Here is a 55347-nt window from a genome sequence, read left to right as displayed (position 1 = left end):
CACTACGAATTGCGTTCCACACGCTTGTTGAGACACTTCTAATTGCGTTCCACACGCTCGATACAACGGTACGAATCGCATTAATACCACTTGTGATGCCAGCGCGTAATACTGTAATAACTGCGATGATGACTGTTTTAATACTATTCCATGCACTGCTCGCATTCGCTTTAATGTTGTTCCACACAGTCAAAATAGAAGCTTTTAAACTATTGAAAATTGAAGTAGCTGTTGATTTAATCCAATTCCAAACAACCGATAGAACTGTTTTGATAGCATTCCACAAAGCTGTTGTGCTACTTAACACTTGGCTCCACCCCGTTGCAATCCATGTCGCTAATTCGGCTGCTTTTTGCTTTACAGTGTCCCAATTTTGGTAAAGCGCAATACCTGCTGCGACGAGCAAACTAATAATCGCTATCGCAATACCAATCGGACCTGTAAGTAATGCTAAACCTCTTAAAAGCCATGGCAACGCTAAGCGAGCGACGTTTAGTATGCTAGAACCTAAACTTGTTATTTTAGGCATGATACCGGATACGCTAGTAGCAAATCTCGTGATTGTGGGAATAATGCGCACAAACATTGTCCCGAATGTTAATATCCATGGTAATACTGCCATGACTGCACCTGTAAGAGATACCAATACAGCAATGATTTGTCCGATGACAGGATTACTTTTCATCATATTGTTAGTCCACTGTAAAAACTTATTGGCTAACTCTAAAATTTTTGCTCCAAGTGGTGCCAAACCGATACCGAGATTGACTAAAAATGTTGTTAGATTACCAATCAAAGCCATAACAGATGGTGCTGTAGCTTTAACGTAGTTTAAAAAGTTTTGGAATGCTTGGTTTTCCTCAAGTGCGGCACTCCATGCTCTCCAACGTTGCATTAAAGATTGTAAACTCGTCATCATACCACTTGCTGATCCACTAAATGCACTGAAGAAATTTACAACACCGACAATCGCATTACCGAAAATACTACTAATCTTCGGCATATTAGCCTGTACATACGAAATAAATGATTTAAACTTCTCACTCTTTTGTAATCCTTGGGCCCATTTTGCAAACGATTGTGTCATTTCTAAAAACCCTTGCGCCACCGTTTTAGTGAGCGGTGCAAATGCGACAAACATTGAACCTAAGCCTTTAAAAATATTACCGACCGCTTTACCGAACGTCACCATCATTGGTGCGCCCTCTTTATTTAAGTATTGAATGAATTGTTGAACAGGTGGTGTACCGAGTGATTGTTTCAGTGTGGACATAAGTTGCTTGAAAGCATTAGCCGATGAAACAAAAAGTGGTTGTAATTGCTTTAATAAAGACGACGCTGTTTGCGCACCTGTTTTGACACCTTGTAAAATCGGTTTTTGTGTTAATTTAACTAATCCATCAAAAGTTGTTTTAATACCGTCGATAGCCGATTTCGTTTCTTTTTGAAGCGCATTTAACTTCGCATTTTTATCGTATAGTTGCTTAACATTACCAATGACAAGCGCTAATGAAGCACCAAACCCAGCAAATGCTGTAGCTGCTCCAAATACAAACGCTGTCGCTTGCCCAGCCATAACCCCAATCATGACACCGAGATTACCGATTAATGCTCCGACATTGGCAAGTATCGGACTAATAGCTGGCAACACTGACATAAACGCACCTTGTAAAGATGTGCCCACAAGTTCAGCGAAATTACGCATAGATGTTGCGATTTTCCCCATCATCGCTTGACCCGCTTGATAGCCTTGCTTTAACTCACCAAAAAATCGTTTAACATTGTTGTAATCTGCTTTAATTGTAATAACAACTTTACTAGCTGATAAAGCTAACATCTTAGCCTTTAACATCGCAACAGTGCGATTAAAACGACTTGTATCAGCCTGTATATTAATTTCTGCATTACTTGCTTTAAGTAAATTCGTTTGCGCACGTACTTGAATCATCTTTCGCATAAATTCGCGAACATTTGCGCCGATATTTACATTTGCACCACTAGCTGTTTTGCGTATATTCGCATCAACTTGTTGCATTTTACGAGTAAACTCACGAATATTTGCGCCGACCATTGCTGTAAAACGTTCAAATGCCATATGTTCCCCTCCTTTTTTTAACTGCTTTTAATCACAAAGTTTTGCATTGCTTTTTGAGCTTTATCAAAACGAGTGAAGTCTTTCTCTGGTTCTTCTTGCTTGAGTATCTGACGTTTTGCCTTATCCGCATTGAATAGCTTTTTAACGTCCACACGCTTTTCATTCGCGGCTCTCGCGTGCATGATAGCTTGTACTGCCATATCTTCGTAACGCTTAATATCACGCAACATAGCGCCTTTCAGCATGTTTCCCCACTCACGCAAATCTAGTGAGTACAGATAGTCAAAATCAGTGATATTGAGATACTGTACTGCATCGATTTCTAACTGATTAAAGTCGACTACGCTTCGATTTCTGCTTTCAGTTTCATCATGTATTCGACCATTGATTTGTTCTGCTCTTTTTCCTCGTCCGTCTGACCCAACGTTTCTGCCATCTCGAACATTTCCCAGAATGTCTTGACTTTCTTCGCGAAAAAACCACTGTTACGCATGAAGTTATAAGCTGATTTAAATAATTCATCTAAACCATTTTCTTCGATATGTTCTTCTAACGCTGATTCGATTTCACTTCGTGATGGAATTTCTTTTTTCGTATTGTGGGCAGTAGCTGCAACCCAAAAGTCGACTAATGATGTTGGTTCGTTTTGTACTAAACCTTGCAAAAGTGTTTCAAGTCCACCTTCAACTTTGCCTGTCTGTTCTGTAAACTGACCGAGTGATTCGATTGATTTTAAAAATGCAAATGAAGCCTTTGCTGTATATTCTTTTTTACCTACTGTTAATGTTAATGTCATATAAATGACCTCCTGTTATAAGTATTAGAAATGAAAAAGAGGAGCGTTATGCCCCTCTCATTTTTACTAAGGTACTAATGGGGCTTGAACACGATTGTCTGCTTCACCTTTGTATTCACCAGGTTTTTCAAAACCGTATTGTCCAAACTCAACAACTTCAGTTGGCAATTTATCAATCTTGCCACGTTGAGCTTTACCGTAGACTTGGAATGTGCCGCTAATTTCTTCGTATCCATCTTGTGCATTGGAACGCTCTGCTGATTCAACAATCACATATGCAAACATTGCATCATGTTTATTTGATTCATCAAGAGTTGTGTCGACTTCCCACACTTTTAATTGCTTTTTATCTTCAATTGCTTTGAATACTGCCATTTGACCAGGGTCGTTTTTAGCACCATATGCACTAAACTCGAATGATTCCGAGTTGTTACCATATCCGACAATACGACCGAATTTGGTTTGTTCGTCCTTCACATCGTTTTCAATCGAATAAGTCGACTCCGTTTGTTGCGCAATAACAAGTGCCGCTGTTCCATGCTCTGCATCGACTGGCTGTACTAACATAATTGTGTCTTTACCATTTTTTAAACTCATTTTCATTTCTCCTTCTGTAGTGAAATTTTCAAAGTAAAAACACCATGCCTATGAATACCATCGATGTCCGTAAAGACACGCGTATCATTGCATGATGTTTTGACTGTGGTATATCCACTTATTTTTAATTTGTATTTGAGTGATTCATAGATTGCTGAAAGTATCTTATATACTTCACTATTACCTTTGTAATTCGACCATATGTGAAGTGTTACAGAGTAATCTTTCACGTCCTCCGTTTTAACGGAAAAGGCATCTACGCGTGGTTCACCGATGACTATATATGGATATACAGTGCTTTCAGTGACGTAATCGTAAATGCCTTTTGTATTCTTTTCTTGATTCAATAGACTTGTGACTGCTACATCACTCCGTAGCCTGTCTAATATCGCTTTTTGTAATGCTCCAAAAACAAGTGACATATCATCACCTACCTAACCTACGCATTTCACGTCTAAAGTATTGCCTGCCTACTTCAATTGCTGGCGCCCAAAACGGCTGCGCTTCCATCCCTCTTGTAAATATAAATTGACCGTATTTTTCGGAGTAAAAAACCCAACCGTCCTTATTACCGTTACCATTCTTCGCATAAATACCTGTGCCATATTCGATGTAAATTGCGTAATCTGCGTCCACAGTAACGATTGCTGTTAATCCTCCTTGAAGCACTTCAACTTCAATACTTTGGCGCAAATAACCTGAATCAACAGGCGCTCTCGCTCGTGCTTCGGTTTGGATAACTGCTGCTGTTTCCACAACAATCCGTTTAATTTCATCTTCTATTTGATTTCCCCAACGACGTAACGCTGATGATAATGCACGACTACCAAAACGAGTAATACTCATTTCTTCACCTCGCGTAACTTTACTCTCATTACCTCGTGCCACCCACCTTGGTCTTGAGGTTTTCCCACAATCTCATACAATACTTCTTCGTATTCGATATACATATCGCTTGTGATGTCCGTTCTGTATGGATATAGCATATAACGGTCGAATGGGTTTTGTTTTTGCATAGCCACATATTCTTCATAAGACGAAGGAGTATCAACGAAAGCTTTCATGCCGAATAATTTAACAGGCTCACTTTCTACGAAACCACCCGATTCATCTTCGATTAATCCACCTTGACGTATTACATTAATTTCGTGTGGGTATTCACTATACACAAGTTACCACCTCAACTTTTTGAATGGCTTTAACGGTAATAAAACTGCTGTGGGTAAATCGGTCGTGTAAGCGTAACTGACGGTTCCACCACTTCTAGAAGTTAATCCAGCATGATTTGTATAATACTGAATCGCTTTAGCAATAAATACTAATGCGTTATCAATCGTGATTGCTGGATTATTACAATACTCAACAGCTGTGTCAAAATAAATTGGCGCTAACATTTTGTAATGCTCTGTTTTTTCTGTGGTGATTACTTCGTTATTGATCATCATTAATTTAGTCACTTGTTCATCAGTTAGTAGCATTTTCTTCACCGACTAACAATCCGATTAAATCAGCTTTTTTCATTTCAGATGTATATGCGATTTCTCGTTGATCTAATAGCTGTTTCAGTTCATCGACCTTCAATGATTCGTAATCGACTGCTTCAACTTCATTCGATTCTTTTTGTTCATGGTATCTTCGTAACATCATGTTTAACCCCTCCATTCAAAAGAAAAAGAAGGTAAATAAATACCTTCTACAATCCTGTAAATTTCACTACACCGTTGTCATTGTATAAATTCGTAGTGTAGTAAGTATTAGCTGCCAATACAATTGTGCGTGCTAAAATGTCCTGATCTGTTTTTAATTCAATTTCTTTTTTCTTCACAATTTCGACTGCTCCGAAAAGTTGTAAATAACCTTTACCTTCCGTAACACGTTTTGTTTTGACGATATCTTTAATGCCAAGTAACTCTGCAACTTGCGCTTTTGTGATTGCTGTTTGTTGAGTAGTTCCGCCGACATTGAATAGCGACTTAACTAATTTCGTATAATCTTTGGTGTTAACGAATAAAACCATATCCATTTCATCTTCTAAATCGAATACATCGATTGCAGCTAAGATTGAATCAATAGAAGTTGGTGAACCAGGTGCTGTTAGTAAAGATTTTTCTAACGTTGCTAAATAATCAATCTCCACTTTATCTGCCACTGCCATACCGATTTGTTTAGTAGCTTCATTAACTGTACCTTCTACGTTTGTGATGATAGCTTTTTCGGTGATTTCCACAGCTTTACCCGCCTCTTTGACAGTCACTGTAGTAGTTGTCATTGATAGCTTATCAGTATTCATTGGCACACCTTCTGTTAAGTCTGCCGCTGCTCCGATGTATGCGTATTTTGGACGTGTAATTGTATCGCCCGATGTACCTTTTAACGTATTATCAAGCGTTGCATAAGGTGTGAAACGAATCGCTTTATCCAACTGCGCTGAAATAGCTGGCGCTAAAACTTGTGGGTTGATTAAGTCCGCCGCTTTCGTTTGTGCAAAGAATTGAATATCTAATTTTAATGGTTTAAATACTTGTTTCATGTGTATCTCTCCTATTCCGATAATTTATTGAACAACTCTACATCTTTGTTATACAAATCAACTTTTTCCATGTATGACATTGAAGCAAATTGTTCTTTTGTAATTGCTGGTGGTGTACCGCCTTGTGGTGGAGTTCCGCCTTTTAACTTATCTGACATAAACAAATAATCATCAGACGTTTTTAACGCTGTCAATTGCTCGTCTAAGCCGATTAACTTTCCGTCCACAAACTTAACTGTGGAAGTATCGAGCAACGCTTTTACTGCTTTCGGGTTCTTCGCTTTTGCATCACGTAGCGCTTCCGTTAACGCAAAATCAAATTCCTTTTGCTGCAGTTGTTGCTGATACTCCGTTTGAGCCTGTTCATTTTGTTGCTGTAACGCTTCAATCTGCTTTTGCAGTTCTTCGTTACCTTGTGCTTTAGTTTGCAATTCAGTAAGTTGTTCATCGCGTTGTTTTAACTGTGCCTGTAAATCTTTTAATTCCTCGATTTTGTCATTTAATCGAGTACGCGGCACCATACTGCCAAACCCTTCTACAACTTTATCTGCTTGCTCTTCTGTTAAACCTAGTGCTACTAATTGATCTTTATTCATCTACATGCTCTCCTTTCGAGTTTTACATCTTCGAGGATGATTTTGGGCATAAAAAATAAGCCTGTTTAACGTCTATTGCTCAAAGACGATATTTCATGAACTAATTAACATATTTGTAATTCACGTAGCCACTATATTTTTTTCCATTTTTAATATATTTCACTTTAACCCAACCCGTATTCTTCTTAGTATTTAAGTATTTGAATGGATAACCTTTACTGTAATCAAAGCTTAATCGCGTTCCTAAAGAAATCTTTTTAACAACTTTAGATTTAGTGTTGGGTTTTGAACGTAAGTTTAACACATTAACATTCACTATAGCGTAATCAGCGCTATTCATATTAGGGAATAAATGCTTTACTTTTATATATCCTGTTTTATTTCTTGTTACAGTGTTTTTTGAACTATTATGTTTTGTGCCGTATTTTACCTTCACCCATTTTTCATTGGTGAATTTAACTATCTTTACTTGATTATCATATGGAATATAAGGCTTTTTGGTTGCATTAAACACCGTTGGGATAACCTCTATTTTTTTTCCATTAGGTTTGGTATAAGCTATTACTTTCCCGTTACTTAAATAAGTTAAATAACCCTTTGTAGGACTATCCTTCAATTTGGCATCAGCTTGAACCATAAAAACCGAAGATAAACCTAAACATAAAATGATTGATAAAATAATTTTCTTCATTATTATTCCTCCCTTTATTAATACATTATAGAGGAATTAACTTTATTTTTATATCTTAGTATTTACCCATTCTGTATAACTTTGGAATAGGACCACATTACTCGGCGGTAACACACGTTTATCCGCTTTTTTATAAGCTTGGGCATATGTGTCACCATTTTCCATGTATGAATCAATCTTATTTGCTAATCGTTGCTGATAATCTGCGTCACGATAATCACGTCCACGTCTTACAGCAGGCAATTGACCGTTTATGAGTTTCAACTTCACACAACGGCAATTAATATCCATCTTCGCCACATTCCAAAGGTGAGGACCTTTCGCTTTCATGCCTTTGTAATAAAAATAACCTTCTGAATCAGCTTTCTGACCGTCTAATTTTCGATGTTCATGTCGTGTGCGTGTATCAAGTGTTGCAAGCCACACGTCTGTAATATCTGCAAACCGCTTCATTTCTTCTGTTACTGCTTGGTCTGACAAACTTCTCGCTCTGCCGCCCTCTGTCCTCGCGACAGTACGAGCCTTATGTTTACTAAATCCAACAGCTTTTTCAATACGTTCAGCCATCTTCCAATAACCTTCGCCAGATAGCAACGATGAGGATATTTCAATATGCAGTTTACGAATGATTTCATTGCGATGATTTTCTAAAGTTGGCGCTAACCCTAAATATTCAATAGGATTTACAAGAGCTGCGGCAATTGTTTCTTCTGTCGGAATGCTGAAGCCATCTTCTGTACCTTGATACACTTGAAACAAGTACGCATACATTAAATACTGCTCTATATAAATACGTTGTTGTGAGTTTTCAATCATCTTCACAATTTGTTTGTAGTCTGCGTTTAATTGGTCCGCAATGCGCTCTAATTCCTTTGATAATCGATTGTATTTATTCAAGTCTGTGTAGCTTGTTTCGTCACTCTGTACAAACTTGTTATACATGACGCTCAAACTTGCGAGAATCTCTTTTAAACGTTTCGCCAGCAGTTCGTCGACTTCTGTTTCAGCCTGTTCAATCAACTTGTCTACACGCTCGATAATGTCGAGTTGGTTATGAATATTAGGCATTTAATCACCTACCGAAGTTTTCGTATAAAGGCTTCTTAAGTTCTTTTAGCAAATCATCTTTGTAACGAATTATCGGCTTTCCGTTGTCTTTCCCAATAACAACCATTTCTCTGCCGAAAGGTTCTAGATTAGGGGTAATGTTAATCTGAATATCGGTTGCGATATTAATTCTATTCATCTTCATTTCCTCCTTCATCTAAAGTGCCATATCGTTCGCTATAAGCACTTAATTCCGTTTCTTTCTGTTCATTTAGCTTCTTCAATTCTTCCTCGCCGTTTTGAATGTAAGGATGCTGTGAAACCGCTGTGGAAATACTCATAATGCCACTTGCTACCGACTGGATAAGGTTTGTAATGATTTCTTGTTCATTCGTAATCGTGAGTTTATTGAAAGAGCAATTAATATCTTCGGCATCAAATTCACCGAAATTCGACTCTTCGCAATAAACTTGAAGGAAGTACAATAATTCTTTGTTAGCGTCTTCGAAAATTCGTTCCTGTTGCGATGCTTTTTGGTCCAGTGAATTGTATAAGTTTTTCAATGCCACGCCGCTTGGACTGTTTCCAATAACTTCAGGTGATGGATCTACACCTTGGCCATACGTGATGATACCTTTCCGAAGTAGTTCAACTTGCGCTTGATATGCTTGTACAGGAACTTCCGCTGTTAATGTATCAATGCCACCATTATCCTCAGCATCGACTTTCACAGCTTTATAGCGTTTTAAATTCTCTTGGAACTCTGATAATGATTCGCCTTCATATCCTTTTAAAACGTAAATAAGTGACTGCATATCACTCAATGTGTTCTGCGCGTCACTTGTTAATTCCTCATATTCATCAATGTATGGTTTAATGATTTTTAAATCACTAATTTCTTCGTCATTGTTAGCGTACTTAATAAATGGCACCTTACCCCAGGACTTACCTTCCGTACCTTCAATGTTCGCAAAGTGCGGCGCTGGATTTGTTTCGTAGGTCACATCTAAATAAATTTTGTTACTGATGATTTCGTAGTATGTGACATCGTAATCTGTCCATAATTCCAATTTAATATGTTCTTTACCAACTGCATAAAAACGAATAGCTGCAGTTAACTTAAAACGGTTCTTCGCGTCATAAATTGGAATGACTTGCTCGCCGCCAACTGTCATAATGTCGAAGTTTCCTTCTTCATCAATGTAGGGCATTAACCATTCAATACCTTTGTTCGTGCTGTTTTTAATTAAACGAGGTAAAATACTTCCCCATCGTTTACCAATTGTTTGCTCGATAATTTCAAGATGTTTCTTATTATCCGTTTTGCTCGACCAAGTCATTGGTTCGCCTGCTAAATAACTTACTTTTTGGTCTACGAGCATTTTGTATAAACCGCTTGCCAGTCGTTTATTTGTTGCTGTATGGTCTATTACTCGTTGCCCATTTACATACGTATAAATTTCGCGTTTAAGGATATCCGTTTCTCCTAAGTAATAATTAACACCTTGTAGCATTTTATCCGTCCGAAATGTATCGTATAGCTTTTTCACGTTATCGATTTGTTTCGGTGCATTCGCTTCGATTTGTGCAATCAATTCGTCTGTAATCGTTGCGTCAAAATTGTATATGTTCATGCTGTACCTCCTACTTTAAGAATGTGAAGCCTTTTTTATTCTTCATATCTTCACTGAATGCATAGCGTGTCGCGTCAATCGTGTGATTGTTTTTATCTTCTAAACGTGGCTTTGGATTGCCGTCTTTATCTGTTTGATAATCAATATTTTCAAATTCTCTAGCGATATTCGGCGTTCGTAACGGATCAATAACAATCTCTGTTAAATCGTCCAGCCATTCTTCGCCGTATTCCACACTATCAGGACCTTTTTTCACACCTTTGATTCGTTTAATGCCATGCTCATTCTTCAGTTCTGCAATAGACTTCGGTTCTGCTGAATCTGCAAAGATTTCATCGGATTGATAACTTTTACTATGCAGCCACTTAGCAAACTCTCGGTTACTAATCTTTTGACCGAAGTATTCATCAATTGCGTAAATAATATTCTTCTTTTTATCATAGTGCCATCGAACAAAAGCGAGCGGATCTGTAGCGTACCCAAAATCGACTGCATTACGAATATTATCAAACGATGCAACCATTTCATCAGTGATACAGCCTTTTTCAATCCTTAAGTTATCAAATGGAACAACACCCGAGCCAATTGCTTCACCAAGGTATTCCCACCGATAACGCATTTCATTTCGTTCTTTCGCCGCTTCTGCTTCAACAATGAATTGCTTTGAGATGAATGGATTATCGTGATAAGTCGAATGATGAACAAATGTATTATCTGCTACAAACGAACTTTCATACTTCTTATTCACCCAAGATTGTCGCCTTTTCGGAGGATTATATGAATAGAAAAACTTATAAAAAAGACCATCACCGAGTTCGCCACGTAATAGCGAGTTAGTGATCGTCGTGATTTCATCTTCTGTTTTGAATTCTGCTAATTCTTCAATCCAAGCAATCGCAAAAGGAAAGTTCGCACTCTTTAATGATTTAATACGTTCGGGTTCACTAGCACCACGAAATACCATGTAATTGCCACGCGGGATATACGTGATTCGCATAGGACTTTTATTGACTTTAAACAGATGTGTTACACCCTGCTCTGCAATAGCCCATTTCATTTGCTCGAAAATAGATAACTCAATCGTGTTGTCTATTTTACGAATACCCACTGCATTGACAGCATATCGCATAAGTAGCTGCACGATGATATGTGCAATATCAGACGACTTCCCAGAACCACGTCCACCTTTGCATACGACGTTTAAAATATCCTTGCTTACTGCTGCTCTCCATACACTATGAAAGCCTTTCGGGATCAGTTCAGATAACTTAATCTTCGTCATCTAAATCACTTCCAATGTCATCAATAAATTCTACCGCTCCACTCACTTCGACTTCTGCTTTTTCAGTGAATAATTTATATCGCTTACCAAGTAATTCAGCCGCTCTTATTCGTTCAGTTGTTGTTGGTGGCATTTTTTCGTCAATCTCTTGATAACCTTCTCCAAGACCTCTCAAAACTGCTGAACGACTTTCTCCACGTATAATAGCTGTTAATGTTTCAAGCACTTCTGTGGCGCTTGCAATGCGTTCTGATGACATTTCAGATAGCTTTTCATCTATATAAGACTTGATTGTAGTATTTTGTAGTAACTTGCTTGCATTCGTGTTCGCATACTTTTTACTATAACCAGCCTTCACTGCTGATTCTGTTGCATTACCACTCTCGATATAATGTTCTGCAAAAACTTGCTGTTTTGGCGTTAATTTCTTTTGTTTCAATGGTTATCACCACCCATACGCTAATCGCTCCTTTTATTATTCAAACAAAAACCCACCTCAAATAAGATGGGTAATAGAATATTATTTTTTTCTCTTCAACATAAATGAAGTAATGATATTGAAGATAAAGAGGATTAAACATATACCAAATAAAATAACTAATCCCCAGTCGCTCCATGTAGCATTATCCCAGTTTGTATTTACAAAAAAGTAAATCGCAAAACTAAGAACTACCATAAATAGGATGATATTTTGTATTTTCATAATATAAATGGATATGATAAGATTATAAGAAGTTGGGAGGTTTCCCTCCCTTCTTCATGTTACTTGCGACGTTTCTTCTTAGCGGTTGAGCGTCGCTTTTTCTTTTGCTTATCTTTCATGTCGCTGATGTTCTTAGCTGAACTTGTCAGTAAGTTTATCACTGTTGCGATACCAATCAGATAAGTTAATATCTTATCGTAATCCACTTTGTCACCTCCTGTCCTTCTTTCTATATTAATTATAACATCTATCATCTTCTTGCACAATACTTTTATTCAATATTTATTAAATTTTTTTAATTTATTTTGAATTAATTTATTTATAATTGATTAAGTGTTATACTAAACTTATAAAAAACGAGGTGATTATGTTGAAAAGTAGACTTAAAATTATTCTGGCTGAGAAGGGTTTAAAAAACAAAGAATTAGCTGATTTATTAGGTACTTCCCCTACTGTTATATCCAATTGGATTAATGGTACTAGTTACCCCACTGCTGTTAAATTATTTGAATTGGCTCATAAATTAGATGTAAAAGTCGATGATTTGTACGAGTACACAGAAGAGTAAACTATCAAGCTCTAGTAAACGCTAGAGCTTTTTTAATTTTTTTCTAGACGAACGAGCTTTCTTTAATTCACTTAATTCAATCCAACCACCGTCCATTTTGCTATATGCCATCAACAGCAATCGCAACGCTGGATATTTGTATTCAAACAGCTTTTGTTTAATCGCGAAGTCTTTCGTCACCATGCCTTTCACGTCCACGATCTCGATATGACCATCTGCATACGTCACTTCAAAATCTGCTTTATACGTAATCTCACGATATAACTTACCGTTTTTGCGAAACTTTTCTTGCAACAAAAAAGAAGGTTGCAACTGTATATCAGTCACAATCCCTCTTTGCTTTAAATCTAATAAGTATAAGTAATAATCTCGTTCTGCTTTGGAATCAAAAGTAATGCCAGCGTACACTACTTTTTTATTGTTGTATTTACTCATAACATCATCTTCTTTTCTTAATTATTTTTACACTTACATTTTAAAGCTACTTGTATGATAGGCATGTAGATTACCTTTGATTTATAGTTATCAAATTCTTCTTTAAAAAAGAAAGTAGTTCTAAATAAGTAAAACAAAACCATAACTAATACAAGAAGAAAAGGTATGGCATAAAAACTCTTAAAAAAATTTTTCATATCTAAAAACGAAAGCAAATTAATTAATATAGAAACCACTGCTACATATACAGCAAAGTACCCTAACCATTTAGATATACCCGCAGAATCTCTTGCTTCTTCCTTTTCAAGCGTACTTAACATTACTTTTAATTCTTTATTAGAATATTTTCTCGATAAGTCCGTTGCCCATTTTTGCAATAAAATTTCCTTCTCACATTCTCTAAAATGATTATACTTAGCGAAAAGCTTAGTTTGTATTATTCCGTCCAGCTCTTTCCTCACTATTTTAGGTTCAGCTAATTTTATTTCTCTATGCAAATTCATTTTCCAACCTCCCAATACAATTGTAAGGAAGATGTCTACTACTTATATGATGTATGTATTATGTATTTAGCAAACAAAAAGCACCACAAAGGGTGCTTCACTTCTTACTTTTCAAGAATTTTAAGAATTCCATCTAAATCACTCGGCGAGAAAAAATAATGTTTTGGAAAATCTTGATTCGATAAATTATTAATAGATTCATTCCCAAAGCCTATTAATCCACTTTCAGAAACACTTAAGATTAAAATGATATAACTTCCTTCTGTTTTAACTTCTTTATAAGTTGTTCTGATCTCATCAATCAGCTTTTCCGCTGTTTTCATCAGAAGGTTATAAGTTTTAAGTTTCTTATCATTATAATCATAAATTGAAATTGAACATTCCATAACAATCACCTCCACTCATTACAATCTTATCATAACAAATTTTGGTTCAATATTACATTTATGACATTTTAAATATATGTATCACCTGCACCGAAGTACAGGCACTCAATAAGGGGGTTTGAGTTAGTCATACAGACTACACAACATACAACAGCTAGCGCTCGCATAAGCGTACATTGTTTTGTCGCTCGTTATATGCCGTGCAAAGTGTACGACTTTTTAGCATGATGCATCTGTACAATTAATCTATTACAGTGCGTCGTCGTCGTTTTTTAAAAGACTTTTTAATTTTTTTAGGAAAAAGACTACCAATCCGCTGATAGTCTTTCGTAGGCTCACTCTTATTAAATTGTAACCAGCAAGTTATTTTTTTTGAGGTAAAAATAAACCGAAGGTTTGTAGGCCCGCAAGTAGTAAACTTGTAGCGTAATATATTCCACGCACCAAAGGATACAACTCGCCGAACCTGCCTTCCATGATACAGATTTTTTTGTTTTTTTCAAAATTACATTACTATTATTCCATTCATTCCAAGTATTCCTAAGAAATATTCATCTCTTTAATGTGATGTTCATGAAATTTTACGATACTTGTTGCGATCTTGCATTGTCTTTTACATACAGCTGATTGCTTCAATTCAATTTCTTCTTTCTCCCCAATTTCCTTCTGCGTCATACCAATCAACGTGTACTCCAGAATTAATTTATCTTTAAACGACAGTCGGTCATACGCTACATCATCACAAAACATCTGTATGATCGTCACTTTCTCTTTCATTCTGTCGAGCGTTTTATGCATACGTTCACGTCGTAAATACTCACTAAACAATACGTCGCTCTTACCACTCGCTTTTGGCATACTCGCTTGTAATCCATACTGCGCTGTTCCAGCGTGCGCTTCGTCCAATTCTGCTCTGATTTTTTCAATCTGACGTATTACAATGTTATAGTCGTGCATTGCTGCTAAAATACATTCGCTCGTAATTGACTTTGTTTTTGACATACACACAACTCCCCTGTTCTCTATTTATCTTGATGAATCATTAATTCCGAAATAACCCACCCATTTTCGATCATATATATTCCATCTCCGTAAACATCTACAATGACCGCGTAATCCAAGTGTTTCAAATGTTCTTTCCACTTACACCAAACCAGACCGTCGTACCATTTATCAATTATCAAATCTTTCCGGATCACGACTTTATCCCCCGTTCGATAATTCCCCACTCTCTCACCTCGTCTATTTATAATTCGCACAATACTTTTTCAACCACTTTAGCGCTTCGTCTGGAAACATGAAATACTCTCGAATACAGTCAATATATACATCAAAATACATATGCGTTTTAACGACTGTTGCTGTGCGTGTAACGACTTTTTGATTTGCTCGTAACTTATATATGTCACGCTCGATAATCGCTAAATCATCAAGCGTGTGTAGTACGTCATATACATCTAGCTGTTGCATACGCTATACCTCCTATTTATATAAAGTTTCTCTTGCTCTCGTAGCAAGCGGATTGACATCACTGCTCCATGCAATAACTTCTAATGCTCTTTCATATTTTTCTAATTTCATAAGTAATCCTTGTTGGTCTTTACCGAGATTTTTAAAAGTCTTTTATTTATGCAATGTTCCATTTCGCATTGCTCAAGTTCTTCAAATCTCCGCTTACTAATCTCTATCATTTCCATACGCTATACCTCCAAATCTTCTTCTCTCACAGTGTTTCTCTTTACAGGTGTAGTAGCCGCCTTTTCTGGCGACCACCCATTTCTTACTCTGTTTCTGAAGTTATCTCTCGATACTCCATGCTCACGACATAGCGACTTATACTGTTGATATAAGCTAGTAGCCATCGCGCTGACGTTGCTTATTGATCTCGTACTTTTTCCAATAAGCTTCCTCGATTTGTTCTTCTGCGAAACCGAGTAAAAGACCGAGGTTTAAAAGAATCGTCATGAAATCTCTGTAATCAACGTATTCAAATTCATATTCTGCTAAAACTGTTGCGCATGAATTTAAAATGATAAAAGTTGTAATAACAGAACTTGCTTCATCAGTTTTTCTTGAATCTTCTAAAATTTCTTTGATGTTTTCATCACTTAATTCGCCAAAAACATCATTACCAATACTTAAACTAAAATGAAGAACATCCACGTATTCTTCAAGAAGTGGATTTTTAGGATAAGCTACAAAACTTTCTCCTTGGCACTCGATACAAGGGTAAGGATTGCCCGATGCTACACCCTCAACATCAATACCCGTACCTTTACAAGACTTGCATTCTTTATCGACCCATTCTAAATCGTTCGCTGTTTGACGATTACTCCAAAACTTAAAACCTCGCCATTCATTTGCACACTCACCGAGTTCAACTAGTAAAGCTAAAACTTTCTTCTCTAAACGATTTTCACCTGGCAATGTCGGATGCTGTTGCTCGATGTATGCATCCAATTCAGCTTGCGCTTCAAATAATTTTTGTAAGTTCATCTTATTGCTCCCCTTTCTCTTTTAAAAAAATGTGTAATAAAGACCTTGCGCCACCATATACATAATTCCAATCCAACCGTAAAAAGGCATCGTTATTTCCAACTCACTAAAAAGCAATTCTTTTAGCGTTTTAAACATTTCGTAACCTCCTATTATTTTTTAATGTTGCTCTTTTTTCTCTTTCTTAACTCCTGTGAACACTAGCAATGTAGCAACAACTAACGAAAAGACATCTAATACAATCGTTGCGCTATCTTTAAACACGATTACTAACAGCACATATGCACTAATTAAGTTCAGCCAATTAATTTTCATCATTTCCCCATCTTTCTTTTAGTTTTTCAAGCAACTTTAAGATTCCCCAGCCGACGTAATTCGCGAATAAAAACGCCGCAATTACGATGCAAACAAGACTTACTAAAATGTCGATGACGTTACTCATTCCCTCGTCAATCTCCCTTCTTTTTCTAACACGTACACACGTCGTTTAACCGCTTCACGTGGTTTACCAAGCATTTCACCAAGTATTCGATAAGTGCCGAATTGCACACCGTTCTGTTCGATATACTTAATGATTTCTTTCTCTTGCTTTGTGGTCCACCCGCGATTATTTTTATTACCTTGTGCAATGTTCGTGCCATTGATCTTGTTTAAAATATCAATCGACAGTTGTTCTAAGCCACCACGACAATACACATCAAAACCATTCACGCGATAGTATCTGTCACACTTTACATTGCAGCTACAACGTCGCGAGTATTTATGTTTATTTGATGTATCTGCGATTTCTTCAATCGTTGGAATTGTGTTCATTCTTGCACCTCATTTCTATATATAAATCGATATTTCGATTCAATGTCCGTTCTATATCATCTGTTTTGTAGTTAGTGCATGATTTACCACTGATAGACCAAAAACTCAACGAATCATTTTGCATTTGCAACTGAAATAACGGTTTGTCTTTGTGATAAAAAACATCTGCTATGCCAATCAAATAAGGGAATTTCATTTTTGATGGCTTCCACGTGACATCTTCACGACCAATCACGATACTTCGATATTCGTTTGTGTCAAATAAAGAAAGTTGCATATCCATCACCGCCACATTTAAATTTGCAATTCTAGCTGCTCGTTCTTTTTGTAAAGTGCTTTTAAATAATTCAAATATCCTTCGATATTGTGTTTGAGGAATCGCACCTTACCATCTAAGTGTTCTTTTACATATCGCTCTGAATGCTCGTTTGCCCAGATCATGTAATCGTTTAAATCAACCAAGTCACCAATTTTAAAATTATTAATATCTATATAGAGCTGAAACAGAGGTTGATAATTAGTATTTTCAATCTTTTGTCGAGCCATTTCCTCACCTCATAACTTATTAAACAAATAAGAGTAGTATGTTTTAAGTATGTAACAACGTGCTGCACTACTCTTATTTTTTAGTTAAATCGTTTCTAGCGTCGCTCGTATATCTGATTGCAAACTCGCTAAATCTCTGCTAACTTTGCGTAATTCTTCTTTTGTCGATTCTAGCTGATCTTGTAGTTCTTCGATGTATCGTTCTTGTCCATGCGCAATCTCTTGAAGTCGTTTGTGTTGTTCCGTTAAACATGATTTGCATGCAGTCATTCAATTCACTCCAATTCCGTCATAGTCAGCCTGTTCTTTCCGCTTTTAATGCGTTTTTTATATACTGGGCAAGTCATGAATAAAAGTGTATCTACCTTCTTGCCAGTACGCTCATGAATCTCTTGAATTGTTCCATCTGCAATAAGATTCTCACCTTTATATAGCGCATAAACCTTTCTCATTTTAGACATTTGACTCCCCCCTTTTATTACGCTTTTTGGTCGTGATGTGCAAGTTACTTTAATGCAAAGTCATTATTAATTTCTTCAAATTTAATAAGGTTTTTTACGAAATCGGCTTTCACTTCGTCAATATCAACGTTATCAATTAATTTATGTGTCGTATAAACAAATTCTAATAACGTTTCTAATAATCGTTGTTCTTTGTATTGTAAGAAGTATTTTCCACCGAAACTGACTTTTCCAGATTCTTTGTCAATCCAAAGATATGGATCATCTGATTCATCGACTATTACCATCTTCCCATCGAATACCTCATGTTCCTTGAATTTAAGATTAAAAGTATCGTGTTTCGTTTCAAAATATGTTCCCATTAATTTTCCTCCTTTTTGATTCACATTATGTTTCTTATCCGTCTTAAAACGGCAAATCATCTTCGTCAATCTTCACGCTCTGATTAAAGGCTTCTTGACCACCATAATTGCTCTGTGGTGCGTTTTGCTGTTGCTGATACCCATTTGTATTGCCATTGCCATTCGGTGCGCTCTGCGTACTCTTTGGCTCTAAAAACTGTACATTCTCTGCGACAACCTCAACGGTAAATACTCTCTTTCCGTCTTGACCGTCATAGCTCCCTGTTTGAATGTGCCCAACAATGCCTGCTAAAGAACCTTTACGAAGGAAATTAGCTGTGTTTTCGGCTGTCTTGCGCCATGTTACGATATTAATGAAGTCTGCTTGTCTTTCGCCTTGTTGGTTCGAGAATGTACGGTTTACAGCAAGTGTAAAACGTGCAACTGCTACACCAGATGGCGTATAACGAAGCTCTGGATCTTTTGTTAATCTTCCGATAAGTGATACATTATTCAAATTAATTCTCCTCTTTTCCGTATTTCTCTGTGAAATACTTCATTTCTTCAAACATATATTCAACTGCTGCAACTTCCATTTCATCTTCAATCATTTCCGAATTTTCTTCTAAATCACATTCGAAAAATGAATGTAAAGCGTTGAAAACAACTTGCTGGAAGCTTTCCATTTCTTTGTACTGTTCTGGTTTAATGATATGACTATATTCATGCACGCTGTTTGCTAATTGCACCAGCACTGCTAATCGTTGTTTATCTGTCATGCTCTTACCTCTTTCTTTATCTGATTTTTTCTTGAATTCTTAGCGATATCGAATTGTAAGCACACACCGTAAATCCCGTTTTTGTATTGAATATCGCTAATCTGCTCCCAGCCGCGTTCTAATGCAGATTGTAATTTTTGTTTAACATACACTTCGTTGTGACTTGTAAGTACTTTACGATCAATCTTTTTACGCCCATACATGTTCTACACCTCAATCCGTATTTTGTTATCTTCAATTTCTTTCGTACCGGCAAGACCACCTGGACGATTTTTAATTTTGCCATGCAGCAATAAATCCATCGCTAACAAGTCACTTTCTACGATTTTGCAATATAGCTTTTTAGCGATAGAACTTGTTGAATAGCCTTGTTTCCATAACTTTTTAAACTGCGCCACTTGCTGATAAGTAAAATCTAAGTTGTAATCCTGAAACACGATGTAACGCTTTTTAAGACTCATGTTGTAGTAACCTCGCTTTCAAGCACTCTAGATATACGATGTGATCAATCGCATGGTCAATCCATTCGATTGCTGTTAAATCGTTGTCTGCAACCGTTTGACCGTATTTTTCTACACCTTTGAGCGTCTGCGCTTCGAATTTCGCTTGAATCGCTGACAAGATTTGGTCTTGCGCAATTTTTTGTTTGATTGACATACTTGCACCTCCTTCCGCTTTGGTACTGCCACATTGGCTTTGAAACGTGAAATCTCTGTGTAGCCATCTGCCATGTATTCTGGAACTTCCGGATCGTCCGCAGGCGCGATGATATGCAATCCAAACTTTTGTAATTCGACAAAATCAAGTTCGAGCATTTCATAGTCCTGCGACAACACTGTCGCACTCGACAACTTACTACTGCGAATATCCACTACAATGCCATTTTTGTTGCGCTGCATGGTGCATAACCCCTTTCCTCGACGTGCCACTTGCTTTTATCTGTGTACTGACTGCGACGATAAACTAACTCGTCATAGTCGTAACAGATGTGCTTGTGTTGCCTGCCGGTGTCTAAGTTCGTGATGCGAAGTTCTGTGAATGATTCTTTGATGTCATTGCTGATGTAGATTGGTTTCATGTCGTTACCTCCTGATTAGTTAGTAGCATGAACGTTTCTTTGTCGTTGTTATCCAACGCAATGTTGATCGCTGTTTGTAGTTCGATTTCTTTTACCAGTTCTTCGATTTCTTTTGGCACGATTTCGAAAATGTTTGTTGTCAATTGCAAGTTCTTCATTCCAGAAAGATGTTTCGTACTACCTTTACTATCAGTAATTGATAAACCACTTGTTTGATTACTAGGGACTTCTCTAAATTCAAAGAACTCTTCCAAACCTTCTGCAGTTACAAAACCCGTAAAGTAGTATCTTAATTCTTCTGAATTATGAATAACTGGCAAAGACTTGTATTTGAAAACTTCATCTAACCACCAAAGCATAAAAAGCATTTCATAATGACTAGCTTTTAATTCTGTATTTTTTGAAAAGAATCTATCAATACGAATACCTTTTTTCTCTTTAACAACAAATAGACAATGTTCGATTCCGTTTATTCGAATATTCATGAATGCCAAAGTCTTATTTTTATTAATGGCTTCAATTTCAAATGATTCAAATTCCCATCTCACTATTGCGCACCCCCGAACAATTCTTTCATTCGATAATTCAATTTTGCGTTTTTATTAATCGACTTCGTGTACTGCTTAGACATTTCAAAAAGTCGTGAAGCAATCGCTTCATCTACCGCTAACATTTCACCGAAATTTAATTCGCTACTTAGCAAAATCGGTAAGTTGTTTAAGTAACGATGATTGATAATGTCGTACATCTTTGAGCACTGCCATTCGCTCGCCTGTGGCTTTCTGTCAACCGGCTTATATAAATCATCAATAAATAGAATTTCTGCTTTACAAGCGCTCTCTGTAATGCGTGCATCGTTCTCAAAGTTGTTCGCTTGCATTGCTTTTAAAGTCGAAACATACGGGAAGTACATCACTTGTTTACCTTTCGCAAGTAGCAAGTTACTAACAGCCATTAAAAGATGTGTCTTACCAATACCAGGCTGTCCAAGTAACGCGATGCTGTTTTGCTGATTGTGTCGGATGTCGTTAAAATCATCGAAGTATTTCTTTGCTAATCGTGCGAGTGATTTTACTTCATCGCTCACATCGGAACTAAAGTTGCTAAATTTCTTTTCTGAAAATTTCTCGGTGATCTGCGACTGCTTTGCTAGTCGTTCAATTCGTCGTTGTTCAACGCATGTGCATGTTACCCAAACTTCTTCTTCGCGTACTAATTGACCGTTGCCAAATACATCTGCTTCACGCTTTTCAATCCATCCGAACTGATCCTTGCACTTTTCACAGTCATAAGTCGTCACTTGAGAAGTTTGCGAGTCGACTATAGTAATCTTCTTCTTCAACGCTTCGAACACTTCTTCCATCGTTTTTGTCATCACGTCCACGTCCTTTCGCTTTTTCCGCTGCTCGTAAGTCATCGATTGACTTAATATTTTCGTTACGCCAATTACGAGTAATAGCTGCTGCATATTTGATTGTGCGTTTATTTGCTCGTACAGATAGCTTGAGTGCTTCGAGTACAAGTTCTTCGTTTGTATCTTCAATCATGTAGCCGATTTCTTCTGCGATAAAATTGGATAGTGGTCCAAATTCAGATTCATAAAAATTGAAGATTTCAGATGACGACGACTTATTTTTTCCATTAGTCTTGTTGTCTTTTTCAGTATTACTAGAACTTTTAGTATTACTAGAACTTTTAGTATTACTAGTGTCCGATTTTCCTACCTTGGATAATCCTACTTTGGAATTTCCTATTTTGGATTTTCCTACTTTGGAAAAACGGATGTAGGACTTTCCGTCATAATCATCTAATTGATACTCCACAATGCTATATACATAACCTCGTAAATAACCTTTGTCATCACGCATTCTTTCGCCACGTTCTAGATATCCCGCATCTAATAATTCTTTAATGATATTTCTCACGCTGCTCTTACCGTTGGAAGCTCTTTTTTCGATGTCTGTTTCGTAAAATTGCCAACCTTCAGGCTTACTGATTAAATACAACATCAAACCTTTTGCTTGCCACGATAGTTCGGCATTATTAACAATTTCGTTATCAACTTGCGTAAATTTTCTCTTTCTCTTTTTAAAACGCAATTCATTTTGTTCCAATCTCATAACCCCCTCGCTGTTAGTCGATTTTTATTTGTGTATCTAGGATATTTGCGAAGAACGCGACTTCGGGGCCAAGTTCTAATATTTTTATTGATGGCACCGTTTCATCTGCATAGCGATAACATAATGCGATTAAATCACCATCGTCATTGATGTATGTCACTTGTTTCAAGTTTTCACGAAACACCTCTTGCGCTTCTTGTAAAAATTCAAGATGATGTGTATGAATTTGCATTTGATTCACCTCTTTTTAAGAAGGGGACGAAAGTTCATCCCCTATTTTTTTAAACAAACTCTGCTTCGCGTTCCGCTAGTGCTGTGATGACTTTAATCGCTTGCGCTTTGCTTAAATCTTTTGTAGCGATTTGCTCTGGGATATTACATTGTTTCAACGTATCAACATAAATCGTTTGCATTTCGATACCTGTATGCTTATTTAAGTTGTTTAACTTAGCCTTCATCGCTTTAATTTGCGCGTCTGAAATGTTATTGCTATTTGCTTGTTGTCGTGGCTGTTGTTGACGATAATTATTTTGATTGCTTTGTTGTGCATTGCTATTGCCATCGTCGTCCTCGTCAGACGTGATACCGAACACTGCTGATAAGCTATATCGTTTTAGATACGTGATAGCCGAACCAGTAGCTTGCGGATCTTGTTTTGCTGGCGTTGCGTAAATCGGTTCCGTTTCAATCCATTCGCCTGACTCATGCATTAAAATAGTGATAACGCCAACGCGATTGTCTGCATTTACTGGGTATTGAATGAAGCTAAGACCAAGTGCCCCAGCGCTTTCTGTGATTGATTCAACGACATTTTCAAGTGGTACATATTTACTTTTGAAAAATGGGTTATTCGCATCTTTTAACGGTTGCTTCACACTCGCTTGGAATTTCGCTAATGCTTTTGCTAATTCGCCAATTGATTCTGATTTCTTCATTTACTCCACCTCAACTTTAAAAGTGACTGCCGCAGGCTCAATTTCGACATCTTCGATAATCAACCCATTTTCATCTACTACACGTTCGTCCATGATTTTTAGCGACTTTTTAAAATTCGCCCAATCTGGTGTGCGTGTCACTTTTTCTTTGATTAAGTCGTCGTACCCGTTCGTTTCCAAGACAGCTAGTAAAACGTCGTTATCTGGCTTTTTAAACGTCGCTTTGCGCGTGGTGGACTTAATCTTCCCGAATGGTGTTTCAATCGTTTTACGTGACGGATTTTCGGCTAATAAACGCTGATGGTAGTCAATCACTTGCGACTCTCTCCACTCACGTTCTTTTGTTAGTTTTTCCATTTGTTTTTGGTAAAAAGCGTTTGCGTGTGCAATTGCTTCATCGCGCATTTTTTCTACTTCTTTCACTTGTTCTTCGATTTCTTTCACTTCGCGCATGATCGCGCTCACTTGCTCGATATCGTACACAACATAATTCGTTGCTTCATTTACATTAGTCATTGTCATTGCCATTTCCTCCTTCGATTTCTTCTAATACGCCCGTTGACAGCATTTTTTCTGTGAAGCAATCTAAGTCACAGAAATAGCTTTCTTCTCGATACACGAAGCCTTCTGCGACTTCTGCGTGACAGTATTCGCATTCGTGCGCTGTTGTCACAGTGTTACATTGATATGTTGTCATTTGTCTAACCCCCGATTATTTGATATACTGTACGAAACTTTTATTTTTTCTTTTGCCCACTTGCAATGGGCATTTTTTTATGCAATTTCTTGGTGTTTGAGCCATGCGTGTTCAATCGATACCACCCACACGCCCATGACTTGTGTGACATAACCCTCGATTGCCAGCATTTCAAAGATGTCCGAGAAGTCGTTGCGCTCTAACATTTCGATGAAAGCTGATTCGCCCATCATATCGAGTGCGATTTCAATGATTTCGTGCGTTGGTGCGTCTGCTTCGAAAACTTTGTAGTGCTGTTCGAAGTAGTTTTCTAACTCAATCATCGTCTTTTCTGTTTCGTGCGCTTGTGCCATGCCATGACCTTCACGCTCGGCAATTATTGCTAACATTAATTCGTGACGTTCTAGTTTCTTCATTTTCATTCCTCCATATCTGCATCTATTTTTAATACTGTTGCTACATACACAATGACTAGTGCTGCTAAAAACCATTCATTCAAGTTTCCTCACCACCTCTGCTGCAATACCTTTTTCACTCAACCGTCGAGCCATGTCGTGCATGGTAATCGCGTACTGCTGTCGATTGCGTATGCGTTTGATTTCTCTGATTGCTTGCAACTGCATGTTGAGTAGATCCTCGACTTTTAAATACTCTTTGCGCTGCATCGCTACGTTGATTTCAACAGATAGCAAATCAATCATCGCTGTATGACGTTGTAAGTCGTACATGTCTTTTACTGTCATGCTAGTTCACCTCGTGCTTCGTCATAAATTTCTTTGAGTGGACGTTTATGATTCGCCCAATCTTCCAATAAAGCGAAAGCTTTCTGTGCATCTTTTTTTGAAATTTCTGAAATCAACTTCGGTAACTGACCGTTATACTCTGCTAATTTCTTGATGTGATGAAAATTCATGTGTTACACCTCGTTTCGTTTTTCGATTGTCGGTAAAATGCCGTTCTTTTTAAGAAGTTGATACAAGAATAAACGCCCCTTTTGCGTCCACTTCGTGTTGAGTTTAGTGCCTGGCGTACCATCTGAATGCGTGATTGGAATCGTTTCGCTGTGCGTGTAACCTTCTGCGTGATACTTGCTGTAGAGTAACCACTGTCTATTTTGCGAATACTGCACTTTCAATTCATGTAGAATCGCGTTCATCTTTTGTGCTGACATGCCGTAATCTTTGGCAATTTGTGTGATAGTCATTAAACCAGTGCTTTGAAGAATCTTGTCTGTATAGTCAGCTTTCGGCTTTAATTCACCAATCAATTGGTCCTTCACGCTGTTTTCAGCAATTAGCAACTGTTTCTCTTGCTGTTCGATGATCCATCGTTTTGCTCGTTCAACAGGATCTTCAATCATGTATGAATGTGTATTTTGTTGCTGTTCTAGCATTTCAATGCGTTTGATAACTTTGTAACGCGTTTTTGCATCGTATTTAAGTGCTAATTGCATTGCGCCTTCTTTACCGAATTTGTAACAAGGTGAATCGCGATTGCTTTTATCCTTGTATGAGGTGTGAGCAAAAATGCGTTCACCTATTTCAACACCTAATTCTTCAATCTCGTGTCTTACATCACGCATCACGTCTGCGTGTCTTTTGCCAGTTAATTCAGCAATATCTAAGCTGGTCATTAAATTGTTCATGCTTTGTTCGTTTACTAATGAAATTTGATTCATACGTATTCCTTCTTTCGTTTATTGTTTTGTATTTTAGGGAATTTACTTATTGGTAATCAAAGTAGACACATTTCGTTTCCTTTTAGATTAAAAAAAATATCATCAATAGGCTTGTTATATAAATCCGCGATTTTTTTAGCTAAATTAAGCGATGGTGTTCTACTACCTCTTTCTATTGCGCCTAACATTTGTGGTGTGATTTCTAATATAGCCGCTATTTCTCGTCTTGATTTCTCACCTCGTAAAATTATTAAATTTTCACGTTTATTACTCATTTTCCCACCTCCTTTAAAAGAAACAATTTGTTTCCTTGAATGAACTATAACAGAAACATTTTGTGTCTGTCAACGTTTTTAAGAAACTTTTTGTTTCTAACTAGAAGAAAAAGTAGAAACACAGAGTTTCTACCTATATACTATTAAACAAGAGGTGATTTTGATGTTTGGTAAAAAAATTGCTGATTTAAGAAAGCAACGTAATTTAAGTCAATATGACTTAGCTGAAAAACTAGGGTTCTCTCGTGGAAAAATCTCTAATTATGAACAAGGTACACGTGAGCCTGATTTTGAAACGCTTAAACAGATAGCTGACTTCTTTGATGTTTCAACCGATTATTTACTAGGAAAAACAGATAAAAAACAAGCATCTGCCGAGAACAATGTTGAACTCACAGATTACCAAAAAGAAGTATTAGAGTTTTTCGACAAGTCACCGATTGTTAACTTCAAAGACAAACCAGATGATTTACGCTCAATGCTTGAAGATTTCGAAGTTTATTACGAAATCATTAAAGCTCAGCAAGAACGAAAAAATAGAGACAATTAATTGTCTCTTATTTTTTGGAATCTATGTAGGTAATATTGCTTACGACATTTTTCGACAATAGATATTAATCTCCTATTTAAAGAGATTAATATCCACAAAATAATTTTTAACAGGAGGAACTACGTTGAATAACGACCAAAAAAGAAAGTATCCCTGGTACACCCAAATATGGATGATTATTTTATTATCGTTTTTGAGTTTATTAACTATAGGAATTTGTTTACCAGCGTTAATCATTTCTATAGCTGCTAGGTTCAGAGAGAAAAAAATAACATTGTTTTACTATCAGTTAAGTGAGAAAGAAAAATTAGAAAGTCACCTTTTTGATTTAAATTCTAAAATTGAAAACAGAAGTCAATTTTTTGAATCTGAAAAAGAAAATTTCATAGACATGTTAAGACAGGAAATAGACGTGGAAAAAGAACAAATTATTTCCGATGCAAAACTTTCAGCTAACACTATTATCGAAAATGCTAAAAAAGAAGAAGCTAAAATTACAGCTAATTTAGATAATACACTTCTTAATCTGCAAAACGAATTAAATGAAAAAGAAAATGAAAAAAGCGATCTTGTAAAAAAAATAGCTAATCTAAATGATGAAATTATTCAATTAGATGAAGAAGTTCTTTTACAATCATTTGGTTTTTATGAAACTAAATATGACCTTGAAAATTCATCAGCCTATAAAGAACGTTTGAAAGATATTAGAAATGACCAAAAAATTGCCGTAAAAGATAAAACTGCTGTTTCTTATTATTCGGGTTGGACTGTCAACGGCAGTTCTGCTGAAGGTAAGAAAATGAATGCTAACACTATAAAAATGGCGATTAGGTCATTTAACAATGAATGTGATGTAACTATCAATAAAGTAACTGTATCTAACTATGAAAATTCTAGAAAAAAAATAAATAAGTCATTTGAACAAATCAATAAACTTAATGAAAAAAATATGGTTTCAATTGAAGGTTTGTATCTTGAATTAAAACAAGCTGAATTAGATCTTGCTTTGGAATATGCTATAAAAGTAAAGGATGAAAAAGAAGAGCAAAGACAAATACGTGAGCAAATGAGAGAGGAAGAAAAAGCGAGAAAAGAAATTGAAAAAGAAATTGAAAAAGTTACAAAAGAAGAAACTCACTTCAATAATGCTCTTGAAAAACTGAAAAAACAACTACTTCAATCTCAAAGTAAAGATACTACTGCATTAGAAGAAAAAATCAAAGAACTGGAACTACAGCTTGTTGAAACGATTAGGCAAAAAGATTTGATACATTATCGTGAACAAAATACACGCGCTGGATATGTTTATATAATTTCAAATATAGGCTCATTCGGTGAGAATATTTATAAAATCGGTATGACAAGAAGATTAGAACCTATGGATAGAGTTAACGAATTAGGTGATGCGTCAGTACCGTTCAAATTCGATGTACACGCTTTTATTTTTAGTGAAGATGCACCTGCTCTTGAATCAATACTCCATAAAGAATTTGATCATAAAAAAGTTAACATGGTTAATAGCCGAAAAGAGTTTTTTAATGTTTCATTAGATGAAATTGAAAATGTTGTATCAAATAATTTTGATAAAACTGTCGAATTCAAAAAAACTGCTGTTGCTGAAGAGTATAGAGAAACTCTAACTATTAGAAATAAATTATCTACTGCAGTCTAAAAACAAAAAGCACTTTCTTTTCAGTGCTTTTTGTTTTAACATTAAACCGAACAAGAGTTCTCTTTTTATTACACTGGAGGGATATTATGTATGTAACAACACACTTAGAAGATAGAGTAAACAAGATACTTTTCGCGAATGACTTGCATAGTTTTGAAACTTTGAATATGCTAACTGTCATAAAAAAATTTGATTTAAAAGTAATCGAATCCACTCATACTTTTCGTGCAGGTAAAATTATCTTTCTGAATAAACACGCTACATTGACGAAACAATGGGAACATATTGCTCACGAACTGTCACACATACTATACGATGATGGTGTTCAAACTATGAATAAAATGTATATAGATTATCGTGAATATCAAGCGGATTTATTTGCTATGTACTTCACAATGCCTACACATTTATTAGAGCAATTGCCAGAGTTCATTCTAAATAACACGAGATATGTTGCGAGTATTTTCATGGTCACAGAAAAGTTTGCGCAAAATAGATTAAATCATTTTTATAATCGCTTAAATAAAAGTGAAAGGAGTTTTTATAAATGAAAGTGGCAATTTATATTCGCGTATCAACTCGACTCCAAGAAGATAAGTTTAGTTTATCATCTCAAAAATTGGAGTTGGAAAAATACGCAAATGAAAAAGGCTGGAAGATTATCGATATTTTTAAAGATGTCGATAGTGGTGGTAAGTTTGATAAAGTCGGCTTAAATGCATTGATGGAGTGCATCGAAGATGGATTAGTAGATGTCGTTTTATGTATGGATCAAGACAGACTTTCACGATTAGATACAATCGAATGGGAATTGCTAAAGCAAACGTTGCGTGAAAACGGAGTTAAAATCGCCGAACCAGGTGTATTGACAGATTTAACAAATGAAAACGATGAATTCATTTCGGACATTAAGAATTTAATCGCGAAGAAAGAAAAACGTACAGTTGTACGACGCATGATGCGTGGATTGCGTCAGTACGTGCGTGAAGGGAATTTTTACGGGAAGTTACCAACGTTTTATTTATACGATAAATTAAAAAAACAAGTTTATATAGATGAAGAATACAGTTGGATTTTAACGCAAATCGATGAAATGTATTTAGAAGAACGTCTTGGTTTTAAAATGATAGCTAACAAGTTAAATGAAATAACTTCAACGCCGCGCGGAAAAAGATGGAGTGGCGTAACGGTTATGAATGTACTTAAAAATCCTGCATATCATGGAGAACTGGTACGTAACTTTAAAAACTATGATCCGATTGTTGTAGAAGATTTTTTTCCGCCGCTGCGCACGAAAGAAACCTATTTAAGAATACAAAATGAAATGACGAAACGTCATAAAAAACGAGAAACGGCTCACCCACATTTTTTACGAGATATACAAATTAAATGTGCACATTGTGGATATACACTCGGCATACAGACTGGCAGCACCAAGCATCGCAATAAATATAATTATTACTTCCAGCATTCAAGTTTCAAGCAATCAACAAGCGATTGTTACAATCACGATTACATCAATACAAAGCGTGTGTATCGCCCTCTTTTGGATAAGATTAAAGAAATTTTATCAAGTGAAGAAACAGCGCAAAAGTTTCTAAAATTTAAAGGTGATGATACAGATACGAGTACACTTGAAAAACGAATTGAAGCAACTCAAAAAAGTTATAACAAAGCACAAACAAAACTCGATAACTTGATTGATTTGTACTTAGATGGGGAATTTAATAAACAGCAACTAAAAAAACGTAAGCAAAAAATAGAAATGGATATACAAGTGTTAAAAGATGAACTCGAACAATTAAAACGTCAGTTTGTAGCTGTTACGCAAAACAAAATAACATATGATGTCATTTTAAGTTATTTTTCTGTTGTGGATGACTTAGATAGTTTGCATGAGAGTGATTTACAAGTCGTTCTTGGTGACTTATTCCCACAAGCAACTTACAACTTTACAAAAGAAGAAATGACGTTTCACGCACTCGTAAACGATGCACAACTTGATGTTACAGTGCAGTTGGAAGATAGTCGTCAATTGCTGCATGATAAAGTCGCTGCTGCATCGGTGAGACGCTACGAAGAATATAAACAAATCATAGCTGCTAATCCAAATTGCACACAAAAGCAACTTACTCGCTTGAGTGGTTATAATGCACTTACAGTTAAAAGAGATCTAGAACGATACGGACGACCAGAAGGTTTGAAAGATAAGAAAGGTGATCCAGAAATAAGGGAACAACGAATGAACGAAATAAGAGATATGTTAAAAGTAAATGTTAGTTATGCTGAAATGGCACGAATCTTAGAAATGGACCCGTCAACAGCAAGAAGATATGCGATGGAAATACGCAAGGAATCGTAATACTTTGCGTATTTTTATTTTAATATCACTACTGTGATGATAAATAGTACAATCAACATCTCAATAAGAGTAAAACCATTTTTCTTTTCTTTTTCTTCTATTTTCACTGTTGTTCCTCCTATACATAATCAATCATTTTATACATAGGGAGCATAATCGAAATGTATGCACCCAAAATACAAATCGCGATAATCCCAAAAAGAATGGGCTGCATAAACTTTAAGACTTGTTCTACTCGCTCGCCCATTCGCTCATTCATAAACTCATTCAATATTTGAAGCTCTTTACCAAGATTCCCGCCTTGTTCTCCATGTACGACAAAAGCATAGAACTCTTTATGTACATATGGATTCAATGAAATTGCCACAGATAAAGATTCTCCTTGTGCAATCTCATTGAGTAAATCCTGTGCAATATATGCAATCATTTTTTGATGTGATTGATTGGCTAATAGATGTAAAGAAGCTTGTAATGTAAACCCTGCTTCTAGTAGAGAACCTAATTCAAAAGCAATCTGCTTTGTTAATTGCAAACGCAACACTTGATTCACAATCGGAATTTTAAAATATAAAAGTAACTTTTCGCCTGTTTTCTTTTGCTTGGTATAACGTAAAAACAAAAGAATTGTTATCACAATGACAATGACAAAACCAATTAAATAGTCTGGTAAATGCAATAGAATTTTAGAGATGGTTAACTGAATTTGATTCGTTTGCTGCTTTTGTAACATCATCGCTTCCATATTTGGCAAGAAAAAAGTACGAAAGCAGATGAATAGAACGACTAGAAAAACAAATAAGAATAATGGATAGGATACTAGTTTTAAAACTTGTTCTTTATTCCCTGCTTCTTTATTCATCATTTGTGCAATCATTTGTAAGGCATTCACTGTCGTACCACTTTGTTCTGCCACATATAATGAGATAATATATTGTTCTGAAATCCCTATCATGCGTAAAATATCGCAAAGACCCTTCCCTTCAAGTAAACTCATATGAACGCGTTCTTCAATTTGATTTATATGCGCTAAATGATGTGGAATTAACATGCGTAATGAATCGTTCAATGAATAACCTTCTTGTAAGAGCGTGCTTAATTTAGCTAAAAATTTCGGCTGATCTCTTCGTAATAAGATTGCTTTTTTACGTTGTAAGAACATTGGGTAGGATTCCCCCATCCTCGATACCGCGCATCATTTTATATCGAATGGTCTCTTGAAGAGGCAATTGATAATTTTGTTGTTGTTTTAATGCGTCAAACGCGTCTTGTAAATGTGCTGCATCCAAAAATTCATACAAAGCCTTTAGCGGTTGCTGTTCTGTATTTTCCACAACTAATTGTTGTGTCGTAATAGATAAAATCGTTTGCTCTAATTCATCTTTTGAAATACCTAGATCGAGTAAACGGTGCAGGCAACCAAAACTATTTTTCGCATGAATTGTAGAGATAACGAGGTGACCTGTAAGAGCTGCTTCAATGGCAATTTTCGCTGTTTCTTGATCACGAATCTCGCCAATCATAATAACATCAGGAGAATGCCTTAAAATCGCTTTTAAACCCGCAGAGTACGTTACACCTGAACGTTCATTTACTTGAATTTGTAACATATTCTGTTGTTGACTCTCTACTGGGTCCTCTAACGAAATAACATGCTTCGAAAGTTGTTTTGAGCAGTATTGTAAAAGTGCATACATCGTTGTCGATTTACCACAACCTGTTGGACCACAAAATAAGACAATTCCCTGTTTCGCTTGTACAATCTGTTCTAAATGTTTCGCTGCTTCTATCTGAAGTACGATCTCTTGTAATGGCTTTGCTACATTTTGAATCATTAAACGTACAACCATGCTTTCTTTCATCGTGGAAGAAGGTAATGTTGATACACGACAAGCAATTTGCTTTTGTTCTGTAATGTATTCAAATGATCCACTTTGCGGGCGTCTTTTCTCTGAGATATCTAATACAGATTGATATTTAAAATGCGAAATCATTTTCTCACCGAGCGTTAGTGGGATTTCACCTGCTGCCATCAAACGATTATATTTTCTAAAAAACAGCTGATAATGTTCTCTTGTCGGTAACATGTGTAAATCAGAGGCTTCTAGTTCTAGCGCCTGATTCAATAACTGCATACACTTTTTTTCAATCAAACTCTCTAGTTCCATCCATTCCACTCCCTTCATTTTTTCTTAGTATGCTCTTTTGTTCTCATAGATTTCAAAAGTCGATTTTTTAAAAAGATAGGTAAAAAAAACGATGTTTTAACAAAATAACTGTTCTTTTTGAATATTTTAATAAAATAGCTTTTTGCTTGATTGTGTTTCCAAAAAACTTGATATTATACAAATAAATATAAAAGGTTGCTTATTTTACTGATTGTTCACCGTTTTTCCTTTATAATGGAAGTATTATGTATCGGAGGTGCGTGACAACTATGCAAAACTCTTTAAAAATCACGAGTACACTTGCGGATGAAACACGTTTTTCAATTTATCAATATATGTTACAAGAGAAAGAAAACTTCACTGTACAAAATATTGCTGACAAATTTAATATTCATCCGAATGTAGCTCGTTTGCATTTAACTAAACTAAGCGAAATTAACGTAATTTCTGCTGAATATGAAAAAACAGGTAAAGGCGGTCGTCCAGGACGTATTTACCGCGCAGTTGAAAATGGTATTTCACTATCTTTCCCAAAACGTAATTATGAAGAATTACTCGATTGGGTACTTGAAATTCTAGACGAATTAGGTCCAGAAGCTTTAGAAGTTGGGACGCGTATTTGTTATCAAAAAGGTCAAACTGAAATTCGTCATATGCTACAAGAACAAAAAACAGAGGCATCACTTTTAACATTTGACGAAAAAGTAGATTGTATTACAAAAGCAGCTTCTTTAATCGGTTATATCCCTCTTGTTAAACAAGAAGAAGGTCAAGAAGAGCGTTCAATTCGTTTCGCTGTTTATAATTGCCCTTATCATAACGAGATTGATCAACATTCAGAAACAGTTTGTGCGCTGCATGAGTCATTCTTAAAAGGACAATTTGATTATCTATTTGAAGTAGATGAATTTGTTAAACTTGAAAATATGACAGATGGTTGCAAATACTGTTCATATCGTATTCAAACGAATGGTTAACAAAAAGAGGAAGAAGCTAAAATGCTTCTTCCTCTTTTTATAGAAAAATGTTGAATGATTTTTAATATTTAAAATCCATTTAAAAATGGGTTTTGATCAATTTCCTCACCGACAGTTGTTGGCTCATCATGCCCCGGATAAATTACTGTTTCTTCATCTAATGATAATAGATGATCATGAATACTCTTTAATAATAATTTAGAATCGCCACCAATTAAATCAGTACGTCCTACGCTACGCTTAAATAGTGTGTCTCCTACTACAGCAAAACCATCCTGTTCAAAAATCAAACTTATACTACCTGGTGAATGTCCTGGCGTATGTACCACGTCAAATTGGAAGCTCCCAATTGTCGTTGCTTTTTCTGCTTCTAAAAAGGCATCTGCTGGACGAATAGAATAATCTGGTAATTGCGCATATTTTCCTGAACCATTTAATCCAGGATTACCTAGCCATTCTTTTTCTTTCTTGTGCATATAAACCGGAATATGAAAAGCATCACGTAAATCATCTACTGCACCGATATGATCAAAATGTGCATGTGTTAATACGATTGCTTGCGGTTTTAAATTCGCTTTACGAATTTCACGAATCAAAAATTCTCCTTCTTCACCTGGATCGATAATCAGGCATTCACGCGCTGCATTCGCGATTATATAACAATTTGTTTGAACAGGTCCTAATGCATATTTTCTAATATTTAACATCATCTTCACCTCTCTGCTATTATAACGTAGTTTTAGAAGTTCTCGCATGAAAAAAGCAAAACAGAGCAAATCTACTCTGTAATTTGCCCTGTCTGTTTATCATAAAATCGAAGTAAGTCTCCATTAATAACTTGGTCGGATACTTCTAATTTACGATTTGCTTGTTTAATATATTTTTCATATGGTTGCGTATTTTGAATTGGTTTACCTGTCTGTGCATCATAAAATGTTTCTGCTGCATAGACAACGCGGTCTGTCACAAAACGTCCATCTCGAAAGACAGTAAAGTTTTGATGTTCTTTCGATAATAAATCTTGTCCAAATTGTACATCTTGTGTGGTATTCAATCCAAGTAAATGCAGAATCGTTGGGCGAATATCTAATTCTCCAGCTACTTCATGCATTACTTTTCCTTTATTTGAGCCTGGAATATGGATGAAAAACGGAACGCGCTGTAATTTTGCTGCATCATACGGTGTAATCGCATCTTTACCTAAATACTTCGCCATCGCTTTATTATGATTATCTGAAATACCATAATGATCGCCATACATCACAATAATAGAATTATCGTATAAGCCACTCTGTTTGAGGCGCTGGAATAACACTTTTACTGCTTCATCTGTGTAACGTGCTGTCTGGAAATAGCGATCTACCGTTTCATCACCAGAATCATATGGTTTAATATACTGATCTTCCTCATCTGATGTGAACGGGAAATGATTCGATAACGTCAACATTCTTGTATAGAATGGTTGTGGTAAATCTTCCATCAACTTAACAGACTGCTCCATAAAGGGAATATCTTTTAAGCCCCAGTTTGCTGAGTTCTTCTCTGTCACATTATATGATGCTACATCAAAAAACTTTTTAATATGCAGCGACTCATACATTAAATCACGATTCCAAAAGCTTTTATTATTTGCATGCATAACAGATGTATAATAACCTGTGTCATTCAAACGACTCGCCATTGATTCAAATGTATTACCTGCATTCGTAAAGAACACTGCACCTCGCCCTGTCCCGTACATTGAATTTTCTACAATAAATTCTGCATCAGATGTTTTACCTAAACCAGTTTGATGATAAAACTCATCAAAATAAAATGTATCAGGGTCTTTTGTTAACTCATTTAAAAAAGGTGTAATGGTCTGTCCTTTCACTTGATTGTTAATGACAAAGTTTTGCATGGATTCAAGTGAAATAATAATGACATTTCGATCTTTCGCTAATCCAAAGTATGAGGGATTCGGTTCTGCTTGATTCGATTTTACATAGTTCGATACTTCTGTTAACTCACTACCATCTGCTAAGACACGTTGTGCATGTGATTTTGATTGGACGAAGGCATCATATAAATGATAGTCAAATGTACCAATACTTTTCACGAGAATTTCGCGATCAAAACTGCGCGTTAATAATTGCGGTCGTTCAATTTCAGCTAATCCTAAGTTGAAACATAAAACCGCCACACTGAAAATAAAATACGTACGGCGTTCTTCTTTTTTAATCAATTGGAACTCTTTTACGCTATGTATTTTTTTCAATGTAATATAGATGATGAGAAAACCAGTTGCGTACCAAATATCTTTCAGACTAATCAATGTCGTGATTGAATTACCTAAATCACCAAAATTACTCGTTTGAAAGAGAACAGGTAATGTAATAAAGTCGCTATAAAAACGATAAAATACAACATTTCCATAGAGAACAAATGTTAAAATTCCACTTCCAATAAGGTAATAGCGATTTCGCTTTTTAGCCGTTTTAAAAAATAATGCCACACCAAAAATTAATAGTAAAAACGGTAACGGATTAATGAATAAAATAATTTCTTGAAGTAGATTTTCGACTTTCAAATCAAAACTCGTTTTATATGTAAGATATGTTTGAATCCACATGGTGCACACTACAACAAGTAACGCTGTATATTTTCCACTTTTCTGAATCATGTTCCCACCTTCTTTCATTTTATATTCTTTACCTTTTTTTAAAAAAATAAAACAACCCTACAAATGCACGATTGATTTGTAGGACTGCATACATTACTTAAAAATCACCGCGTTGTCGTTTAATACGTGTTTCTTCTATTCGAAGTATATGACGTGCTACTTGGTAATCTCGAATTGGTAGAATTCCCGCCTTATATAATTCTTGTAAGTCCTCTGCCATTAAGTGCAAATCACCGATTGGATCTTTTGTATAAATAATGGTACCAAACTTTTTTAAATATTGTCGAATATCATATACATTTTCCATAATGTTCTATTGTTCTTCCCTTCGAGCCTCTTTACAGGAGATGATGTGTTCTTCCGTAATTATTTTCCCTACAGGTAAATCATACGCATCTGTCGGTACTTTTTCAACTATCTGCATGTTAAATGCCATCGCAATAACAGTGCGATTAAATTGCGCTAAGTAGCGATCATAATACCCCCCACCATAACCAATGCGATATCCACTTCGATCAAATACAATACCTGGGGCGATAATGACATCAATTTCCTCAGCATGTACTTGTTTTGTCTTAGAAGGAATTGGTTCTTTTAAATCCATATAAACGGTTTCTAGCTGTTCTTCATTGTCAAAGATGTAAAATGTCATGGTGCGTGTTTTCGGGTCACAGCGAGGCACTGCAACCTTTTTATCCATCTTCCATAAAGCTTCAATTAAATGCATGGTATCCACTTCTGGAAAGTTTGAAATCGTGACGGCAATTGTTTGTGCATTTTTTATTTCGTCTAAATTAATCACTTTATTATGTATCATCCACGATTTTCTTTTATGTTCCTCTTGAGATAGTGCTACAAGCTTTGTTCTGACATCAGTTCTAAACTTCTTTTTATCCAATGAAATCACCCTACCTTATTAAAATGGAAAAGCCAAAACCTACAATAGGTTTTGGCAATGAGCATTACTTCGTTTCGCGATGAAGTGTCATCTTTTGTTCACGAGAGCAATATTTGTTCAATTCAAGACGTTCTGGATTGTTACGTTTGTTTTTCTTTGAAATGTAGTTACGATCGCCACATTCAGTGCAAGCTAATGTAATATTAACGCGCATGGTTACCCCTCCCACTCTATATACAGAATAAAATGTCTTAGTGAGCATGATTTATACGACTAAACCATTATAACACAAATGTCTAAAAAATCTACTATCATTTCTATATAGAAATGCATATGTTACAATAAGTTAAAAATAACTACATTTTATGGAGGAAGATTGATGGATTTATCCGTTATTTTAATGGGAGTAGGTATTCTCATTGTCATCATTTCATTTTTTACAGGTAATTCAAAAAAACGAACTGAAAAAGAATTAGAAGAATTATCGATGTCTTTTTATCAAGAAAACAATCAATTAAAACGTCGTTTAAAAATAATTGAAGAAGAATTAATGTTATCTCAAAAAAATATGCCACCAATAGCTAAAAAAATGGCTCCTTCTGCTTCTCATGTGAATCAAATTTTAGTGAGCCAAGTTCTTGCATTACATAACCAAGGCTTTAATCTTCAAGAAATTGCAAAACGCTCTTCGCTTGATTATGATCAAATCGCTACCATCTTACAAAACGAGGTGACGAAGCGATGAGTGTAAAGTCTGTTATTCGTACAATTGGAATCAGTATTTTTGTAGCAGGCGCAACGATGAGTTTAACACAGATGAAGCAAGAAGCAGACGGAAAAACAACACCCGCTAAAGATGAAGTCGTCGTTAAAAAAAGTGATATTAAACAGTATCAACAACAAATTACGAAACTCCAAGAAGAAAACGCTGTACTGGCTAAAAAGAAAGATGCTACTCCTTCTAAAGCAAAAAAAGAAGTGAAAACCTATACGCTAGATGTTCGTTCAGGCATGGGTACTTCTGAAGTAAGTGAGGCACTTGAAAAAGCAGGTATGATTAAGAGTGCAAGTGACTTCGAAAGCTATATCATTAATGAAGGCAAAGCTTCTTCTATTCAACTTGGAAAGAACAAACTAAATTCAGAGATGTCACAAAAAGAGATTTTAACTGCAATTACAACACCAAAATAAAAAACGATGAAAGAAACTGACAAATATTCGGTGAAAGATTCTGACTATCTGACTGGTCATTTAGAAAATGATTTAGAAGTTGTAAAAGACTTGGAAGTTAGAAATGAATATAAACATCCTGAGAACGGAAAAAAGTTCATGAATTAAGAAAATAAAAAGATGGGCTTTTCAAGTAGCCCATCTTTTTATTTTGCTATTGTATTACCTTTATCGACTTTATAATCCGTTGGTATATTTTTTAAGGAAAAAATGTGTATTACTTTTACTATGATTGAAGTGTTCACTAAAAATCCATATGGGATTTACTCTGTTAAAAATACTTTTATCTCAAACTCACTTTTCTATTCATCATCCTCATAAAAACCAAATAATTTTTCTTCTTCACTCTCATAGATTCGCCCAAGATTTTCAGTATCTCTTTCTATTTCAAGAATAATTTCATATCGTTTTTTGTTACTTAAGTCATGACAAATTTCTTTTAGTGATAACAAACTCACTTTATCATTTTCATATTCTTTAGTATAAGCTCTCATTTCATCAATCGTATCTTTTAAATCTTCTTCATTACCTAAATTAAAATCAAGAACCACTTCAGTTTTAATTTTTTCTATCATAAACTCTCTCCTCTTACTTTATTATCTCTTTTTAAAATCCAAAGGAAATTAATTCCTTTTACTACTTTCTCCATTATTTACAATAAATCTATGATGAACTATTTTTGAAGCATTTATACTCAAATTACTTTTAAATTAGTATGTATAAGCATTAATAAAATCTTTTTTTCATACTACCTCCACCTTTTTTATAAGGAGCCTTTGTAATATTTTTCAATTTCACTTTTGGCTTCTTAGTTTTAGATTTAACACTTCTTTTAACTGTAGTTAAATTTTCCAATTTATTCAACACTAAATTAACTACAGTACTTTGATTGCTCCATGTTGAAATAGCTTATTTTAAATTAAATGAACATTATTTTACATAAGCTGTTTGGACAAGCTTATGGCAAAAAGCAATGAAGTTAGATTATGTGCCAATTATACGTATAGAGGCAATAAAAAATAAAAGCGTCTTGGACAGAACAAAATAATATGTTTCAAATGCGAATAATCAAATCAATTGAACGCGTAGAAAACGACTCCTGTGGGAATAGCATGTGCTGAAAACCCCACAGGAACGCAGTGACGAGGAGTTTGAAGCCATGCCCGAACGCTACGTGATGTAGTGGGGCAAGATTTGCAACAGGACGTTGCGTTCTTTTCTTGCCTACCTCTATTCATTTTTCGAAGCGAAAATTGATCTGAACGAACAAATCCCGTATGATTTTTCAAAATCATACGGGATTTGCTATGTTGAAAATACTTTTGTCTCCGTTTTTTTGTCGTATATTTTCATGCTCTTACTTTCTTAGCTATTCAGTTCGCGATGTGTCCCTTTTAATAAGAAGAAAAGTCCTTCAGCTAGATTCGTTGTGTAGTCACCAATTCGTTCAATCGACTTACAAATAAAGCTCAGTTGAATAATTTGTTCTAGTTTTGCACCACTTTCTTTCGCTGATTCCACTAGTTCTACAATCGCTTCACCGTAGAGTTGATCGATTTCGTCATCTCTTTTAGAGATAGCTTTCGCTAGTGGTAAATCTTCTGTTGCAAGAGCCGCTAACATATCTTCCAACATCGTTTTTGTTAATAAACGTAACTTCTCCACTTTCTCTACTGAATAATGCAGATTCGCATCTCCTAAACGAATGGTTTCTTTTGCAATATTCACCGCATGATCACCTATTCGTTCCATATCAGAAGCTGCGCTAACAATCATCATAATACGGCGTAAATCAGTTGCTACAGGTTGTTGCTTTGTAATTAAGAGAATCGCTTCATCTTGGATATGTTGCTCTAGACGATTCATAAATTGATCTTGTTCTAAAATCATCATTGCTTGATTAATATCTTTTTCTAAAAAAGTATCGACTGATTTATCAAATGCACGAATCGCCATTTCACATAAATCAATTAATAGTTGATTTAAATCTACTAGATGTTGCTCATACTTTTCACGTACTACCATCTTCTTCTCCTCCTTATCCAAAACGGCCCGATACATAATCCTCTGTACGCTGATCTACTGGATTCGAGAAGATTTTATCTGTTTCGTCGTACTCGATTACTTCCCCGTTTAAGAAGAATGCAGTTTTATCAGAAATACGCGCTGCTTGTTGCATGTTATGTGTCACGATAATAATCGAATAATCTTTTTTCAATTCCTGTACTAATTCTTCTACTTTCAAAGTAGAAATTGGATCGAGTGCAGATGTTGGTTCATCCATTAAAATAACGTCTGGTTCAATCGCTAAACAGCGTGCGATACAAATACGTTGTTGCTGACCACCTGATAGACCATACGCATTTTCATGTAGTCTGTCTTTTACCTCATCCCAAATCGCTGCACCACGTAAACTTCTCTCAACAATTTCATCTAAGAGTTTACGATTTTTAATCCCATGAATACGTGGACCGTATGCAATATTATCGTAGATTGATTTTGGGAATGGATTTGGCTTTTGGAATACCATGCCTACTTTTGTACGTAGTTCTTCCACTTGATACGATTTATCTAAAATATTACGATCGCGATAATGAATTTCTCCTGTTGTACGAACAGAAGGTACTAACTCAACCATACGATTTAATGTTTTCAAATACGTTGACTTCCCACAACCAGAAGGACCAATAATCGCTGTTACTTCATTCTGTTTAATGTCTAATTGAATGTCTTTCAATGCATGTTTATCGCCATACCAAAGGTTTAAATTTTCAGTCTTATAAATACTCGCCTTCTCAGACGGTGTAATCACTTTTAAATCTTGTTTCTTTTCTTGCATTGCTTGTTCAACGATTGGTTTTTTAACCATGTTCATTGCCTCCATTTTAATAACGTTTTGAGAATTTATTTCGAATAATTACTGCGATTGAGTTCATAAATACGAGAACTGCCATCAATACGAGAATTCCTGCTGCTGCAACATACTGGAACTCCTCTTGTGGACGTTTTGCCCAGTCAAAGATTTGCATTGGAAGTGCTGTGAATTCACTAAAGATACTTTCAGGTAAAAAGTGAATGATTACTGGAATACCGATGACAACAAGTGGTGCTGTTTCACCGATTGCACGAGAGAGCGCTAATATCCCACCTGTTAAAATTCCTGGAATGGCTGATGGTAAGACAACTTTTAAAATCGTTTGCCATTTTGTTGCACCAATTCCATAAGAAGCTTCACGTAATTCATTCGGAACAGCTCGAATGGCTTCCTGTGCTGCAACGATAATAACGGGTAAGATCAGAAGACTCATCGTTAATCCAGCAGCAAGTACACTTTTACCCATGCCAAGCATACGAACGAAAATGGTTAATCCAAGTAAACCGAATACGATTGATGGAACGCCTGCTAAGTTTGAAATATTCATTTGAATGAACGTTGTAATACGATTCTTTTTTGCATATTCTTCTAAATAAACGGCTGCACCAACACCTAAAATCAGTGATACAGGTGCGACAACAGCTAGTAACCAAAGCGAACCGACAAGCGCTGCTTTAATCCCTGCGTTTTGTGGGAATCGAGATGAGAAGTTATTTAAAAAATCCCAGTTGAGATAACCTGCACCTTGTGTAATCATGCGGTAGCCAAGAACAGCTAGAACGAGCAAAGCTAATAATGTCGCACTTAAAAACAACGTTTTATAAATTTTATTTTTAAGTAGACGTTTTGACATACGTTTGACTACCGTATCGTGATGGATGTAATTCATTAATATTCCTCCCTAAACTTTTTAGAGATATAGCCAGCTAGAAGGTTCATGAGTAATGTAAAGATGAATAATGTGAAACCAACTGCATAAATTGAGTAGTAAATCGTTGTACCGTAACCTGCATCACCTGTTGATACTTGTACGATATATGCTGTCATTGTCTGAATGGAGTCTGTAATTTCCCCGTCAAACTTTGGTGTTGAACCACCTGCAAGAGATACAATCATCGTCTCACCAATCGCACGAGAGATTCCAAGAACAACAGATGCTAAAATTCCTGATAGTGCTGCTGGTAAAACAACTTTTAAAGCTACTTCTAATTTCGTCGAACCAAGTGCTAATGCACCTTCACGCATCGATCTTGGCACACTTGACATCGCATCTTCTGATAAAGAAGCAATGGTTGGAAGAATCATGATCCCGACAACAATCCCTGGGCTAATCGCATTGAAGATTTTCAAACCTGGAATCACTTCTTGTAAAAGAGGTGTTACAAATGTTAATGCGAAGAAGCCGTAAACAATCGTTGGAACGCCTGCTAAAACCTCTAAAATCGGTTTGACAACACGACGTACATTATCTGATGCATATTCACTTAAATAAATGGCAGCCGCTAAACCAAGTGGTACTGCTACAACTATCGCGATGCCTGTTACTTTTAATGTACCGATAATAAGTGGTAATACGCCATAACTCGGAGATGTCCCTGAGAATGGAAGCCACTCTGTTCCGAGTATGTAATCGAAGAATGGGACTCTTCTAAAGAATTCAAATGTCTCAAAAATGAGCGTAAAAACAATACCAATCGTTGCTAATACAGACACAAGCGCTGTAATAAACAATAATTTAGGCATTAATTTTTCAACGAACTTTTTCATACCTTTATTTTTATGTTGTTCAATCATACTTTGAACATTCAATTTGTCTCCTGCCTTGTTTGTAGACAACGTCTTTCACTCCTTTAAGAAAAGAGGACTGCCCTATGCAACTGCTAATGGCAGGTGACTGGTAGGTCAGTCCTTCAATTGTGACACCTTATTTTTTTAATTTTTCTACTTTTTCTAGATCTTCTTTATAAACATCTTCTGGTGCTTTTACATAACCAACTGCTTCAGCCATCGGTCCTGCATTTTTCACCATGTATTCTGTGAAGTTGTACATTACAGGATTATTTTTCACTGCTTCATTTTTCACGTAAACAAATAGTGGACGTGAAAGCGGTGTGTATTCGCCTGATTCAATTGTGTCATGCGTTGGCTCTACACCATCAACTTTTACCACTTGTAACTTATCTTTATTCGCTACATAGTAAGCAAATCCGAAGTAGCCAATTGCATTTTTATCTGATTCAACACCTTTTACAAGAACATTATCATCTTCTGATAAAGTAGCTGATTTCACGATGTCTTTACCTTCTAAAATATCATTTACAAAGTAGTCATACGTGCCTGATTCCGTTCCTGGTGAATAATAAACAATTTTCTCGTTTGGCCATTTTGGGTTGATATCTGACCATTTTTTCTCTTTACCATCTTCTAGCCAGATCTTTTTGATTTCGTCAACAGTCGCATCTTTCAACCATGTGTTTTCTTTGTTTACAACGATTGATAAGCCGTCAAATGCGATTTTTAATTCTGTGTAGTCGATGTTCTTCTCTTTTAACTTCGCTGCTTCTTCTTCTTTGATTGGACGAGAAGCATCTGAGAAGTCTGTTTCGCCGTTAATGAATTTTTCAAATCCACCGCCAGTACCTGACACACCCACTGATACTTGCACTTTCGGTTGTACTGCTGAATATTCTTCTACGATTGCTTCCATGATTGGTGCAACAGTTGAAGACCCATCTCCTGAAATTTTACCTTCTAGCTTCTCATTCTCACCTGCTTGTGCATCTGTTTGAGAAGTTGTTGAAGATCCTTTTGATGATTCGTTATTGTTATTGCCGCACGCTCCTAAGATTAATGCCGAGCCTACGATTGATGTCATCATAAAGTACTTCCAGTTTTTCATTGTTTTTCCCCCTAAGCGTTCTGTTTATTATTTCTTACAACACTTACTATAAAGAATGATTATTGAGGACATATAAATGAATTGTAAGAAGGTATGTTCATTTTGTTAATGATTTGTAAACGTATGTAAAGACTGTATATGAAAACAAAAAAAGCTGTACCTCTTGTTATAAAGAGATACAGCTTATAAGAACTATTGAATTTTTGTACCGATTGTTTGTTTATCTTTTTTCGTTTCTTTCTTTTTCAGCTCAAAGTACTTATCAACTGACTTACGCGCGATAATATTATTAATCGGCGTATATTGTTCTGATGTTGTAATCCAAGGTACAACGACCGCATAAGCTATTTGAGGATTGTCTTTCGGTGCAAAACCAACGTGTGTAACCGTTAATGTTTCTGTACCATATCGACTTTTTTGTGGTCCAAAGTATACTACCTGTGCAGTACCTGTTTTACCAGCACCATTAAATTTCGAATCTTTAAATTGACTTGCACCTGAGCCTTGTGAACCGTAGTACACTTTGCTCATTGCATCTTTCACATGGTTAATCTCTTGCTCAGAGTTATCAATCGTATTCAATACTTTTGGTTGAATTTCTTGTTCTAAAGCACCGATTTTTTCACCATCTTGTGACGGTTCATGAATTTCTTTTAAAAGACGAGGTGCAATACGCTTACCGCCATTCGCAATTGTTGAGACATACTGTGCTAATTGTAACGGTGTAAATGTATCGTACTGTCCGATTACTAAGTCGAGATACTTACCACCGATTGTTTCAGACCCTTTAACCCCTGTAAATTCTCCAGGTAAATCAATACCTGTTTCTACCCCTAAACCGAACTGTGCGTAGTAACGACGTATACGGTTAAAGTCTTCAGTTGTTGTTGGAAGTGGTCCATTATAAATATATGGTAATTTAGCAATTTTCATCGCTGTTTTAAACATATAAACGTTAGATGAACGTTCAATTGCAGTTGTATCGTTTAGAGAAATTGAACCACCACGGTTGAAGATAGAAGATTTCGGTCTTGTACCGGCTAATTTAACAGGTGAATCGACAATGTATTCTCCTATATTAATCGCATTATAATGATAACCTGTTAATAACGTAGCTGGTTTAATAACCGAACCTACTTCATATGAACTTGTAAAGTTACCAATTGAGTAGTCCGTAATTTGTTGTTTTCCTTTATCGTCTGTTTCAATCTTCTTACCTACCATTGATAAAATCTCACCTGTATTCGGATCCATCATCACAAGGAAAGCGCGATCTAATAAACTCGAAGCACCTGTACGCTTCGCCATCATTAATTGTTCGGTTACAATTTTATCTGTTTCCTTTTGTAGCTTACTATCAATTGTTAAAACAAGGTCTTTACCTGCTTTCCCTTCTTTTACAACTTTCGTATCAACTACTTTACCACTACTATCCGTATCTGATTTAACAACAGACTTTTCCCCTTGTAAGATAGGTTCGTATTCTTGTTCTAAATACGACTTACCGACACGATCATTTCGTGAATAGTCACGCGCTAAGAAGTAACTTAATTTATCTTTCGGAATCCCTTCTTTTGGCGTTGTTGTGGCACCAAGAATACTTAAATCCGATTTCTTTTCACGTTGCCAATCTGTTGTTGTATTCACACCTGGTAATTCACTTAGATGTTCAGATACAACCGCAAACTCTTCATCCGATACATTATCACTCTTAATAATTTGAGGCGATAAATTGTACCCTGCGACCATTTTCGAATAAATCGCTACAATCTGTAAATCTTTTTTTGTTAAAGAATTTAATTCTTCTTTTGTAATACGTTCACGAATGATTTGATCAATCTCATTTTGTTGGTCGCCTGCTTTTTTACCATTCTCTAAGATTTTTTTCTCTTCTTCTTTCGTGATTTTTGCTTTCGCTTCTTTCGGATGCTTAATCATCCAATAATCCAATTTATCACGCTCTGCAATACGATCTGTTTCCATCGTAATCAGTTTTGATAACTTTTTCGCCATCTTTAACATTTCTTCCGAAGTAGTCGTTGAATACTTTGTGTACGTAATGGCATTTTTCGGCTTATTATCTACTAAAACCTTCCCATTACGGTCAAAAATGCGCCCACGCGGCACACTTGTATTCACTGTTGCTTCTTCTGTTTTTTGAAGTTGCTGAGCATATTCTTCTCCCTTTACAATTTGAACATATCCTAACCGCATAACTAACACTGTAAATAAGATAAAAATTGTAAAAAACAAAATATTCATTCGTAGGGAAAGATTGGCTCTCTGCTTTGCATTGCCGTTGGAGGAGCGCTTAGTTTTACCTTTATTCTTTCGCTTCATCAGTGGGCCTCCCTCTGTCCTTTTCATAAATAGTAGTATAACATTTTTTTATGTAAAAAACAGTCTCATGCTACTCTTTATGGGTTCGTTTCCTCTCTTTCATGTACCCAATATCTTACATAAAAAGTCCTGTTTTCTAGAGAACCCATTCTTCTTTTTTTACATAGAAAAAACACGTCAACTTCATGACGTGAAGTTGGCGTGTTTTGTTCCGAAATTACAAAATTATTTTGCTGCTGCGTATAATTCTGCAACTTTGTCCCAGTTTACTACGTTCCAGAATGCTGCAATGTAGTCAGGACGTACGTTTTGATAGTTTAGGTAATAAGCGTGCTCCCAAACATCTAGTCCAAGGATTGGTGTTTTACCTTCCATGATTGGTGAATCTTGGTTTGGTGTAGAAGAAATTTCTAATTCACCGTTTACTACTGATAACCAAGCCCAGCCTGAACCGAAACGAGTTTTTGCAGCGTTAGCAAACTCTTCTTTGAACGCGTCGAATGAACCGAATTTTGCATCGATTGCAGCCGCTAATTCGCCTTCTGGAGCGCCTTTACCGTTTGGAGTTAATAAAAGCCAGAATAGAGAGTGGTTTGCGTGGCCACCACCGTTGTTACGTACAGCTGTACGTACATCAGCAGGAACAGCATCTAAGTTTGCGATGATTTCTTCTACAGTTTTACCTGCAAATTCTTCTTTGCCTTCTAAAGCAGTGTTTAAACCTGTTACATATGTTTGGTGATGACGATCATGGTGGATTTCCATTGTTCTTGCATCGATATGTGGTTCTAGTGCGTCGTTAGCATAAGGTAATTTTGGTAATTCAAAAGCCATAATTCAAATTCCTCCTTGGAATAACTATTATTTACTACACGTTTAGATTAACAAAAAATGATTCGTTATTCAAATGAAAATGCCTATTCCATACGTTTTTCAGTCTTTAGACGGAATTTTTATATTGCAAAAATAAATAGGAGAATCATAATAACTTGAATAATTCCCTTTGTCACAATGGACGTTAAGAAGCCAACTAATGAACCCACTCCTGATAGTACAGCATTCTTAATCGAACTACGCGTCACAATCAACTCTGCAATGACCGCACCTAAGAATGGTCCTAAAATGATGCCAGCAAAAGGTATAACGAACGGTCCAATCAATAAACCGATTGTACTCCCCCACATTCCTGCTTTGGAGCCACCAAATTTTTTCACACCGACAATATTCGATAGCGTATCTGCACTAAATAATAAAACGGTTAAAAGTATTTCAATAACCCAGAACCACCAAGCAAGGTCACCAAATTCATAAAAAATCCCATAGAATATGAAGCCTAAAAATATAAATAGAACGGAAGGAATAATCGGATAGACTAAACCAATAAATGCGATAACGAAACTGAGAATAATTAAAATCCATGCAAGTATACTCATCCAAATCACTCCTTATTTTTGTAATGTACTCTCTGTTAGATTGACGGCGTGATCACCAATTCGTTCCAAATTACTCATTATATCTGTAAAAATAATACCTGAGTAAGCTGTGCATAATCCTTTATTCAAACGATGAATATGCTTTTTACGTAATACGCGCTCTAATTGGTCAATTTGTTCTTCTCGCTTTTCAATTTGCTCTATATCCTTGTAATCATTCGTATTCAATACATAGAGCGCAGCTTCAACATTTTGTAAGACGAGTTCATACATTTCAGCTAATTCTTGTTTTGCGATTGCACTAAATTGTACACGATTGGCGACAATATCATCAATTAATTCAACGATGTTTTCAAAATGATCACCAATTCGTTCAATATCTCGAATATTTTCAAGTAGGACATGATGACGTGCGGAGTCTGTATCTGACAACGATTGACTGGATACTCGAATTAAGTAGTCTGTAATTTTACGATCCATACTATTAATAACTTCTTCTATCTTTAAAGCTTCATTCCCTACTTGACGATCGAATGTTTCAAAATAAGCCCAAGTCTTTTTCAATCCTTCGATACTATAATCACCCATGCGAACAACCTCTTCTTTTGCCTGTCCAATCGCAATCGAGGGTGAGGCACTAATAAATTGCTCGTCCAATTGACTAGCGCGAATTTGTACAGTACTATCTTCGCCTGGTACAACCTTTGTGACAAGCCATACCATTACACCGATAAATGGTAATTGTAACATGACATTGCCAATATTAAATGAACCATGTGCAAATGCAATCACCATACGTGGCTGTAAATTGAAGATATTCATCAACCATTCCAAATAGAGCGTAAAGAAATTAACGAACGTTAAAAATACGACTGTTCCAATTAAATTGAAAAGTAGGTGTGTGACTGCTGTTCTTCTTGCCATAACGGTTGTTCCAATCGATGCCAAAATAACAGTTAGAGTTGTCCCGATATTTTCACCGAATAAGATAGGTAGAGCTGTATGAATTGGTAGCATTCCTTCATCGAACATCCCTTGTAAAATACCGACTGTCACACTCGAACTTTGAACAATGAATGTCGACATGATACCAATCAGCACACCAAATAGAGGGAACTCGCTAATTTTCATCGACCACTCGACAAAAGAATTCAAGTTGGCAAGTGGCGCCATACCATTTGACATGAGATCCAGTCCGATAAACATGCCACCTAAACCAAATAATAATTGTCCTATATTTTGAAATAGGGGCGTTCTTACAAAATAAATAGATAATGCACCAACTGCTACTAATATGTATGCGTAGTTCCCTAAATTAAATCCAATTAAAAATGCAGTTAACGTCGTTCCTACATTTGCGCCCATAATGACACCAATTGATTGTCTTAACGTAAGAAAGCCTGCTGAAACTAAACCAACTGTAATAATCGCAGTTGCGGCACTTGAATGAAGGAGAATGGTTACGATAATTCCTACAAGTACACCTGAAAGTGGATTGGTCGTGTAGCGATCTAAGACGTCCCGCAAACGATCTCCCGCCCACTTTTGTAAACCATCTCCCATATATTTAATTGAAAATAAAAACAGACCTAAGCCGCCTGCAAATTGTACCATCATCTCTTGCCAATTCATGTTCACATTAACATACCCTTCTTGAGTTAATACCTCTATTATGAACATGAAAAAAGAGAATTGTAAACACCCTATATTGGCTTAAAATGGTTTTTTTGATAGTTTCTCCCTTTCTGTGCAACTTGTTTTTTCTTATTTCGTTCCTTTTTACGTATTTTTCAACACGAAAATAGGTAGAACCTATCTTATACAATGTTTCTCCCTTGTAAATTAGTTTCAAAGACTGATAGAATAGGGATAGTGAGGCTACTAGATCAGCCAATGAAGGAGAGAGTTTGATGAGCGAAATAACACACCGCTCCAAAACACGTAAAGTACGTGTTGGAGACTTAACAATTGGTGGCAGTAATGAAGTAATTATTCAAAGTATGACAACAACTAAGACACATGATGTAGAAGCAACAGTGGCAGAAATCCATCGTTTAGAAGAAGCAGGTTGTCAAATTGTGCGTGTTGCATGTCCAGATGAACGTGCAGCTGATGCATTAGCGGATATTAAAAAGCAAATTAATATTCCGTTAGTAGCAGATATTCACTTCGACTATAAATTAGCTTTAAAAGCAATTGAAGCAGGCGTTGATAAAATTCGTATTAACCCTGGTAATATTGGACGTAAAGAAAAAGTAGAAGCTGTTGTTAATGCAGCTAAAGCAAAAGGCGTTCCAATTCGAATTGGTGTAAATGCTGGTTCATTAGAACGTAAAATTCTTGAAAAATATGGCTATCCAACTGCAGATGGTATGGTTGAGTCTGCATTACACCATATTAAAATTTTAGAAGACTTAGATTTCCATGATATTATCGTGTCAATGAAAGCTTCTGATGTAAACTTAGCGATTGAAGCATATGAAAAAGCAGCTAAAGCTTTTGATTATCCACTTCACTTAGGTATTACAGAGTCAGGTACTTTATTCTCAGGTACGATTAAATCATCTGCTGGTCTTGGTGCAATCCTTTCAAAAGGGATTGGTAATACACTTCGTATTTCACTTTCAGCAGATCCAGTAGAAGAAATTAAAGTAGCACGCGAATTATTAAAATCATTCGGTCTTGCTTCAAATATTCCAACATTAATTTCGTGCCCTACTTGCGGACGTATTGAAATTGACTTGATTTCAATTGCAAATGAGGTAGAAGAATATTTACAAACAATTAAAGCACCAATTAAAGTATCTGTACTTGGTTGTGCGGTAAATGGTCCTGGTGAAGCACGTGAAGCTGATATCGGTATTGCCGGTGCACGTGGGGAAGGTTTATTATTCCGTCACGGTAAAACAGTTCGTAAAGTACCAGAGGAAACAATGGTAGAAGAATTGAAAAAAGAGATTAATATTCTTGCTGAAGAATATTATGCAAAACAAGAGGCTGAAAAAGAAGCTCTTAAAAAACAATAAGTTACAATGGAGGCAAGACAATTGAAGGAATATAGTTTTGGAATTGATATTGACGGTACAATTACAGCACAAGAGTTCTTGCTTCCGTTTATTAATAAACAGTATCAAACAAATTTAATGCTAGATGATATTTTGGAATATGATTTATCGAAAGCTTTACCTGTTGACCCGAATGATTTTTATAAATGGTTTAAGGAAACAGAGCTTGAGATGTATCGTAACCCACCGCTTCAACAAGATGTTGTACGCATTTTAAATAATTGGCATCCACATACGAAGCTAAACTTTATTACAGCGCGTGAAACGAATGCCACAGATGTCACAAAAACGTGGTTACAATCTTCAAATATTCCGTTTGATGCACTTGAGATTGTTGGCAATGCAAGTAAAGTCATCGCAGCCAAAAAACAAGGTGTCGAATTATTTTTTGAAGATAAACATTCGAATGCTGTCATGTTAGCTGAGGAATTAGATATACCTGTTATTTTATTCGATGCACCGTATAATCGTGAAGCAGTTCCTCGTAATGTCTTACGTGTTGATACTTGGCGCGAGGCAGAAAACTGGGTTAAAAAAGAATTTGGTATTTAATTACAAAAAGAGAGATTTCGCTATGACGAAATCTCTCCTTTTTTGTTTATTTTGTAAAGTCAATTACCATACGTCCTGTAATCTTACCTTCTTCCATCTCTTCAAAGATATCGTTAATATCTTCAATTGGACGAAGTGCTACTTTCGGTACTACTTTACCCTCAGCAGCAAATTGGAAGGCTTCTTCTAAATCTTGACGTGTTCCAACTAGAGAACCTACTACTTGGATTCCGTCTAGTACAAGACGCGGAATATCTAAGTCCATTTTATCTACAGGTAAACCTACTGCTACAACACGTGCTCCTGCTTTTACAACATCGACAGCTTGGTTGAATGGTGTTTTGGCAACAGCTGTAATAACTGTAGCATCTAACCCTTTACCACCTGTTAGTTCCTTTGCTTTTTCAACTGGATCTTCATTTAGTGAGTTCACTGTTGCATCTGCACCTAGCTCCTTTGCGAATGCTAGTTTTTCATCGCTAATATCGAATGCGACTACTTTAGCACCGAATACATTTTTCGCGTATTGAACTGCTAAATTACCTAAACCACCAATTCCGAACACACCAATCCATTGTCCAGGACGAATATGAGATTCTTTTACTGCTTTATATGTTGTAACACCTGCACATGTAACAGATGAAGCTGCTGCTGGATCTAAACCATCTGGAACTTTTACTGCATAATCTGCTTTTACAATTACTTCTTCAGCCATCGCACCATCTACTGTATAACCAGCATTTTTCACGTCACGGCATAATGTTTCGCGACCTGTTGTACAATATTCGCAATGTCCGCAACTTTCATACATCCAAGCAATTGATACACGATCTCCAACTTTTAAAGTTGTCACATCTTCTCCCACTTCAATTACTTTTCCGACACCCTCATGACCTAATACAACACCTGTTACATCGCCAAAGTCAGCATTCTTTACGTGTAAATCTGTATGGCATACACCACAATATTCCGTTTTAACTAAAGCTTCATCATGCTTTAACGGACGTAATTCACGATCCTCAATTTTAACTGTTTTATCACTTGCGACTACTGCTGCTTTCATTTAAACATTTCTCCTTCCATAGTGGGCAATTTTTTGGTGAAACATAAAATGATAAATCGCATCATTTACAATCATGATTATACCTATTATGGAATATAATGGTCAAATAAAAACACGTATTGTCTAAATTTTTCCTTAAAATACTTTTTTTACGTTTATTTTTCTTAAAAAAATAGACATAAGTTATACAAAATAAACTTATGTCTACAAATTATTAAAGAAGCTATTTTATTCGTTATGCTGCGCGTTTATAGTATTTATTATTTGTTTGATATACCACATATTTACCTGATACATAAATATTTTTTGTAAATGTACGATTAAGATTTTTTTGCCCCTTACCGTTTGTCTTCATCACGGCTAACTCACCATGATTTGTATAGTTACTGAAGTAAATTTTACCACCTTTATAAGCTAAGTATTGTACACGAGTATTTGATATTTTCTTATGTTTGTTTGTTGATACATTATAGCTGTATAGACGTTGACGATTTTTATCATTTGCATAGTAGATTGTTGAACCGTTTATTGTAACTGAAGATGTTGATTTAAAGAAGTTGAATTTTGTTGATTTTGCTACTGGTAAACCTGTGTTGTTCCAAGAATGCGTTTTACGTAATTCACTATCACTTAATAAGAAATACTTGTAGCTACGTTTATAGTTATTATTTGGTAGTGGATCATTCCAAGTAATATCTAAGTTGTACCATTGTCCACTTACTTTTACTTTTAACCATGCATGACCAACATTTTTTGAGCGACCTTCTACATATTTAACTGGGATACCCATTTCTTTAAACATACGGTAAGCTGTAATTGCATATCCTTGACATACAGCAACTCGATTTTTTAATACGCCATATGTTGTATATTTTGTTTGTGTATTACCACCATATGTCGCTTTTCCTACAATGTAATCATTTACTGCTTTGACACGATCAAAGTTTGTTTTGTTACTTGCTTTAATTTTTCGAGCAATTTTTTTAGATTCTGTTTGTGCATATTTTTCCTGTGCTTTTGTTGCTAAATATGTTACTTGATATGTTACAACTAATTTATTTGATACTGTTTTACCTTTATAACGGTATGTTTTTAAGTTTGCTGCGATTAATGGTTCTTGTTTTTGTTGTGCTTTGACTAAGTTCGGTAACTCTTTACGTAAAGTTGCTTGATTACCAGTGTATGTGATTGAAAAACTCGTATTTAAATTTTTTAAATTACTTTTTAATACTTGATTATATTGTGTCATATTTTTTGCTGTGTTTGATGCTGCGTGCGCTTCTTCTATATTTACTCCGAATAAACTACCAAACACTACAATCATACCAAATAAAAATGCTGCAACTGCTTTTTTTACCATATCTAATCTTCTCCCTTTTTCCTCATATTTACTTTTAGATATATCTTTAGACTTATTATTTTCTTAATTTGTTTTTATATTTCTAAATTAACATTTCTTTATATCTATTTTATTTTTCAATAAAAACATTTTGTTACTTTAGAACTTATGTAAGAATATTTTTTATTTTTTCCTTACTTTCCTTTACTTACAATCAAAACTTTATCATATATATATTATTTTTCAAGTTAAAAATTAGTCTTTGTACCTATTTTAAACTCAAAAAAAGCTAAAATCAATATAATCTAATCTATAAATAGTATTTTATAACTAATAATAAGTTATTAATATTAAATTTTATCATTTTATAGTTCTACCGTTTTATCTATGTACTTTTTGGTTGTTTTTTTACAATCTAAGAAGTATTTTAAGCACAAAAAAATGACTGCTAGTGGAGTTTACTAACAGTCATTGTTTAAAATAAATAAATTTTTACAAAGATTTAAAGAGAATCTTTTATACTATATAAATTCATTTTATTCACTTCATTAAAAAAATTTAACAATATTATGAATGAAAAGTGACAAAAATAATATAATTGGACGTTTTTAATGGGTACTGTTCTTTACCTCTATATGATTATCTTAAACCTTTTTATTAAATTAACTAGCTCTTTTACAAAACAACAATAAATTTATTCTTAAATAAGAAGTACTTTAATGCCAAATAGCATAATATATTACTACTATTTTAAACTTTTACTTTATACATTTTTGCACCTGATTGATAGTATATATAGCTCCCCTTTACTGCAATGTTTTTAGCAGCTCGTGTTGCTATTTTTTTGAGATTTTTACCACTCGTATCTATACGATATAAATATGCTCCATTTGAATAATTACTAAAATACAGCTTTCCTTTTGAATACGTAATATATTGTACACGTACATTAGAAAGCTTAGTTTTTTTAGCTAATTTTATATCATATGCATATAAACGATGTTGATCTTTACTATTCGAATAATAAAATAGATTACCCACTTGAATAGCTGAACCTGTATCTGCCAAAAAATCATATTTGGTACTTATTGCTACAGGATAGTTTTCTTTTTTCCATGTATGATCTTTCGAAAATACACGATCACTAATTAAAAAATAATTATAATTTACTTCTGTTGGTCTA

The 55347-nt window shown here is 35.6% G+C and carries 80 protein-coding genes (2 of these 80 running past the window's edge); 10 read left to right on the top strand and 70 right to left on the bottom strand.

Going from position 1 to position 55347, the window contains the following annotated elements; genetic code table 11:
• The 18 genes from ASO14_RS06060 to ASO14_RS14985 form a co-directional block, all read right to left on the bottom strand.
• Nucleotides 1-2095, bottom strand: the 5' end (the start) of a protein-coding gene (locus ASO14_RS06060) for a hypothetical protein (RefSeq protein ID WP_068452878.1). 2546 nt of this gene lie to the left of the window's left edge; 2095 of the gene's 4641 nt are visible here — the first part of the coding sequence; its start codon is at nt 2093-2095; its stop codon lies beyond the left edge, outside the window.
• A 17-nt stretch (nt 2096-2112) separates the two neighbouring features.
• Nucleotides 2113-2340 carry a hypothetical protein gene (locus ASO14_RS06055; RefSeq protein ID WP_068452876.1) on the bottom strand — a complete coding sequence of 76 codons (228 nt, stop codon included), beginning with the start codon at nt 2338-2340 and terminating at the stop codon, nt 2113-2115.
• A 95-nt stretch (nt 2341-2435) separates the two neighbouring features.
• Entirely contained in the window at nt 2436-2891 is a 456-nt protein-coding gene (locus ASO14_RS06050; protein ID WP_068452874.1) for a tail assembly chaperone, read from the bottom strand.
• 66 nt (nt 2892-2957) lie between these two features.
• On the bottom strand, nt 2958-3488 hold the full coding sequence (locus tag ASO14_RS06045; protein ID WP_068452871.1) for a phage major tail protein, TP901-1 family: 531 nt from the start codon (nt 3486-3488) through the stop codon (nt 2958-2960).
• Nucleotides 3489-3490: 2 nt separating this feature from the next.
• A complete protein-coding gene (locus ASO14_RS15315) occupies nt 3491-3910 on the bottom strand; it encodes a DUF3168 domain-containing protein (RefSeq protein ID WP_068452868.1) in 420 nt (139 codons plus the stop codon).
• A gap of 4 nt (nt 3911-3914) precedes the next feature.
• Nucleotides 3915-4334: an HK97-gp10 family putative phage morphogenesis protein gene (locus ASO14_RS06035; protein WP_082701398.1), complete on the bottom strand. Its 420-nt coding sequence runs from the start codon at nt 4332-4334 to the stop codon at nt 3915-3917.
• On the bottom strand, nt 4331-4657 hold the full coding sequence (locus tag ASO14_RS06030) for a phage head closure protein (protein ID WP_068452865.1): 327 nt from the start codon (nt 4655-4657) through the stop codon (nt 4331-4333). The genes ASO14_RS06035 and ASO14_RS06030 overlap by 4 nt, the downstream gene beginning before the upstream one ends.
• Before the next feature lie 3 nt (nt 4658-4660).
• On the bottom strand, nt 4661-4933 hold the full coding sequence (locus tag ASO14_RS06025) for a head-tail connector protein (RefSeq protein WP_156422346.1): 273 nt from the start codon (nt 4931-4933) through the stop codon (nt 4661-4663).
• Between the two features lie 19 nt (nt 4934-4952).
• On the bottom strand, nt 4953-5135 hold the full coding sequence (locus ASO14_RS06020; RefSeq protein ID WP_068452859.1) for a HeH/LEM domain-containing protein: 183 nt from the start codon (nt 5133-5135) through the stop codon (nt 4953-4955).
• 46 nt (nt 5136-5181) lie between these two features.
• Nucleotides 5182-6018, bottom strand: coding sequence for a N4-gp56 family major capsid protein (locus tag ASO14_RS06015; RefSeq protein WP_068452857.1), 837 nt, complete (start codon nt 6016-6018; stop codon nt 5182-5184).
• Between the two features lie 11 nt (nt 6019-6029).
• Nucleotides 6030-6614: a phage scaffolding protein gene (locus ASO14_RS06010; protein ID WP_068452855.1), complete on the bottom strand. Its 585-nt coding sequence runs from the start codon at nt 6612-6614 to the stop codon at nt 6030-6032.
• Nucleotides 6615-6714: 100 nt separating this feature from the next.
• Complete coding sequence (locus ASO14_RS06005) at nt 6715-7305, bottom strand: SH3 domain-containing protein (RefSeq protein ID WP_068452851.1); 591 nt, start codon at nt 7303-7305, stop codon at nt 6715-6717.
• Between the two features lie 48 nt (nt 7306-7353).
• Entirely contained in the window at nt 7354-8373 is a 1020-nt protein-coding gene (locus tag ASO14_RS06000; RefSeq protein ID WP_068452848.1) for a phage minor head protein, read from the bottom strand.
• A 4-nt stretch (nt 8374-8377) separates the two neighbouring features.
• Nucleotides 8378-8551, bottom strand: coding sequence for a hypothetical protein (locus ASO14_RS14990; protein ID WP_156422345.1), 174 nt, complete (start codon nt 8549-8551; stop codon nt 8378-8380).
• Entirely contained in the window at nt 8544-9986 is a 1443-nt protein-coding gene (locus ASO14_RS05995; RefSeq protein WP_068452843.1) for a phage portal protein, read from the bottom strand. Before ASO14_RS05995 ends, ASO14_RS14990 begins: the two co-directional genes overlap by 8 nt.
• Before the next feature lie 10 nt (nt 9987-9996).
• Nucleotides 9997-11268: a PBSX family phage terminase large subunit gene (locus ASO14_RS05990; protein WP_068452840.1), complete on the bottom strand. Its 1272-nt coding sequence runs from the start codon at nt 11266-11268 to the stop codon at nt 9997-9999.
• Nucleotides 11255-11707, bottom strand: a complete 453-nt coding sequence (locus ASO14_RS05985; protein WP_068452839.1) for a terminase small subunit — start codon at nt 11705-11707, stop codon at nt 11255-11257. The genes ASO14_RS05990 and ASO14_RS05985 overlap by 14 nt, the downstream gene beginning before the upstream one ends.
• 323 nt (nt 11708-12030) lie before the next feature.
• Nucleotides 12031-12177, bottom strand: a complete 147-nt coding sequence (locus ASO14_RS14985) for a hypothetical protein (RefSeq protein ID WP_156422344.1) — start codon at nt 12175-12177, stop codon at nt 12031-12033.
• A gap of 164 nt (nt 12178-12341) precedes the next feature.
• On the opposite strand from ASO14_RS14985, the gene ASO14_RS05980 reads away from it, so the two are divergent.
• Nucleotides 12342-12539 carry a helix-turn-helix transcriptional regulator gene (locus tag ASO14_RS05980; RefSeq protein ID WP_442911259.1) on the top strand — a complete coding sequence of 66 codons (198 nt, stop codon included), beginning with the start codon at nt 12342-12344 and terminating at the stop codon, nt 12537-12539.
• 21 nt (nt 12540-12560) lie between these two features.
• On the opposite strand, the gene ASO14_RS05975 is transcribed toward ASO14_RS05980, so the two are convergent.
• The 31 genes from ASO14_RS05975 to ASO14_RS05830 all read right to left on the bottom strand — a co-directional run bounded on the left by ASO14_RS05975 (nt 12561) and on the right by ASO14_RS05830 (nt 26082).
• Nucleotides 12561-12974, bottom strand: coding sequence for a DUF1064 domain-containing protein (locus ASO14_RS05975; protein WP_068452837.1), 414 nt, complete (start codon nt 12972-12974; stop codon nt 12561-12563).
• Nucleotides 12975-12991: 17 nt separating this feature from the next.
• Nucleotides 12992-13477, bottom strand: a complete 486-nt coding sequence (locus tag ASO14_RS05970; protein WP_068452836.1) for a hypothetical protein — start codon at nt 13475-13477, stop codon at nt 12992-12994.
• A 104-nt stretch (nt 13478-13581) separates the two neighbouring features.
• Entirely contained in the window at nt 13582-13863 is a 282-nt protein-coding gene (locus ASO14_RS05965) for a hypothetical protein (RefSeq protein ID WP_068452834.1), read from the bottom strand.
• Nucleotides 13864-14403: 540 nt separating this feature from the next.
• Complete coding sequence (locus ASO14_RS05960) at nt 14404-14865, bottom strand: hypothetical protein (protein ID WP_068452832.1); 462 nt, start codon at nt 14863-14865, stop codon at nt 14404-14406.
• A 240-nt stretch (nt 14866-15105) separates the two neighbouring features.
• On the bottom strand, nt 15106-15333 hold the full coding sequence (locus tag ASO14_RS05950) for a hypothetical protein (protein WP_068452825.1): 228 nt from the start codon (nt 15331-15333) through the stop codon (nt 15106-15108).
• 381 nt (nt 15334-15714) lie between these two features.
• Nucleotides 15715-16359 carry a dUTP diphosphatase gene (locus tag ASO14_RS05945; protein WP_068452822.1) on the bottom strand — a complete coding sequence of 215 codons (645 nt, stop codon included), beginning with the start codon at nt 16357-16359 and terminating at the stop codon, nt 15715-15717.
• A 159-nt stretch (nt 16360-16518) separates the two neighbouring features.
• Nucleotides 16519-16677, bottom strand: a complete 159-nt coding sequence (locus tag ASO14_RS14980; protein WP_156422343.1) for a hypothetical protein — start codon at nt 16675-16677, stop codon at nt 16519-16521.
• A complete protein-coding gene (locus ASO14_RS14975) occupies nt 16664-16801 on the bottom strand; it encodes a hypothetical protein (protein WP_156422342.1) in 138 nt (45 codons plus the stop codon). The genes ASO14_RS14980 and ASO14_RS14975 overlap by 14 nt, the downstream gene beginning before the upstream one ends.
• A complete protein-coding gene (locus ASO14_RS05940) occupies nt 16798-17172 on the bottom strand; it encodes an Lrp/AsnC family transcriptional regulator (protein ID WP_068452819.1) in 375 nt (124 codons plus the stop codon). Before ASO14_RS05940 ends, ASO14_RS14975 begins: the two co-directional genes overlap by 4 nt.
• A 294-nt stretch (nt 17173-17466) precedes the next feature.
• Entirely contained in the window at nt 17467-17718 is a 252-nt protein-coding gene (locus ASO14_RS05930) for a hypothetical protein (protein ID WP_068452815.1), read from the bottom strand.
• An 84-nt stretch (nt 17719-17802) separates the two neighbouring features.
• Nucleotides 17803-17988 (bottom strand): hypothetical protein, encoded by a 186-nt coding sequence (locus ASO14_RS05925; protein ID WP_068452812.1) that lies wholly within the window; start codon nt 17986-17988, stop codon nt 17803-17805.
• Between the two features lie 5 nt (nt 17989-17993).
• Nucleotides 17994-18179 carry a hypothetical protein gene (locus ASO14_RS05920; protein ID WP_068452809.1) on the bottom strand — a complete coding sequence of 62 codons (186 nt, stop codon included), beginning with the start codon at nt 18177-18179 and terminating at the stop codon, nt 17994-17996.
• Nucleotides 18180-18223: 44 nt separating this feature from the next.
• A complete protein-coding gene (locus ASO14_RS05915; protein ID WP_068452807.1) occupies nt 18224-18541 on the bottom strand; it encodes a hypothetical protein in 318 nt (105 codons plus the stop codon).
• A gap of 43 nt (nt 18542-18584) precedes the next feature.
• Nucleotides 18585-19037, bottom strand: coding sequence for a single-stranded DNA-binding protein (gene ssb, locus ASO14_RS05910; RefSeq protein ID WP_068452804.1), 453 nt, complete (start codon nt 19035-19037; stop codon nt 18585-18587).
• 1 nt (nt 19038) lies between these two features.
• The gene (locus ASO14_RS05905; RefSeq protein WP_068452802.1) at nt 19039-19299 is read right to left on the bottom strand and encodes a hypothetical protein; all 261 of its coding nucleotides are present in this window, start codon (nt 19297-19299) and stop codon (nt 19039-19041) included.
• Nucleotides 19296-19502: a hypothetical protein gene (locus ASO14_RS05900; protein ID WP_068452799.1), complete on the bottom strand. Its 207-nt coding sequence runs from the start codon at nt 19500-19502 to the stop codon at nt 19296-19298. The genes ASO14_RS05905 and ASO14_RS05900 overlap by 4 nt, the downstream gene beginning before the upstream one ends.
• Before the next feature lie 3 nt (nt 19503-19505).
• Complete coding sequence (locus ASO14_RS05895) at nt 19506-19736, bottom strand: hypothetical protein (protein WP_156422341.1); 231 nt, start codon at nt 19734-19736, stop codon at nt 19506-19508.
• A 13-nt stretch (nt 19737-19749) separates the two neighbouring features.
• A complete protein-coding gene (locus ASO14_RS05890; RefSeq protein WP_068452794.1) occupies nt 19750-19956 on the bottom strand; it encodes a hypothetical protein in 207 nt (68 codons plus the stop codon).
• 214 nt (nt 19957-20170) lie between these two features.
• A complete protein-coding gene (locus tag ASO14_RS05885; RefSeq protein WP_068452791.1) occupies nt 20171-20377 on the bottom strand; it encodes a hypothetical protein in 207 nt (68 codons plus the stop codon).
• A complete protein-coding gene (locus tag ASO14_RS05880) occupies nt 20374-20925 on the bottom strand; it encodes an IDEAL domain-containing protein (protein ID WP_068452789.1) in 552 nt (183 codons plus the stop codon). The genes ASO14_RS05885 and ASO14_RS05880 overlap by 4 nt, the downstream gene beginning before the upstream one ends.
• Nucleotides 20925-21752, bottom strand: coding sequence for an ATP-binding protein (locus tag ASO14_RS05875; RefSeq protein WP_231726995.1), 828 nt, complete (start codon nt 21750-21752; stop codon nt 20925-20927). Before ASO14_RS05875 ends, ASO14_RS05880 begins: the two co-directional genes overlap by 1 nt.
• Nucleotides 21664-22491, bottom strand: a complete 828-nt coding sequence (locus ASO14_RS05870) for a DnaD domain-containing protein (RefSeq protein ID WP_068452783.1) — start codon at nt 22489-22491, stop codon at nt 21664-21666. Before ASO14_RS05870 ends, ASO14_RS05875 begins: the two co-directional genes overlap by 89 nt.
• Nucleotides 22492-22510: 19 nt before the next feature.
• Nucleotides 22511-22729, bottom strand: coding sequence for a hypothetical protein (locus tag ASO14_RS05865; protein ID WP_068452780.1), 219 nt, complete (start codon nt 22727-22729; stop codon nt 22511-22513).
• Nucleotides 22730-22778: 49 nt separating this feature from the next.
• Nucleotides 22779-23432, bottom strand: a complete 654-nt coding sequence (locus ASO14_RS05860; RefSeq protein WP_068452777.1) for an ERF family protein — start codon at nt 23430-23432, stop codon at nt 22779-22781.
• On the bottom strand, nt 23433-23954 hold the full coding sequence (locus ASO14_RS05855; protein ID WP_068452775.1) for a host-nuclease inhibitor Gam family protein: 522 nt from the start codon (nt 23952-23954) through the stop codon (nt 23433-23435).
• Nucleotides 23941-24129, bottom strand: coding sequence for a hypothetical protein (locus ASO14_RS05850; protein WP_068452773.1), 189 nt, complete (start codon nt 24127-24129; stop codon nt 23941-23943). The genes ASO14_RS05855 and ASO14_RS05850 overlap by 14 nt, the downstream gene beginning before the upstream one ends.
• 77 nt (nt 24130-24206) lie before the next feature.
• Complete coding sequence (locus ASO14_RS05845; protein WP_068452771.1) at nt 24207-24545, bottom strand: hypothetical protein; 339 nt, start codon at nt 24543-24545, stop codon at nt 24207-24209.
• Between the two features lie 75 nt (nt 24546-24620).
• Nucleotides 24621-24872, bottom strand: a complete 252-nt coding sequence (locus tag ASO14_RS05840; RefSeq protein ID WP_068452769.1) for a hypothetical protein — start codon at nt 24870-24872, stop codon at nt 24621-24623.
• Nucleotides 24869-25042, bottom strand: coding sequence for a hypothetical protein (locus tag ASO14_RS14970; RefSeq protein ID WP_156422340.1), 174 nt, complete (start codon nt 25040-25042; stop codon nt 24869-24871). The genes ASO14_RS05840 and ASO14_RS14970 overlap by 4 nt, the downstream gene beginning before the upstream one ends.
• Nucleotides 25043-25045: 3 nt before the next feature.
• Nucleotides 25046-25762: a phage regulatory protein/antirepressor Ant gene (locus ASO14_RS05835; protein WP_231726983.1), complete on the bottom strand. Its 717-nt coding sequence runs from the start codon at nt 25760-25762 to the stop codon at nt 25046-25048.
• 101 nt (nt 25763-25863) lie between these two features.
• Nucleotides 25864-26082 (bottom strand): helix-turn-helix transcriptional regulator, encoded by a 219-nt coding sequence (locus ASO14_RS05830; protein ID WP_068452764.1) that lies wholly within the window; start codon nt 26080-26082, stop codon nt 25864-25866.
• Nucleotides 26083-26245: 163 nt separating this feature from the next.
• Here ASO14_RS05830 and ASO14_RS14845 point away from each other — a divergent pair, with 163 nt between their 5' ends.
• From ASO14_RS14845 to ASO14_RS05810, 4 genes are all read left to right on the top strand, one after another.
• Nucleotides 26246-26632 (top strand): helix-turn-helix domain-containing protein, encoded by a 387-nt coding sequence (locus ASO14_RS14845; protein WP_082701394.1) that lies wholly within the window; start codon nt 26246-26248, stop codon nt 26630-26632.
• Between the two features lie 124 nt (nt 26633-26756).
• Entirely contained in the window at nt 26757-28304 is a 1548-nt protein-coding gene (locus ASO14_RS05820) for an SNIPE associated domain-containing protein (protein WP_068452762.1), read from the top strand.
• Between the two features lie 86 nt (nt 28305-28390).
• Nucleotides 28391-28855, top strand: a complete 465-nt coding sequence (locus ASO14_RS05815) for an ImmA/IrrE family metallo-endopeptidase (protein ID WP_068452760.1) — start codon at nt 28391-28393, stop codon at nt 28853-28855.
• Nucleotides 28852-30666 (top strand): recombinase family protein, encoded by a 1815-nt coding sequence (locus tag ASO14_RS05810; protein WP_068452758.1) that lies wholly within the window; start codon nt 28852-28854, stop codon nt 30664-30666. Before ASO14_RS05815 ends, ASO14_RS05810 begins: the two co-directional genes overlap by 4 nt.
• A 14-nt stretch (nt 30667-30680) precedes the next feature.
• On the opposite strand, the gene ASO14_RS14840 is transcribed toward ASO14_RS05810, so the two are convergent.
• From ASO14_RS14840 to comGA, 3 genes are read right to left on the bottom strand one after another with little or no spacing between them, the layout of a single operon-like run.
• Entirely contained in the window at nt 30681-30773 is a 93-nt protein-coding gene (locus ASO14_RS14840) for a prepilin-type N-terminal cleavage/methylation domain-containing protein (protein ID WP_082701393.1), read from the bottom strand.
• 11 nt (nt 30774-30784) lie between these two features.
• Nucleotides 30785-31825 carry a competence type IV pilus assembly protein ComGB gene (gene comGB / locus ASO14_RS05805; protein ID WP_068452755.1) on the bottom strand — a complete coding sequence of 347 codons (1041 nt, stop codon included), beginning with the start codon at nt 31823-31825 and terminating at the stop codon, nt 30785-30787.
• Nucleotides 31809-32831: a competence type IV pilus ATPase ComGA gene (gene comGA, locus ASO14_RS05800; RefSeq protein ID WP_068452753.1), complete on the bottom strand. Its 1023-nt coding sequence runs from the start codon at nt 32829-32831 to the stop codon at nt 31809-31811. Before comGA ends, comGB begins: the two co-directional genes overlap by 17 nt.
• A gap of 269 nt (nt 32832-33100) precedes the next feature.
• Here comGA and ASO14_RS05795 point away from each other — a divergent pair, with 269 nt between their 5' ends.
• Nucleotides 33101-33808, top strand: a complete 708-nt coding sequence (locus ASO14_RS05795; protein ID WP_068452750.1) for a helix-turn-helix transcriptional regulator — start codon at nt 33101-33103, stop codon at nt 33806-33808.
• A gap of 68 nt (nt 33809-33876) precedes the next feature.
• On the opposite strand, the gene ASO14_RS05790 is transcribed toward ASO14_RS05795, so the two are convergent.
• The 5 genes from ASO14_RS05790 to rpmG form a co-directional block, all read right to left on the bottom strand.
• On the bottom strand, nt 33877-34515 hold the full coding sequence (locus ASO14_RS05790) for an MBL fold metallo-hydrolase (protein WP_068452741.1): 639 nt from the start codon (nt 34513-34515) through the stop codon (nt 33877-33879).
• Nucleotides 34516-34586: 71 nt separating this feature from the next.
• Nucleotides 34587-36470, bottom strand: a complete 1884-nt coding sequence (locus ASO14_RS05785) for an LTA synthase family protein (RefSeq protein WP_156422338.1) — start codon at nt 36468-36470, stop codon at nt 34587-34589.
• Nucleotides 36471-36567: 97 nt separating this feature from the next.
• Complete coding sequence (locus tag ASO14_RS05780) at nt 36568-36777, bottom strand: YqgQ family protein (protein WP_068452737.1); 210 nt, start codon at nt 36775-36777, stop codon at nt 36568-36570.
• Between the two features lie 6 nt (nt 36778-36783).
• Nucleotides 36784-37368 (bottom strand): 5-formyltetrahydrofolate cyclo-ligase, encoded by a 585-nt coding sequence (locus tag ASO14_RS05775; protein ID WP_068452734.1) that lies wholly within the window; start codon nt 37366-37368, stop codon nt 36784-36786.
• 64 nt (nt 37369-37432) lie between these two features.
• A complete protein-coding gene (gene rpmG, locus ASO14_RS05770; RefSeq protein ID WP_068452731.1) occupies nt 37433-37582 on the bottom strand; it encodes a 50S ribosomal protein L33 in 150 nt (49 codons plus the stop codon).
• A 165-nt stretch (nt 37583-37747) separates the two neighbouring features.
• Here rpmG and ASO14_RS05765 point away from each other — a divergent pair, with 165 nt between their 5' ends.
• Both ASO14_RS05765 and ASO14_RS05760 read left to right on the top strand, forming a co-directional pair.
• Entirely contained in the window at nt 37748-38113 is a 366-nt protein-coding gene (locus tag ASO14_RS05765) for a hypothetical protein (protein WP_068452727.1), read from the top strand.
• Nucleotides 38110-38559 carry a hypothetical protein gene (locus ASO14_RS05760; RefSeq protein WP_068452724.1) on the top strand — a complete coding sequence of 150 codons (450 nt, stop codon included), beginning with the start codon at nt 38110-38112 and terminating at the stop codon, nt 38557-38559. The genes ASO14_RS05765 and ASO14_RS05760 overlap by 4 nt, the downstream gene beginning before the upstream one ends.
• Before the next feature lie 341 nt (nt 38560-38900).
• Here ASO14_RS05760 and ASO14_RS05755 read toward each other — a convergent pair whose 3' ends face one another.
• The 10 genes from ASO14_RS05755 to ASO14_RS05710 form a co-directional block, all read right to left on the bottom strand.
• The gene (locus tag ASO14_RS05755) at nt 38901-39173 is read right to left on the bottom strand and encodes an ATPase (RefSeq protein ID WP_068452722.1); all 273 of its coding nucleotides are present in this window, start codon (nt 39171-39173) and stop codon (nt 38901-38903) included.
• A gap of 790 nt (nt 39174-39963) precedes the next feature.
• On the bottom strand, nt 39964-40623 hold the full coding sequence (phoU, locus tag ASO14_RS05750; protein WP_068452719.1) for a phosphate signaling complex protein PhoU: 660 nt from the start codon (nt 40621-40623) through the stop codon (nt 39964-39966).
• A 13-nt stretch (nt 40624-40636) separates the two neighbouring features.
• Nucleotides 40637-41437, bottom strand: a complete 801-nt coding sequence (pstB, locus tag ASO14_RS05745; protein ID WP_068457308.1) for a phosphate ABC transporter ATP-binding protein PstB — start codon at nt 41435-41437, stop codon at nt 40637-40639.
• 46 nt (nt 41438-41483) lie between these two features.
• Complete coding sequence (gene pstA / locus ASO14_RS05740; protein ID WP_068452716.1) at nt 41484-42362, bottom strand: phosphate ABC transporter permease PstA; 879 nt, start codon at nt 42360-42362, stop codon at nt 41484-41486.
• Entirely contained in the window at nt 42362-43267 is a 906-nt protein-coding gene (pstC, locus tag ASO14_RS05735) for a phosphate ABC transporter permease subunit PstC (RefSeq protein ID WP_068457305.1), read from the bottom strand. The genes pstA and pstC overlap by 1 nt, the downstream gene beginning before the upstream one ends.
• A gap of 130 nt (nt 43268-43397) precedes the next feature.
• Nucleotides 43398-44372 carry a PstS family phosphate ABC transporter substrate-binding protein gene (locus ASO14_RS05730; protein ID WP_068452713.1) on the bottom strand — a complete coding sequence of 325 codons (975 nt, stop codon included), beginning with the start codon at nt 44370-44372 and terminating at the stop codon, nt 43398-43400.
• A gap of 192 nt (nt 44373-44564) precedes the next feature.
• The gene (locus ASO14_RS05725) at nt 44565-46634 is read right to left on the bottom strand and encodes a peptidoglycan D,D-transpeptidase FtsI family protein (protein WP_231726994.1); all 2070 of its coding nucleotides are present in this window, start codon (nt 46632-46634) and stop codon (nt 44565-44567) included.
• Between the two features lie 303 nt (nt 46635-46937).
• Entirely contained in the window at nt 46938-47546 is a 609-nt protein-coding gene (locus tag ASO14_RS05720) for a superoxide dismutase (protein ID WP_068452708.1), read from the bottom strand.
• 119 nt (nt 47547-47665) lie between these two features.
• Nucleotides 47666-48145, bottom strand: a complete 480-nt coding sequence (locus tag ASO14_RS05715) for a DUF456 domain-containing protein (RefSeq protein ID WP_068452705.1) — start codon at nt 48143-48145, stop codon at nt 47666-47668.
• A 12-nt stretch (nt 48146-48157) separates the two neighbouring features.
• Nucleotides 48158-49777: a Na/Pi cotransporter family protein gene (locus ASO14_RS05710; RefSeq protein WP_231726993.1), complete on the bottom strand. Its 1620-nt coding sequence runs from the start codon at nt 49775-49777 to the stop codon at nt 48158-48160.
• A 278-nt stretch (nt 49778-50055) separates the two neighbouring features.
• Between ASO14_RS05710 and ispG the strand changes: the two genes are divergently transcribed.
• Nucleotides 50056-51171 (top strand): flavodoxin-dependent (E)-4-hydroxy-3-methylbut-2-enyl-diphosphate synthase, encoded by a 1116-nt coding sequence (ispG, locus tag ASO14_RS05705; protein WP_068452699.1) that lies wholly within the window; start codon nt 50056-50058, stop codon nt 51169-51171.
• Between the two features lie 21 nt (nt 51172-51192).
• On the top strand, nt 51193-51762 hold the full coding sequence (locus tag ASO14_RS05700) for a 5' nucleotidase, NT5C type (protein ID WP_068452696.1): 570 nt from the start codon (nt 51193-51195) through the stop codon (nt 51760-51762).
• Between the two features lie 46 nt (nt 51763-51808).
• Here the strand turns inward: ASO14_RS05700 and adhP are convergent, their stop codons facing one another.
• The 3 genes from adhP to ASO14_RS05685 form a co-directional block, all read right to left on the bottom strand.
• Nucleotides 51809-52825, bottom strand: a complete 1017-nt coding sequence (gene adhP, locus ASO14_RS05695) for an alcohol dehydrogenase AdhP (RefSeq protein ID WP_068452693.1) — start codon at nt 52823-52825, stop codon at nt 51809-51811.
• 235 nt (nt 52826-53060) lie between these two features.
• The gene (locus ASO14_RS05690; protein ID WP_068452690.1) at nt 53061-54185 is read right to left on the bottom strand and encodes a transglutaminase domain-containing protein; all 1125 of its coding nucleotides are present in this window, start codon (nt 54183-54185) and stop codon (nt 53061-53063) included.
• Between the two features lie 729 nt (nt 54186-54914).
• A protein-coding gene (locus ASO14_RS05685; RefSeq protein WP_197409940.1) for a transglutaminase domain-containing protein crosses the window boundary here: on the bottom strand, nt 54915-55347 show its 3' portion. 635 nt of this gene lie beyond the right edge of the window; only the last 433 of its 1068 coding nucleotides appear in the window; its start codon lies off the right edge, out of view; its stop codon occupies nt 54915-54917.

This window comes from Kurthia sp. 11kri321 (genome assembly GCF_001534765.1).
GTDB classification, from domain to species: Bacteria; Bacillota; Bacilli; order Bacillales_A; family Planococcaceae; genus Kurthia; species Kurthia gibsonii.
The sequence above is the reverse complement of the archived record's forward strand: the minus strand, read 5'-3'. Positions and strand labels throughout refer to the sequence as shown.

Coding starts and splice junctions, on each gene's coding strand:
- ASO14_RS05855 (WP_068452775.1), bottom strand. CDS start 23,954: ATGACAATGACTAATGTAAATGAAGCAACGAATTATGTTGTGTACGAT.
- ASO14_RS14990 (WP_156422345.1), bottom strand. CDS start 8,551: ATGAATAGAATTAATATCGCAACCGATATTCAGATTAACATTACCCCT.
- pstB (WP_068457308.1), bottom strand. CDS start 41,437: ATGCAAGAAAAGAAACAAGATTTAAAAGTGATTACACCGTCTGAGAAG.
- ASO14_RS05710 (WP_231726993.1), bottom strand. CDS start 49,777: ATGAATTGGCAAGAGATGATGGTACAATTTGCAGGCGGCTTAGGTCTG.
- ASO14_RS05905 (WP_068452802.1), bottom strand. CDS start 19,299: ATGACAGATAAACAACGATTAGCAGTGCTGGTGCAATTAGCAAACAGC.
- ASO14_RS05940 (WP_068452819.1), bottom strand. CDS start 17,172: ATGAACACAATTCCAACGATTGAAGAAATCGCAGATACATCAAATAAA.
- ASO14_RS05930 (WP_068452815.1), bottom strand. CDS start 17,718: ATGGCTCGACAAAAGATTGAAAATACTAATTATCAACCTCTGTTTCAG.
- ASO14_RS05730 (WP_068452713.1), bottom strand. CDS start 44,372: ATGAAAAACTGGAAGTACTTTATGATGACATCAATCGTAGGCTCGGCA.
- ASO14_RS05970 (WP_068452836.1), bottom strand. CDS start 13,477: ATGAATTTGCATAGAGAAATAAAATTAGCTGAACCTAAAATAGTGAGG.
- ASO14_RS05890 (WP_068452794.1), bottom strand. CDS start 19,956: ATGTCAATCAAACAAAAAATTGCGCAAGACCAAATCTTGTCAGCGATT.
- ASO14_RS05765 (WP_068452727.1), top strand. CDS start 37,748: ATGGATTTATCCGTTATTTTAATGGGAGTAGGTATTCTCATTGTCATC.
- ASO14_RS05815 (WP_068452760.1), top strand. CDS start 28,391: ATGTATGTAACAACACACTTAGAAGATAGAGTAAACAAGATACTTTTC.
- ASO14_RS06005 (WP_068452851.1), bottom strand. CDS start 7,305: ATGAAGAAAATTATTTTATCAATCATTTTATGTTTAGGTTTATCTTCG.
- ASO14_RS05995 (WP_068452843.1), bottom strand. CDS start 9,986: ATGAACATATACAATTTTGACGCAACGATTACAGACGAATTGATTGCA.
- ASO14_RS05845 (WP_068452771.1), bottom strand. CDS start 24,545: ATGAAGAAACTAGAACGTCACGAATTAATGTTAGCAATAATTGCCGAG.
- ASO14_RS14970 (WP_156422340.1), bottom strand. CDS start 25,042: ATGAATTTTCATCACATCAAGAAATTAGCAGAGTATAACGGTCAGTTA.
- ASO14_RS05795 (WP_068452750.1), top strand. CDS start 33,101: ATGCAAAACTCTTTAAAAATCACGAGTACACTTGCGGATGAAACACGT.
- ASO14_RS06035 (WP_082701398.1), bottom strand. CDS start 4,334: ATGAGTATTACTCGTTTTGGTAGTCGTGCATTATCATCAGCGTTACGT.
- phoU (WP_068452719.1), bottom strand. CDS start 40,623: ATGGTAGTACGTGAAAAGTATGAGCAACATCTAGTAGATTTAAATCAA.
- rpmG (WP_068452731.1), bottom strand. CDS start 37,582: ATGCGCGTTAATATTACATTAGCTTGCACTGAATGTGGCGATCGTAAC.
- ASO14_RS06000 (WP_068452848.1), bottom strand. CDS start 8,373: ATGCCTAATATTCATAACCAACTCGACATTATCGAGCGTGTAGACAAG.
- ASO14_RS06015 (WP_068452857.1), bottom strand. CDS start 6,018: ATGAAACAAGTATTTAAACCATTAAAATTAGATATTCAATTCTTTGCA.
- ASO14_RS05785 (WP_156422338.1), bottom strand. CDS start 36,470: ATGATTCAGAAAAGTGGAAAATATACAGCGTTACTTGTTGTAGTGTGC.
- ASO14_RS06045 (WP_068452871.1), bottom strand. CDS start 3,488: ATGAGTTTAAAAAATGGTAAAGACACAATTATGTTAGTACAGCCAGTC.
- ispG (WP_068452699.1), top strand. CDS start 50,056: ATGAGCGAAATAACACACCGCTCCAAAACACGTAAAGTACGTGTTGGA.
- ASO14_RS05810 (WP_068452758.1), top strand. CDS start 28,852: ATGAAAGTGGCAATTTATATTCGCGTATCAACTCGACTCCAAGAAGAT.
- ASO14_RS05835 (WP_231726983.1), bottom strand. CDS start 25,762: ATGACCAGCTTAGATATTGCTGAATTAACTGGCAAAAGACACGCAGAC.
- ASO14_RS15315 (WP_068452868.1), bottom strand. CDS start 3,910: ATGTCACTTGTTTTTGGAGCATTACAAAAAGCGATATTAGACAGGCTA.
- ASO14_RS05860 (WP_068452777.1), bottom strand. CDS start 23,432: ATGAAGAAATCAGAATCAATTGGCGAATTAGCAAAAGCATTAGCGAAA.
- ASO14_RS14980 (WP_156422343.1), bottom strand. CDS start 16,677: ATGATGAAAATTAATTGGCTGAACTTAATTAGTGCATATGTGCTGTTA.
- ASO14_RS05875 (WP_231726995.1), bottom strand. CDS start 21,752: ATGACAAAAACGATGGAAGAAGTGTTCGAAGCGTTGAAGAAGAAGATT.
- ASO14_RS14845 (WP_082701394.1), top strand. CDS start 26,246: ATGTTTGGTAAAAAAATTGCTGATTTAAGAAAGCAACGTAATTTAAGT.
- ASO14_RS05725 (WP_231726994.1), bottom strand. CDS start 46,634: ATGAATATTTTGTTTTTTACAATTTTTATCTTATTTACAGTGTTAGTT.
- adhP (WP_068452693.1), bottom strand. CDS start 52,825: ATGAAAGCAGCAGTAGTCGCAAGTGATAAAACAGTTAAAATTGAGGAT.
- ASO14_RS05990 (WP_068452840.1), bottom strand. CDS start 11,268: ATGACGAAGATTAAGTTATCTGAACTGATCCCGAAAGGCTTTCATAGT.
- ASO14_RS05755 (WP_068452722.1), bottom strand. CDS start 39,173: ATGATAGAAAAAATTAAAACTGAAGTGGTTCTTGATTTTAATTTAGGT.
- ASO14_RS05915 (WP_068452807.1), bottom strand. CDS start 18,541: ATGGGAACATATTTTGAAACGAAACACGATACTTTTAATCTTAAATTC.
- ASO14_RS05920 (WP_068452809.1), bottom strand. CDS start 18,179: ATGTCTAAAATGAGAAAGGTTTATGCGCTATATAAAGGTGAGAATCTT.
- ASO14_RS05760 (WP_068452724.1), top strand. CDS start 38,110: ATGAGTGTAAAGTCTGTTATTCGTACAATTGGAATCAGTATTTTTGTA.
- ASO14_RS05950 (WP_068452825.1), bottom strand. CDS start 15,333: ATGCAACAGCTAGATGTATATGACGTACTACACACGCTTGATGATTTA.
- ASO14_RS05690 (WP_068452690.1), bottom strand. CDS start 54,185: ATGGTAAAAAAAGCAGTTGCAGCATTTTTATTTGGTATGATTGTAGTG.
- ASO14_RS05960 (WP_068452832.1), bottom strand. CDS start 14,865: ATGTCAAAAACAAAGTCAATTACGAGCGAATGTATTTTAGCAGCAATG.
- comGA (WP_068452753.1), bottom strand. CDS start 32,831: ATGGAACTAGAGAGTTTGATTGAAAAAAAGTGTATGCAGTTATTGAAT.
- ASO14_RS06010 (WP_068452855.1), bottom strand. CDS start 6,614: ATGAATAAAGATCAATTAGTAGCACTAGGTTTAACAGAAGAGCAAGCA.
- ASO14_RS05715 (WP_068452705.1), bottom strand. CDS start 48,145: ATGAGTATACTTGCATGGATTTTAATTATTCTCAGTTTCGTTATCGCA.
- pstA (WP_068452716.1), bottom strand. CDS start 42,362: ATGAATTACATCCATCACGATACGGTAGTCAAACGTATGTCAAAACGT.
- ASO14_RS05975 (WP_068452837.1), bottom strand. CDS start 12,974: ATGAGTAAATACAACAATAAAAAAGTAGTGTACGCTGGCATTACTTTT.
- ASO14_RS05925 (WP_068452812.1), bottom strand. CDS start 17,988: ATGACTGCATGCAAATCATGTTTAACGGAACAACACAAACGACTTCAA.
- ASO14_RS06050 (WP_068452874.1), bottom strand. CDS start 2,891: ATGACATTAACATTAACAGTAGGTAAAAAAGAATATACAGCAAAGGCT.
- ASO14_RS05865 (WP_068452780.1), bottom strand. CDS start 22,729: ATGCAAATTCATACACATCATCTTGAATTTTTACAAGAAGCGCAAGAG.
- ASO14_RS14975 (WP_156422342.1), bottom strand. CDS start 16,801: ATGAGTAACGTCATCGACATTTTAGTAAGTCTTGTTTGCATCGTAATT.
- ASO14_RS05780 (WP_068452737.1), bottom strand. CDS start 36,777: ATGGAAAATGTATATGATATTCGACAATATTTAAAAAAGTTTGGTACC.
- ASO14_RS05720 (WP_068452708.1), bottom strand. CDS start 47,546: ATGGCTTTTGAATTACCAAAATTACCTTATGCTAACGACGCACTAGAA.
- ASO14_RS06020 (WP_068452859.1), bottom strand. CDS start 5,135: ATGATGTTACGAAGATACCATGAACAAAAAGAATCGAATGAAGTTGAA.
- ASO14_RS05885 (WP_068452791.1), bottom strand. CDS start 20,377: ATGAAACCAATCTACATCAGCAATGACATCAAAGAATCATTCACAGAA.
- ASO14_RS06055 (WP_068452876.1), bottom strand. CDS start 2,340: ATGCTGAAAGGCGCTATGTTGCGTGATATTAAGCGTTACGAAGATATG.
- ASO14_RS05945 (WP_068452822.1), bottom strand. CDS start 16,359: ATGAACTTACAAAAATTATTTGAAGCGCAAGCTGAATTGGATGCATAC.
- ASO14_RS05790 (WP_068452741.1), bottom strand. CDS start 34,515: ATGTTAAATATTAGAAAATATGCATTAGGACCTGTTCAAACAAATTGT.
- ASO14_RS05900 (WP_068452799.1), bottom strand. CDS start 19,502: ATGTATGGGCGTAAAAAGATTGATCGTAAAGTACTTACAAGTCACAAC.
- comGB (WP_068452755.1), bottom strand. CDS start 31,825: ATGTTCTTACAACGTAAAAAAGCAATCTTATTACGAAGAGATCAGCCG.
- ASO14_RS05840 (WP_068452769.1), bottom strand. CDS start 24,872: ATGACAGTAAAAGACATGTACGACTTACAACGTCATACAGCGATGATT.
- pstC (WP_068457305.1), bottom strand. CDS start 43,267: ATGATTGAACAACATAAAAATAAAGGTATGAAAAAGTTCGTTGAAAAA.
- ASO14_RS06025 (WP_156422346.1), bottom strand. CDS start 4,933: ATGATGATCAATAACGAAGTAATCACCACAGAAAAAACAGAGCATTAC.
- ASO14_RS05965 (WP_068452834.1), bottom strand. CDS start 13,863: ATGGAATGTTCAATTTCAATTTATGATTATAATGATAAGAAACTTAAA.
- ASO14_RS05850 (WP_068452773.1), bottom strand. CDS start 24,129: ATGACAACATATCAATGTAACACTGTGACAACAGCGCACGAATGCGAA.
- ASO14_RS05830 (WP_068452764.1), bottom strand. CDS start 26,082: ATGAGTAATAAACGTGAAAATTTAATAATTTTACGAGGTGAGAAATCA.